Here is a 57,671-nt window from a genome sequence, read left to right as displayed (position 1 = left end):
CGGAATCCCGCCCACCTGCATGAAGGGCAGGTGCCCGGTCACGAACTCGGTGTAGGATTTATCCAGCCCGGAGATGGCCATGCCCTTGTTGTTGCCCATCTTGACGTAGAGCAGCAGGAGGGTATAGACAATCAGCTGGGTGCCCAGGGTCACGATGAAGGGATGGAGCTTGAACTTGGCCACAAAGAAGCCGTTGAACGCGCCGAAGAGCCCGCCGATGAGCATGGCGATCAGGATGACCACAAAGATGTTCAGCGGTCCGATGCTCGGCCACATCTTGTTGTTGGTGGTGACCGCCTGCAAGAGCGAGGCGGAAATACACGCGGTCAACCCCACGATCCGCCCGGCGGACAGGTCGGTGCCGGTCAGGACGATACATCCCGCAACGCCCAGCGCGACGGGCAGGTAGGCCGCCGTCTGGGAAAGGATGTTGATGATGGACGAGGCCGTCAGAAAGTTCGGGTTCTTCATCGCAATATAGACGATGGCGATGAACATCAGGATGAACAGCGCGTTGTTCATCAAAAGGTCGCCCACCCGCTTGGCGGTCCAGGGCTCGCTTTCGCGCTTGACCTTGGCGACGGTGTTATTACTCATAGTGGTGCCTCCCCTTACACATACTTGGCCGCCAGGGTGAGGATCTCCTCCTGGCTGGTATTCTTCGCGTCGACCTCGCCGGCCAGCAGGCCGCCGGACATGACCAGAATCCGGTCGCAGACGCCCAGCAGCTCGGGCATCTCGGAGGAGACCATAATGACCCCCTTGCCCTCGTTGGCCAGATTGATGATCAGCTGATAGATTTCATATTTCGCGCCCACGTCGATCCCGCGGGTCGGTTCATCCAGCAGCAGCACCTCGGGCTTGGTGAGCAGCCACCGGCCGATGATGACCTTTTGCTGGTTGCCGCCCGAGAGCGAGCGGATCTGCGTCTTCTGGCCGGGGGTCTTGATCCGCATGGCCTCGATCGACCAGTCGGTGTCCTTGGCCATCTTTTTGTCGTCTAAGTACACGCCCCACTTCAGATAGTCGTGCAGGCTGGAGATCACCGTGTTTTCCCTAATACTCAGCACCCCAAAGATGCCGGTCGCCCGGCGCTCCTCGGTCAGCAGCGCGAAGCCGTTCCTGATCGCCTCGCCCGGCGTGCGGTTCTGCACCTCTTTGCCGTGCAGGCGGATGGTCCCCCCGCCCTTGGTCATGGCGCCGAAGAGGTTTTCCAGCACCTCGGTGCGCCCCGAGCCGTCCAGCCCCGCGATCCCGAGGATTTCGCCCTTGCGCAGCTCGAAGGAAGCCTCCTTGAGCCGGGTATACTTGCCCGAGAGCTTCTGGACCTCGAGGATCACGTCCCCCGGCTCGTTGGTCTTGGGCGGGAAGCGGTTGGTCAGCTCCCGGCCCACCATCAGGCGGATGATCTCCTCCATGGTCAACTCGCTCGCCGGGCGGGTCGCCACCCAGGCGCCGTCGCGCATGATGGTGACCTCATCGCTGATGCGCAGGATTTCTTCCATCTTATGGCTGATGTAGATGATGCCGCACCCCTTGTCGCGCAGCATCTTGATGATGCGGAACAGGTGCTCTACCTCCACCTCGGTCAGCGAGGAGGTGGGCTCGTCGAAGACGATGATCTTGGCCTCGTAGGAGACCGCCTTGGCGATCTCCACCATCTGCCGCTGGGAGACGGGCATGGTGGACATGATCGTTTTGGGATCGACCTTGACCTCGAGCTGGCTGAACACCTCGCGGGTGCGCTGCATCATGGCGTGCTCGTTGACCATCAGCCCGCCCACCTTGGGATAGCGCCCGAGCCAGAGGTTATCCAAAACGCTGCGCGTCAGGGCCTGGTTGAGCTCCTGATGCACCATGGCGACCCCGTTTTCCAAGGCCTCCTTGGCGCTTTTAAAATTGACCTCTTTCCCGTCCAGGATGATGGTCCCGCTGTCCTTGCGGTAGATGCCGAACAGGCATTTCATCAAGGTGGACTTGCCCGCGCCGTTCTCGCCCATCAGGGCGTGGACGGTGCCGGGACGCACCGTGAGGGACACGTTGTCGAGCGCCTTGACACCGGGAAATTCCTTGCTGACGTTCTTCATTTCCAGCAATACCGGCTGCTCCATCTGTTTCCTCCTCTCTAAAGGTACCGCGGAGCCCCTGCCCGAGCCGCCCTGAAAAGAACGGGTGCAGCTTGGGCAGGGGTTCCACGCAAAAAGCGGGGCTGCCACTTCTGGCAACCCCGCTCGTCCGTGGCGATCCGTGCTGGGGCGAATGCCGCGAATATTTCGCTTATTCGCCGGTGTACACGCCGTAAGGTACGCGAATCTTATCCACGCCTTCGTCTACGTTGAAGGAATCGGTGTTGGCCATCAGCTCGGAACCGTCCTTGACGTTCCCAACCAGAGCGGTGATGGTCTTGGCCATACCTTCGGCATCCTGCATGATGGTACCGGTCATCATACCTTCCTGGATCTTCTGCTTGGCGGAGTCGATCGCGTCAACGCCGAAGACCGGGATGGTCTTGCCGCCGTCGCCCTTGTTGTAGCCGGCCGCCTGCAGCGCGGAGATCGCGCCCTCGGCCATGCCGTCGTTGTTGGCGATGACCATCTCAACCATGTTGCCGTTGGACTCGGAGTACTCGGCGAGAATGGTGTTCATGTAGTCGGTCGCGGCCTGCGCGCTCCATGCGCCGGTCTGGTCGACCAGGTACTTGGAGGTGTTGCCCGCGTCATAGAAGGTCAGGGCGGACTTGCCGGCCTCGGTGAGCAGCTTGTCGCAGTCCTCAACGGAATACTGGGTGCGGTACTCGGCCTCGGCGTTGCCCTCCTGGCCCTTGAACATGACGTAGGAGATGGTGCCGTCGCCGTTGAGATCGGTGGCCTCGTAGTTGGCGAGCAGGTACTCGGCGATCATCTGGCCCTGCATGTGGCCGGCCTCGGCGGCGTCGGTGCCGACGAAGGCGCACTTGTCGTAGCTGTTGACCACCTCATCGGCAACCTCGCGGTTGAAGAAGATGATGGGGATCCCGGCGCCCTGGGCGGCCTCAACGGCCTTCTGTGCGGCATCGGGAGAAGAGGTCTCGACGATGTTGACGATCAGCAGGTTGGCGCCGTTGGTGATGGCGGTGTTGATCTGGTCGATCTGGGTGCCCTGGATGTTGGCGGCGTCATAGTTCTGGTACTTCACGCCCAGCGCGTCGAGCTGCGAATCCATGTGGCCGCGCACGCTGGTGATGTACACATCGGCAAAGTTGTAGTAGAACACGCCGACGTTCAGGTCCGAAAGATCGGCCGCAGGGGTGGATTCGGCAGGAGTGCTGGACTCAGCCGGGGTGCTGGACTCAGGGGTGGAAGCGGGGGCCTCGGAACTCGACGTGGTGGTCGTACCACCGGAGCACCCGGCCAGCAGGCTCAGCGAGAGCATACCGGCAATGGCAAGTGAAAGAATTCTCTTCATTCTGTTTCCTCCTTAAAATCAAGGGTTGATTTCCTGATTCGCGCCGCGGGAGGCACTCCCTGCGGGGCAACTTTATTGTACCGCCCGCGAACAAGAAAAACGATAGAAAATTCTTTTCTCTTTCATGAAAAAACTTTGTTGTTTCCCTGGAAAGTTTTAGGGGAAACGTTTTCCTCATAAGGACATCCCCCTGCTCACCGCCCTCCACAGGCGGAACGGGCGGGACCGATCGCAAAACTCCGGCAGGCGTATGGTCTCTCTCAAAACACACTAAAAACATTGAGCCGCTTATTAATTTCATAGCGGCTTGAGAAACGAGAGCCCTTCCTATATAATGAGGTCAGACAGGAGGGATCGCATGTATCAGCCCAAAACCCCAAAGGATATCCGCTGCCCGCTCGAATACGGGCTCGACGTGTTTGGCGGGAAATGGAAGTCCAGAATCATCTGTGTGCTCGCCGAGAAGGATACCCTGCGCTACAGTGCACTGCGCAGGGAAATGACCAACATCACGGACGCGGTCCTGGCCGGCGCCCTGAAGGAATTGATCCGGGACGGCATCATTGAGCGTAAGCAGTACGACGAAATCCCCCCCGCGGGTCGAATACCGTCTCAGTGAAAAAGGAAAATCCGTGGTGCCGATTTTGCAGACGATCTGCCGTTGGTCGGGTGCCTATCACCGGGAAGACAGTACCAACACCCTGCTGCAATGCCAAAAATGCGATTATCACCTCAAATGAGCACAATGGGTGGAAGTGTAAAAGGCTCTCAAACGTCTTGAAAAGATGTTTGAGAGCCTTTTCTGTCATTTTCGGTGTAGAAAAATAACCGCCGGCGGTTAATCAAGGCCGATTTCCTCCCATTGATGTAGGACCTATTCCACTACATCAAACTTTAGGGGGAAACACAATGGCAAGCATGAACAAGACGGAACTGGGATTCAATCAATGGACCTTGACGGACAAACCCACCATGGACGACTTCAACGCCGACAACCTGCTGACCGACCAGCTGCTCAAGGAGCAGTATTCGGTGACGATGAAGGCCGCCGGCGAGGACAAGCTGAACGTGACCTGGAACGGCAGCACCACCCGGATCGGTGCGGAGGACCTCGACGTTGGGAGCTCGTTCTATGTAGGCAAGGACTACACGGTTTACAAAACGGACGGCGGGTTCTTTATTTCTCTCGACGGTGACATCGCCCGCGCCCAAAGGATCGGCGGGTTCCACTACGGTACCTGCCGCCGCGTCGATGAAAAGCTGCGGCCGGTCAATCTGGCGGGAGAGGTTCGCGGCGAAGGGTGGGAAAGCAACGTCTACAACGGCATCCTGCCCCGCAGCGTATGGTACAAGGGGCACCGCCCGGCTTGCGACCCGAAGGGAATGGTGTACCTGGGAAACGGGACCTGGGTCGATATTTACCAATCCAGCGACGATGGGGACGGAGGTCTGCTATCGGCCTACAACCAACTGCCGTTGACCGGTACGGAGGGGCTCAACTGGTACGGATTCGTGGAGCGCGCCCTCGTGGTGGGGAAACGGCTGCTGACCTATCAGGAGTTTTGCCAGATGGCATTTGGAAGCCCCGGCGGGCTTGACGACAGCAACGAAAATGGCTGGACGGCGAAGACGAATAGTGGGCGGCAGAAAACCGGGTACGTGGCAAACGCGGTCTCTTCCATCGGCTGCCGGGACGCGGTGGGGAATGTCTGGGAGTGGCTAAGTGATTGCATTACGCGCGCGGAACATACGATGTACAGCGGCAATGGTAACTTTCCCTCATATGACGGCGGACGCGGTGGAAAAGCGTATACCAATGGAAATGGACATTATAGCCCCTCCACGGATGGTGTTTGGAACTGGGATAGTGTGTCTCCATTTGGTGATGGATACGGCAATATTTATGATTACAACGACTATTCGCTGATTGCCACAATTTCTGGAGGACAATGGAATGATGGTAAAAACGCTGGGGCGTGTACGGTACGACTTCGTAATTCACCTTGGGATACAATAAGTTTCATTAGCGCCCGCTGTGCCTGCAACAGCCTTTAAGAAAGGAGACTTGCTATTTTGTCCAGTATCAATAAAACAGAATTGGGCTTCAACCAATGGTCCCTGTCCGACAAGCCGACCATGGAGGACTTCAATGCGGATAATTTGCTGGCGGACCAAATATTAGAAGAGAAATTAGACAAATCCATTATCAGTTCCGGGGAGTGGACACCTTTTTTATACGGCAGCACAACGGAGGGTAATCCGACCTATACCGCGCGGGACGGATTCTATTGTAAAATTGGTCCCCTCGTTGTATGTAAAGGCTCGATCGTGATATCAAGCAAAGGCGGAATGAGCGGCGCCTTAAAAATCGGCGGGTTGCCTTTCGCCGCTATCAGAAGCTTTTCACAGCCCTCTGCAGTCATACGCGATACGAATCTTGCAGCCGGCCACATCATTACCGGAACTATAGCAAACTACACCTCACTGGCAATCATCCAGTCCAGCAACGCGACAGGTGGTTCATTGCAAGCGTCGGAAATCAATGACAATTTTTATTTTACGAATTTTTCCGCAATGTATATAACTAATTCTTAAGGAGGACAAAAATGGAAATACTTACAGGAACGCTGACCAAGGATTTTGTATCCATCCAGTCCGACAAATACGGAACCCGAGCGTATGAAAACAGCGAGACAGGCCGCCAGGCACTACAAGCCGAGCAGCCCGATGAAATCGTCAACGAAATCATGAAAGTATGGGATGCGAATCAAGAAGATACCGCAAACCATACGGCTCTGGAGGCCGGCACTGAAAGCTATCGGGAAAAATACATTAAACTAAGGAAAGAGTTTGATTCCCTCAAAGAAAGACTGATTCAATGTATCAAAGACCTGAGTTAATAAAAGCACTTCCGCCCCAGGCATGTTTCTTGTTAGAAAGTTTTTCTCTTTTGTGATATAATGGGAAAAATTGTTTATTCAGGGGGAATCTGGGATGACGCGGCTGCATCGGTTTCTAAACACCTTCGGCTTCGGGATTTTCCCGCTGCTGTGTGCCGTCGCCTTTGGGATCGCCATCTTCTTCATGGGGCGGGAGCTGCTCTATCCGCAGCTCGCCGGCGAGCCGGTGACAATCACCGCCGTGCAGGATGAGGATACTGGTTCCCTCGTCTGGGCGTATACCTACGACGGTACTCTGCGCCGGGAGGCCGCCGGGCAGCGGGACGGCGACTACCCCGGGATGACCGCGCTCGGCTACTACCTGCCGCGCACCGGTTCCCTCTGGCCGCGCAGCAACCCACCTTTCTGGGGGCTGATCTTCTTTCTACTCCCCTTTACGCTCGTGCTCGGCGGATGGGGGCTCTTCTTCCTGCTCAGGGGTACCAAGGTGAAGGTATCCGTCCACCGGCCGCCAAGGGGGCTCCGGTCCTACAGCGCCAGTGCCAGCATAGACATGAAGGGCACTCCGAATGGAACCATCGTCTGCCTGGTTGGGCTTCTTCTACTGGGAATATGCTCCTTCACACTTTGTACCCAGCTGCTGCCCCGGCTCGGTGCCCGGGAAATCTCTGCCGAGGTCACCGAAGTCGTGCGGCCGGGCCGGGAGTATCTCGTTTTACCGCTCGACGCCGGCGAAGGTGGGGAACCTATCCAGGTCACCGACCTTGGCGGTATCTTCACCGAGGATTATCTGCCGGGGTTGCGGGACAACTTTTACTACAGTCCCGCGGCGGGCAGGGCGGCCGTCATGCTCGACGCTGATTCGTCCTGCGTCCTGCTGTTCGTCACCGGCGTGATCGGCGTCATGCTCCTGTTTATCGGGACCTACGTTCTGGTGCGCGCCCCGAAGGATGAGGAGGTGGCCGCATGACGCTCTCCATCCTGATCGCCGCCGCGCTTTGCCTCATTATCTTTCTTCTGCACCGCGCGCGCTTGCACAAAGGGCGCATAGAGGTGCAGGCCACCATCGTCAAGGTAATCCGTACCACACACAAGGAAAAGGATTATTACGACCCGGACGGGACCTACCACCCGCCAATATCCTGGACCGAATCCACCCCGATCTTCGCCTTCACCCATGCAGGAAAGCGCTGCCAGGTCAAGGGCACCGAGTGGGACGGGCTGACCGTCGGGGAAGAAAAGACCATCTTTTGGGAGCCGGGCAGCGAAAGGATCATGCTCAAGGAGGGCAAGAGCGTCGCGTCCCTGGTCCTCCTGCTGGCGGCCGACCTGCTCATCCTTTCCTGTGCGCTCTGGGGCAGGCTGTCGGGCTACCCCTCCCTGATGGGGTACTTTTCGGCGCAGCCGCGGCAGGTGGCCTACTGGTGCCTGTTTTTCGGTGCCTATTGCCTCCTGGCCTTCTCTTATTATTTCCTGCTTCATTATCTTCCCCGGCTGGGTGCGCACCGCGAAATTGGCCGGATCACTGCGGTCATCCGGCCCAAAACCCGCTATGAGGCGCAGCTGACCGGGCAGGAACAGGCCATCGTGCCGGTGCAGATCCTCGGCCGGATGGACCTGCACCCCGGCGACACGCTGGAGCTGCTCTACCATCCCGCGCGCAAAAGGGCTTATATTCGAGTGTCCCAGGGGCTCAAGGGGATGTGCGCCTGCCTCTCCCTGATCGGGGCGGTCTTTGCACTGCCCGCCGGGGCGTTTCTGCTGTGGTTTTTTGGCGGCCTCTAGAGGTAATTGACCGCCAAAATCGCCAGCCCCAGCACGGTGAGCACCACACCGGTGGCCCGGTTCAACGTGACGGGAGATGCCTTGTTGGCAAACTTGGCGGCGATCCGCGCCCAGAGCAGGGTGCTCAGCACGCAGAGCAGCAGGTACCACATATTTGGCGCCCCGCCGATGGCGAAGTGGCTCACCGAGCCGGTGAAGGCGGTGAAGGCCATGATGAAGACGCTGGTGCCCACCGCGGTTTTCAGCTCATACCCCAGCACGCTGGTGAGCAGCAGGAGCATCATCATCCCGCCGCCGGCTCCCACGAAGCCGCAGATGAAGCCCACCGCCGACCCGCAGACCACCGACTGCCAGAAGCGCTTGCGCACGCTGACCGATTGCATGGTGCTCTTGGTGGTCATCACCGGGCGCAGAATAAATTTAATGCCCAGCAGCAGGGTCATGAAGGTGGAGAACCCGCCCATGGCGGTGCTGGGCACCAGGCTGGAAACAAAGCTGCCCACCAGGGTGAAGCAGAGCACGGCGATCATCATCACCAGTCCGTTTTTGATATCCAGGTTTTTGTTCTTCCCATAGGTATAGGCCGAGACGGCGCTGGCCAGCACGTCGCTCGCCAAGGCGATCCCGACGGCCATATAGGGCTCCACTCCCAGAAAGGTGATCAGCATGGGGCTGATTACCGCCGCCGCGCTCATCCCGGCAAATCCGGTGCCCAGCCCCGCGCCGAGGCCCGCCAGAAAACAGATGGCTACTGCATAAAGCATATCTTTCTACTCCTTTTGATCCGTCTGGAAATCCGCCCGCAGCGCGTCCATCCCCCGCAGCGCCGCCTGCACGTTTTGATCAAGCCGCTGCAAAAGCTGCCGCAGCTCCTTGAGCTCATTATCGCCAAAGCCCGCGAACAGGACGACAAAGCAGCGCTCCTGCCGCGCGGCGAGCTCAGAGAGCGCCACGCGCGATTCCGGCGCCAGGCTCAGGCGCTGTACCTTGCGGCTTTGCGGGTCCGGGCCCGAGGTGAGGTACCCCTTTTCCCGCAGCGCCTCGACGGCGGCGGAGACGTTGGACTTGGCCACCCCTCGCTTTTCCACAATGTCCCGCGCCGTGTTGTATTGCGGATTGTTGTGCAAAAAGAGCAGCACGTCGATCTCCAGCTGGGTGAGCGCGTAGCGCTGCGCCAGCGGCTGAAACATCCGGGAATAGAAGCGCTTGAAATGGTTGGCATAGTCAAGGATGTGGGATTGCAGAACGGCCGCCCCCTTTGTTATAAACAGAACGGTTATAATTATAACTATTATGATTGCCATTGTCAAGAAACCCCCGGCTTATCAAAGCCGGGGGTTTTTTCTTCAGTCGCTTCTTTTTTTCTGGCAGCGCGGGCAGATCCCGGTAAACTGGAGGCTGTGGCCGGTCACCGCGAACCCGGTGCGCGCCTCGAGTTCCTTTGCCATCTCCCCCAGCGGACAGCCCTCGAGCGGCACCTCCTCGCCGCACAGGGCGCAAACCAGTTGATGGTGGTGCCTGCCGCCGGTAAGCTGATAGTCCACCGCACCGTCCTGCCGGGCGGTACGCACCAGCAAACCGCTTTTGCACAACAGTCCCAGAAAGCGGTAGACGGTCGAAAGATTGACCCGGCTGTCCCCACAGCGCTCCCAGATTTCCTGGGCGCTTTGCGGGCCGTCAGCCGCGCGCAGCACCCGCAGGATCGCACGGCGGCCGGGCGTCTCCTTGAGATGGGCACGCAGCAGCAGATTGTCGGACATCCCGCTCCCCTCCTAAGCCAGCAGCTGGATCAGGGTCCCCGCCGCAAACCCGGCGAGATAGACGACCCCGCAAAGCCTGAGATTTTCCTTAAGATCCCGGTTGACCCGAAAAAGCACCAGGAAGCCCACCCCCGCGCTGGTGGACAGCCCGGCGACCACCGCCCCGAAGCTGATGGTCCCCTCGAGGTACAGGCTGGTCAACAGCACCGAGGCCGCGCAGTTGGGGATAAAGCCGAGCAGCGCCGAGACGGCGGGCTGCAGCAGGCTGCCGCCCAGCAGCAGCGCCGAGAGCCGCTCGGGGCCGAGCCACTCGACCACCCCGCCGAGGACGATCGAAACGATCAGCACGAAAACGAAGATTTCCACCGTATGGCGCAGCGCCGAGCGCAAAATCCCGTGCTCCTCGCAGTGACAGTGCTCGCAGAGGCGCTCCATATGCGCCCGGCGTTCGCCGGCGCCGCTCCCGCGGCGGGCGCGCAGCAGCAGGTCCAACCCCATCCCGACTGCAATGGCCAGCACCACCTTGATCGCGATCAGCTTGCCGATCACGCCCAGGTTTCCGGGGTTCGCCAGCAGGATGGGCAGCGCCTCGTCCGAGGTGGACAGAAAGACCGCCACCAGGGTGCCGGGGGTGATGATCCGCCCGCTGTAGAGGTTGGCCGCCGCCACCGAAAAACCGCACTGCGGCACGCAGCCGAGCAGCGCGCCGCTCACCGGGCCGAAGCGGCTCGAACCGGCGAGCAGCCGCTCCATGCGCTCGGAGGAGTGGTGCTCGAGGTACTCGATGAGCAGGTAGGCCCCGAAGAGGAAGGGCAGCATCTTCAGCGAATCGATCAGGGCGTCCTGGATGATTTCAAACAGGGTTTCCAAATTTCGGGGTCCTCCTAAATGCGAATTATTTGCATTTACTAATTATAAACGTTTTTTACTTTTTGTCAAGAATTGCCTTTACTGGCAGTTTGGACAAGCCGCGCCCTGCTCATACCCCGAGGCGGCAAAAGAAGGCATGCCCTCCCGGGTTTTTCCCTTCCATTTCACGGAAGAGGAAGGCCTTTGCGGCTGGCAAGTGCGAATGAAAATGACCGTTAGCTAAGGCAGCTAACGGTCACTTTTTCGCTCTTTTCGGGAAGAACGCAGGGCAAAATCCCCCATTTCTTCCAATCTTGTCCTAATTATATCCTTTTTTTCCGCCCTTTGCAAGGAAAAACCGGTATTTTCTTCTTCCGCCTCCCCGGCCGATGACCGTTAGCTGCCTTATCTGCTGGTCATTTTTATTTGATTATGACACGGAGGGAATATCGTGATGAAATACCATCTACGCTGCGCGCTCGCACTGGGGGTGCTGCTGGCTGCTCTCATACTCCCGGCGGACGCCGCCGGGCGGGTGAACTTAACACCTGATAACGGCTACACCGCCGATTATGGGATCGAGCTGCCCTTCACGCCTTCGCCGAGAACGGCGGACTATACCTTCGAGGTGTTCCGGGGGGAAAACACCTCACAGCCGCCCCTGGTGCGCGCGCAGGCTTCCCTGTCCGGCGGCGGGACGCGGACGCTCTATCTCCCGCTCGCCTTCGACCTCGAGCATGCCGAGCGCTACACCATCCGGGTGACGGCGCAGCCCGACGCGCGGCGCGCCGGGCTGGACACCGAGGGCAGCCGCACCTTCCCCTATACCACCCAATATTGCGGCGGGCGGCACACCGAGGCGCAGGGCGGCTACCTCCTGGGCGACGGCAGCGCGGGGAACCCCTACGTCATCCAGAACGCAAAACAGCTCTCCCATGTGCGGGAGCACCCCGGGAGTTATTTCCGCCAGAACGTGGACATCGACCTTTCCTCCTGGGGGAACTGGACCCCCATCGACGTGGACGGCATAAACTACGACGGCTGCGGGCACTATGTCTGGAACCTGACCAGCACCGGGCACAGCAGCGGCAACGCCCTCTTCGGGAACCTGACCAACTCCACCCTCCGGCGGTTCGGCGTCAACACCTTCACCTGTACCGGTGGGGAGTACGATGCCGGCCTGATCCGTGCGGCAAGCAACGTCACCCTCGACCAGTGTCTGGCGGCCAACGGCACCACGAGGGCCAATGTCTGCTCGGGCGGGCTCTTCGCGACGGCCGTGGGCGTCACGGTGCGCGACTCCTTCTCCTCGAGCTGCAACATCTATGCCAAAACCGCCAATGCCGGCGGGCTCAGCGGGAACTTTACCGGCAGCCTCGCCCGCTGCTACGCGATCAACACGGTCGCCGGCGAGGATTCCCTGGGCGGGATCTCGGGGCACGGGACCTATGCTTCCGCCTTCCAAAACGTCTACTGGGAGACCGGACGCGGAGCCGGCAGCGCGGTCCAGGAGTGGTGGAGCGGCGATAGCCCCTCCTCGGTCATCTGGAACTACAACCCGCCCGGCACTTTTGCCAAGCCGGCGGCCGAAATGACGGTGCAATCCACCTACCAGGGCTTTGCCTTCGCCAATGTCACCGACCCCTATAACCCCGCCAAACCCTGGGTGTGGGAGCCCAACCAAAGCCATCCCCTGCTGCACATCTTCTACCGGCCCGAGGAGCTCGGCTAGTCCCCGTCCGGCTGCAAAAGCAGGCCGCGCAATTTTTAATTGCGCGGCCTGCTTGTACTCTTATATACGTCCGATCAGCTTTTCATAGACCGCCGCCATGTGCGGCTCGCCGCTGGCCGCGGCAAGCTCCCCGAGCGGGAACCAGCGCACCGCGCTGTTTTCGTCCTCCTTATACCGCAGCGGCTGGCCCTTCGGCGCGACGAGCAGGTAGCTCGCCGACAGGTGGAGGTGGGCGGGCACATACCGCCCCCGCCGCACATGCCCGAAAACCGGCAGGATGTCCAGCGAGGCGATCCCCTCCCGAAGGGGGAGCACCCGCGTGATCCCGGTCTCCTCCACCGCCTCGCGCAGCGCCACGCCCAGAAGGTCCCCTTCCCCATCGGCGTGGCCGCCAGGGAAGCTCCAGGCGCTAAAGAGATTGTGCCAAACCATCAGCGCCTGCGTATGGGATTCGTCGAGCACCAGACCCGAGGCGGTCAGGTGCATAGCCTCGCACTCCCTGCTGAGAATCGTGCGCCCGCAGCGGCCGGCCGCCTCGCATATGACCCGCTTGTCCGCCGCCTCCTGCTCGCAGCCGGGGACGAAGGCCATGATCGCTTCCCGGTAGTCCATCCTAGCGCTCCAGCAGGATGACGAACCGGTGGCGCGGCTCACCCGAGCCGTCGTTCATCGCCGAATAGCAGTCGATGGCCATGTAGTCCGAAATGGGGATGTAGGTCGGGTCGGAGTTGGAGACCGCCCCGGTGCGGGAAACCCAGATCACCGACGCGCCGCTCTCCTGCGCATGGTCGCTGAAGGAGGGATTGACGTTGGGCCGGTAGCTCTTGGTGTTGTATTCATAGTGTTCCTTGGAGCTGGCGTCGGTCGAGGTGGCGATGGTCAGAAACGGGATGCGCGAAAGGGTGCTAAGGCTCTCCTCCAGCGGCGGGAAGCGCCCGCGCTGGGAGGAGAGGTTCGCCTTGAGCGTCTCCCCCTTTGTGAGGCGCGCCTTGCTTTTGCCGATGTCCAGCGTCCATTCGCGGCACTTCTTCTGCGAGATCAGCTCGGTAAGCTGGACCTGGACCGAGGTGAGGGTCGATTTATTGTCGGTATTGATAAAAACGTCCACAATCACCAGGTCCTCGTCCTTCTTCGGGTCGATGACCTCCATCACCTGGCTGGCGACATTGAAGGGCTGCTTCGGGTCGAAGTCCCCCAGGGTATAGGTCGAACGGAATACGGTCAGACGCAGCAGCAGGCAGAGTACGAGCACCCCGCCAAGGCACCAGAGCAGCCGCAGATAACGGCGCTTGGCCTCGGGCTTGAGATGGTATTTCCGTTTTTTCTTTGCCGCCATGCGGTCCGCCCCCATCCTGTTTTTCATTTGATGTAATAATTATACCTTTTTTGGCCCGTTTTGTAAACCGAAGCCGCACCGCGCCGAATATCTTTTTTCGACAGAGTTGCCGCAGGGAATTGCAATATCTCGTGGATTCGTGTATGATGGTTTTTGTGAGGAACCTGCTTAATCACGGCATTCGAACGTCTTGGGGGGTGTGGGTATTTGAAGGCGGTTAAACGGGTATTCCATTTTTTTGCCATGCTCCTGCTGTTGGGGATCATCGTTTTCCTCAGCTATGCATACGTATCGCAAATCAATACCCTGGTCACCGAGCAGACCAAGTCCCACATTCTGGAGGTCGCCGAGCAGAACGCCGATGCGGTCACCCAGAGCGTGCAGGCCGACCTGCGCCGGGTGGGGTCGCTGGCCAGCTCGATCCTGGGCGCGGCCGACCTGCAATCCCCCAACGAGGAGCTGACCGGCTTCCTGCGCAAGCAGGCCGCGAGCGACGGCTATTCGCGCATTACCATCACCGACACCGCGGGCCGCGGCTACACCAGCGACGGGCAGACGGTCGACCTGTCGCAGAGCCGCAACTATCTCAAGGCCCTGCAGGGGACGCCCAACATGTCCAAGCCCCAGGTGGAGGACACCGCCGGCAACGCGGCGGTCACCTACAGCGTGCCGATGAAAGAGGGCGGCGCCATCAAGGGGGTGCTGATGTGCACCCAGGACATCAGCGTCGTCTCCACACGGTATTCCGGCAGCTTTTTAAACGGGATGGGCTCCTATTACGTCGTCAGCCAGAACGGGGAGATTATCTTCCACTCCGACCCGCAGATGGTCTCAAAAAATATTTTACAGCTCATCGACGAGAGCGCCAGCCCCGAGCAGGTGCGCCGCTTCTCGATCGACATCCTCAACGGCAAGTCGAGCATCGCCGCCTTCCGCCTCAACGGGGAGGACGTCTATCTCGGCTATGTGCCGATCAAGGACGTGAACGGCTGGTATATCATCTCGGCCGTCTCCCGCGAAGCGGTGGCCAGCCAGGCGACCGACATCATCACCATCTCGTTCTACGCCTGCCTGTTCATCCTGGTGGCTTGCCTGCTGCTGGTCATCTCGGTGGTGGCCCAGAAGAGCCGCACCCGCAAGCTGATGCTCAAAGCGGCGCTCGAGGACCCGGTCACCAAGTGCCCCAACTCCAACAAGTTCATCATGGATGCCGAGCCGTTGCTCGAGCGCCGGGGCAAGCGCCACTATGCGCTGATCTATTTCGACATCAACAAGTTCCGCCTGATCAACGACTCCTTCGGGCACCAGATCGGCGACCGGATGCTCTGCGAGATCGCCGGGATTTTGCGGGAAATCCTGCGCCCCGACCAGCCCTTCGGGCATATTTCAGGGGACCACTTCGTCATCCTGACCTCCTACAGCAACCTGCAAGCGGACATCGTCGGGCTCGTCGAGCGGCTCTTTTCCCATGTGCGGCGCATTTCGATCAACAACTTCTCCGCCTTCAACCTGACCCTGGCGGTGGGGATTTACTGCGTGCAGGAGAACGAGACCGACATCAACAACATGATCAACCGCGCCAGCATGGCGCGTACCAACGCCAAGGGCTCGCACGAGAGCCGGTTTGCCTTCTTCTCGGACCAGGCGCGCAGCACCCTGCTCGAGGAGGCCAGCCTGGAGAGCGAGATGGAGGCCGCCCTGCGCACCGGGCAGTTCGTGCCCTTCTACCAGCCGCTGATTGATTTTCACACCGGCCAGATCGTGGGCGCCGAGGCGCTCATCCGCTGGAGCCACCCCATCAAGGGGCTGATCCCGCCGGGCAAGTTTATCCCGCTGTTCGAGCGCAACGGCTTCATCAACAAGGTGGACCGCTTCATGCTGCAGCAGATCTGCCGCCAGATCAGGGAACACCTGGACCGGGGGCTGACGGTGCCGCGCATCTCCCTCAATCTCTCGCGGGTGCTGCTCGGGCAGAAGGATCTGGTCCCCTTTATCCAGACCACCGTGCTGCGGCATGGACTGAGCCCCTCGATGATCGAGTTCGAGCTGACCGAGAGCGCCTTTTACGACAACCTGGATTACCTGATCGAAATCATGAACAAGCTGCGCACCCTGGGCTTCACCGTGGCGATGGACGACTTCGGCGTGGGCTACTCCTCGCTGCACATGCTCAAGAAGATGCCCGTCGATGTGCTCAAGCTCGACCGCGAGGCCCTCAGCGGGATCGAGACCGACGAGCGCTCCCGCAGCATCGTGCGCATGATGGTGGCCTTGGGGCACGAGCTGCAGTTCACCGTGGTCAGCGAAGGGGTGGAGAGCTTCGAGCAGGCCAACTTCCTGCGCGGGATCGGCTCCGACCTGGCGCAGGGCTATGTCTTTGCAAGGCCGATGCCCGCCGAGGAATTCTACCACCTGCTGCTTTCGCGCGACGTGCGCACCGGCGCGGCCTATACCGAGAGCAGCCGCAAGTGGATCGCCCAGCTGAGTGCCCCCGCCCAACCGGAAGCCCCCGCGGCCCCGGCCGGCGCTCCCCGCCAGTAATGAAAAGGGCTGCGAAGAACATGTTCTTCGCAGCCCTTTGTTATTTCCCGATCTTTACGCCGTCCTTAAAATTCTCGCGGTAGCTCTTGATCGCCCACTGGATGACGTTGCGGGCCGCATCCCGGCCCATCACCTCGTTGACCGCCGTCTCCTTGCTCTCCAGCTCCTTGTAGACCTTAAAGAAATGGGACATCTCGTCGAAGATGTGCCCCGGCAGCTCCTCGATCCCCGTGTAGCCGTTGTAGGTCGGGTCGCTATAGGGGATGGCGATGATCTTTTCATCATTTCGCCCGTTGTCGATCATCGAGATCACCCCGATGGGATAGCAGCGCACCAGCGTCAGCGGCTCGAGCGGCTCGCTGCAGAGCACCAGCACGTCCAGCGGGTCCTGGTCATCCCCATAGGTGCGGGGGATGAAGCCATAGTTGGCCGGGTAGTGCGTGGAGGTATAGAGGATCCGGTCCAGGATGATCATCCCGGTCTCCTTGTCCAGCTCGTATTTCTTCTTGCTGCCCTTGGATATTTCGATCACCGCGATAAAGTCGTCCCGGCTGATCCGCTCTTCTGCGATAGAGTGCCATATATTGAACATGTCAATCGTCTCCTCCGTATGATGTTGCGGATGATTTTTTCTATCATACCATAGTTTCGTGGTTTTTAACAAGAGAGAGGAAATTATTTGTACAAATTTCTATTTCTAATATCTGGTATTTTTGCGGACAAGACCGGTTTTTTTATGCTATAATGAAAACAGGTTTATGGTTGCGGTGACAGTTGCGCCCAAAATGGGGCGTACCCGCGTAAAAATTTGGTTTAAAGGTGTGAAAATGCGAATGGCAAACCCGATCCCCGCACTCGAAAAAAGATTTATCCCCTTCGCGTCCGGCTTTTTGGCCGTGCTGATGGGGCTTACCATGAGCGCCTCCCCCGCCTTTGCGGCGGGCGATGAGAGCTCCGCCCCGCAGGAGGACTCCTCCCAGAGCGAGGAATGGATCGAATCCGGCCAGACCCGCAAAAAGGTCTCCTCCTCCGAGGAGCCCGTCCTCAACGTGAGGATCGTGGACGATGAGGACAGCGGCGAGGTCGCCTCGGCCAAGGTGGGCGCCAAGAGCGGTTCCGGTTCCACCAAGGCGGCGCTCAAGATCAGCGCCCCCACAAAGCTCAAATCGGGCGGCGGCTATGACAGCATGCTGGAGTGGAAAAAGAAAAACAGCGACGTGATGGGCTGGCTCACCGTGCCCGGCACCAACATCGACTACGCCGTGGTCCAGGGCCCGACCAACGACTACTACCTCGAAAAGGGGTACGACAAGCAGTACAGCTACAACGGCGTCATCTGGGCGGACCAGGACGTCACCGCCAGCTCGAAGAACACCATCCTCTATGGGCACAACTGGACCAACTATTCCGCCACGCCCCGGATCGGCAATCCCAGCGATGTGATGTTCGGCCAGCTGACCAGCTATCACTACCTCGATTTCGCGAAGGAACATCCCGTCATCGAGTATGCCGACAAGAACGGCAACGCCAACTGGGCCATCTTCGCGGCCTTCTACACCGACCTGCATTTCGATTACATCAAGACCGACGCCAACGTGGTCTCTTTGGCCAAGGAGGCCATGAGCCGCAGCATGCACAACTTCTCGGTGGACGTCAAGAGCAGCGATAAGATCCTTACCCTCTCGACCTGCACCAGGGCCTACGGCAAGCGCGCGGATCAGCGGTTCGTCGTGATGGCGCGCAAGGTGCGCAAGGGAGAAAAGCTGACGGTCAACGCGACCGAGAATGTGAACTTCAAAAAACCGCAGTTCTAATTGTAAAGCTAAAAGAGCCCACAGCCTAAGCTGTGGGCTCTTTTTAATCGAGCACGCCGTAAGCAATCAGCGAACCCTTGTCCTTAATCGCGAGCGAAACGGTCAAATAGAGGACCACCCCGTCCGCCTCGGCGTAGAAGGAATCGATCTCTTTACCGAAATAGTCCTTAACCGTGCCAAGCAGCTGGCCCTTGGCGATCTTCTCCCCCGCCTTGACCTGCGGGTACCAGCAACCGCCCTCGCCGGCATTGAGATAATAAGCCTTGGCGATTTCCCGCGGATGGCGGGAGATCGGCTCCGGAGCGCTAGGCAGCACGCCGAGATGGCGCAGAACATTGCGCACGTCTTTTTTATAGGCCTCCACCTCGTCGCGGCTCCACAGCCCCCGGCCACCCCGCTCGATCAACAGGCTGGGGCAGCCCAGGGCGGCCGCTCCGTTGTAGGCCTCGCTCACCCCGCCCGAGCGAACCATATAATCCATATCCAGAAGCTGCGCCACCGCGCGAGAGCGCTCGGTCACCGACTCCTCCGCCTTGCCCGGGAAATAGACATAGGGGTGCAGCTCTTCGTGCATGTCCCCGCTGTGCAGGTCGAGATAGAAGTCGGCCTTCTTGTAAAATTCCTGACACAGCATATAGGCGAGCCGCTCGGTTGCGCTGCCGTTTTCATCACCTGGGAATACCCGGTTGAGGTTCTTTCCATCCTCGGGGACAATGGAACAGACCCGCGCCTTGAAGCCCTGGGTATTGATCGGATGGATCCACACGATATTTCCGCAAAGCTCCTTCGGGTCCAGCTCCTGCGCAAGCTCGATGGCCGCCTGAATCCCCGGGTACTCCGCGCCGTGCACCCCCGCGCTGATGAGCACCGTTTTCCCTTCCTTCGCCCCGCACATCAGAGTAACCGGCATACTCAATGCGGTACCCCGCACATCCAGCATCTGCTGTTTTTTCTCCCCCGGCTGCGCGGTGATCGAGGCGATCGTCAATGGCTGCATAACAAGCCCTCCCTAAGTAAATTGCGGTTTGCCATAGGCAACCGCTGGTCCGAACCCATTATAGCACGGGTTGGGAGGACGGTGTGACCAAAAACGCCTTAAAAATTGTAGTGATAACGCTAAGAGCCGCAAAACAGTCGCATTTACGGTGCCGTTTCATACTTTATTGGGCAGCCATTGAGGCTTTCGCAGCGCTCTTTACCCGCTAAACTCTTCCTAGTCATAAATTTCCGCATCCAAGGCACCTTGCGGAATTAAATTGGCTGTCGTAATACCAAGTCCATCACTCTTTATTGTATCAAAACGGATATAATTGTAACTTTTTATAATTTTCAATGTGTAATCGGTAACCTTTTTGGTCCAATTTAAATCAACGAGCTGAGTAGTCCCGATAAAAACAGGCGTAACCCTCATTTCGATCGGAGTAGCATGGAAAAAGGATGTCTGATTGGCAAGGACAGGGGATCCAGGAATGTGTGCATATACAGGATGATAGTATCTTTGACACCAAAACTGATCTTTCCAGGTTGTAATAGGCAGAGCCTGTGTCATGGTTTCCCCAAGTATAACGTCCGCATAGGCCAATTCTGCGGCATAATCAAACGTATGCTCGTAAAACACAGGACCGGTAATCGTAAACGGCTCGATGATGAACTTCCCATTGATGATGCTACCGCGCACAGCGGTACGGTTTTTATAATAGTTTGATTGATTTGTTTCCACCACCTGCTGGACCGTGACACCGGTTGGAATATCCCATCGACCCTTGGGATTCCTGGTGATAGTGGCAGTGCCGCTCGCTGTCTTTGCCCGCCACCGGTCGGCAAAATAAGTCCACTTGTCGGACGTAATGGTATAACTGGATTGTCCTCGCTGGTTAATATACAGATAATTGTTTAAAATTAATGAGGTGGGGACGGCATCGGCCCTTCTGATTTTTTGGTCAATTTCAGCTTTGGTATATCGCTCCCCCAGCAGCTGTTCCGTCAACGCATTGTCCGCGTTGAAATCCTCCATCGTAGGCTTGTCAGCCAAAGACCACTGATTGAACCCCATTTCGGTTTTATTGGTACTTGACAAGATAATCTCCTCCAAAATATAGTTGTACGGGCAAGACTTGCCCGCCAACCAGTGGAAGGCAGAAGACAAAAAATAACCGCTGACGCTTATTTTTTTCTACCCAAAGATTAAGTGACACTTTAATTCTACATGAAGCGCCCTTCACAAAAACAATAAGAAAAACCCCGTGAAACCGCTAAACAAAACGGTTTCACGGGGTTTTAAGCTGGTGATCCATCGGAGATTCGAACTCCGGACAACTTGATTAAAAGTCAAGTGCTCTACCACCTGAGCTAATGGACCGTAACATCCTGCCGGGCACCAACGCCCCGCCAGGCACTTGTTTATTATACCAAGGGAAGAAAAGCTTGTCAACCAATTCTCCCAATTTTATCCCCTGGTTTCTTTTTCGAAGCGCCGGCAGGCAGGAATATTGTATGCAGTTTTTTACCCGGTATCCCCTACTTTACCAATCCGCGCAGCTCATCCGGACTGAAGCGGTGCACCCGCGGGCAGAAGTGGCACCGCACCTCGGTGAGCGGCTGCTCCTCAGCCATCGCCAGCAGCTCATCCCTGCCAAGGCTGATCAGCGCCCGTTCCACCCGTTCGCGCGAGCAGTCGCAGCGGTATTCCATCCTCCCCTCGTCGAGCACCTGCGGCAGGAAGCCGTCCAGCGCCATGAAGGCGATCTCCTGGGGCGTTTTCCCCTCATGGATCAGGGTGGAGACCGGCGCCATTCGATTGATGTTTTCCTCCAGCTTTTCGATGCACGCCTCGTCCGCACCCGGCAGCAGCTGCACCAGGTACCCACCCGCCGCCAGCACGCTCAGATCCCGCTCCACCAGCACGCCCAGCCCGCAGACGGTCGGAATCTGCTCGCTCACGGCGTAATAGTGGGTGATGTCCTCGGCGATCTCCCCCGAAACGATGGGGGTCTGTCCGATATACGGCTCCCGAAGCCCGATGTCCCGGATGACATAGAGGGTCCCGTTTTTGCCCACCGCCCCGGCGACGTCCAGCTTGCCATAGCTGTTGAGCGGGATCTCCACCACCGGGTTTTGCGGATAGCCCTTCACATTGCCGCTGCTGTCCGACACGGCCAGCAGGGTTCCCGCCGGGCCGTCCCCGGCCAGGCGCAGCGTCACGCTGTCACCCTCGCCCTTGAGCTGCATCCCCATGATGGAGGCCGCGGTCAAAAGCCGCCCGAGCGCGGCCGTCACCGTGGCCGAGGTCTGATGGATTTGCTCGGCGCGCGCAACGGCGTCGGTCGAATCCACGGCGCAGCACATTACGCCCCCATCCTGCGAAATCGTTCTGATAACCTTTCCCATTTAACCGTAACCCTTTCCTTTTAGGTGTGATGGAGCGTGCGGTTTTTCATCACATACACCAGCCGCTGAGAATCCTCGCGCGGCGGCTCGAAGCTGTCCTCGTGATAGCACGCAACCAGCTCGAACCCTGCCTCTTCCCCAACCTCTTGCAGCTCCTCATACGTGTAGGCCTGCTCGCAAAAATGCTCCTCATACCGCTCCCAGGAGCCTTCCCGGCCAAGCTCAAAGATGTCCAGGCTGATGTCGATCCTGCCCCGGTCACATTTCCCGTTCTGCCAGACGCAATAGACATCCTCCAGGTCATATACGAAGGTCTGGGAACTGAGCACCCGCTCGTGCTTATAGGGGGTGTTCACATCGAAGAGGAAGAACCCATCCGTCTCCAAAAAGAGGGCGAGGCGCGAGAAAGCCCCCCGCAGCGCCTCCCTGGAGGTCAGGTGGTTGAGGCTGTCCAGCGCGCAGACGGCGACGTCCACCGTGCCGTAAAGATCGAGCTCCTCCATTTTTTGACACAAAAAGAGCGGGCGCCGCTCGCGCCCCAACCCCTTTTCCATCGCCTGGGCGAGCATCCCCTCGCTGCCGTCCACCCCGATCACGTCGTATCCCCGCTCCTGCCAAAGATAGCTCAAGGTACCCGTCCCGCAGGCGAGGTCCAGCAGCAGGCGGTTTTCCCCCTGCTCCCATCCGGCATGGCGGGAAATGGCCTTGCAAAAATAGTCTGCCCGCCTGCGGTAATCCACATTCGCGGTCAGACGGTCATACACAGCCGAAAACGCGGTATACATCCCCTACTTCAGCTCCCCGCCGCGCCCGGGCTCCTTCATCCGCTCGAAGACGATGTTGTAGCCGTCGCACCCGTAGTTGAGCGAGCGGTTGACCCGGCTGATAGTCGCGGTGGAAGCGCCGGTGGTCTCCACGATCTCGCTGTAGACCCGGTGCTCGCTGAGCATCTTGGCCACCGCCAAGCGCTGCGAGAGCGCCCGCAGCTCGGTGACGGTGCAAAGATCGTCGAAAAATTTATAGCACTCCTCGACGTTTTTGAGATTGAGGATCGCCTCGAACAAAAAGTCCACATTTTTATCCTTCAGTTTATCAATCACAGGATCGACCTCCCTATTCATTACAAGGCCATTTTACCATTTTAGAGCGCAAAAGTAAAGCCGTATTACCGCGTTAAACCAAAAGATTGCGGCGGGGATTTCCCACTGTTTTTTTCGGCGGGGAGATGCTATAATAGCCAAAGCAGATTCAAGAAAGGCAGCGTGACCGAAATGGACATCAAAACCATCGCACATGAGATTCAGTCAGAAACCATCGCCCTGCGCCGCGAGCTGCACCGCCACCCCGAACCGAGCCTCGAGGAACACTGGACCACCGAGCGGCTGATCAAGGAAATCGAGGCGCTGGGGCTCCCCTACCGCAAGCTCTCGCCCACCGGGCTGATCGCCGAGCTTCAGGGTGGCAAGCCGGGGCGCACAGTCGGGCTGCGCGCCGATATCGACGCCTTGTCAATCACGGAAAATACCGGCTTGCCCTTCTCCTCCGAGGTGCCGGGCGTCATGCACGCCTGCGGGCACGACACCCACGCCGCCATGCTGGTCGGGGCCGCCAAGGTGCTCTGCCGGGTGCGCGGCGAGCTTTGCGGCAGCGTGCGCTTCATTTTCCAGCCCGCCGAGGAGGGCGGCGGCGGAGCCGAAAAGGTGATCGACCAGGGCGGGCTCGAGGGGCTCGACTACCTCTTCGGGCAGCACATCTACTCCCAGCAGCGCTCCGGCACCATCGGCTGGACCAAGGGGGCGGGCACCGCCGCGGCCGGGACCTTCATCATCAAGGTGATCGGCGATGCCTGCCACGGCGCCCTGCCCGAGACCGGGGTGGACGCCACCGTGGCGGCGGCCGCCATCGTGATGGCGCTGCAAACCATCGTCAGCCGGGAGCTCTCGGCGCTCGACCCCGCAGTGGTCACGGTGGGCAAGCTCTGCTCGGGCACCCGCAAGAACATTGTCTCGGGCTATGCCGAGATCGAAGGCACCATGCGCAGCTTCGATCCCAAAGTGCACGCCCACATCCGGGACTCCATTGAGCGGATCGCCCGCCAGACCGCGGCGGCCTACCGCTGTGAAATCGACTTCCACTACCACGACAGCGCCAAGGTGCTGCTCAACAACCCGGAGGCCGCCGAAATCGCCTGCCGCGCCGCCCAGAAGGTGGCCGCCGCGCCGGATGACGTCTTCGTGATGGAAAAGCAGCTGGTGTCCGAGGACTTCGCGGACTACACCCCCTATGTCAAGGCAGCCTTCGTCCTGCTCGGCGGCGGCGGGGAGTATCCTCCGCACAGCGACCAGTTCGCGGTGGATGAGGCCTCCTTTGAAACCGGGGTCGCCTTCCTCGCCCAGGCGGCCGTCGAGGCGCTGAACGCCTGAGGCAACAGGCTGACTTTCAAAAGCACTTCAAGGAGCGGGCGGCAGATCCCATCTGCCGCCCGCTCCTTTGCCTTTTTTCTATACTTGCTCCTTCAGCCTTCGCAGTTCCCGCACCAGGAGCAGGAGCGCGGCGGCGCTCATCGCCAACGAGGCCGCGATGGACAGCCACACTTCATTCACCGCCTCTTTCCGCAGCCGGTCCGGCTCACAGAGCGGCAGGGCCCCCAGTGCTTGGCGGCGCTCCTTCGCCTGTCTCAGGAGGGTGCTCCAATGCTCAAAGTCCGACCAGCGGGAGGGGATCCATTCCCCGAGCCCCGACAACCGGAAGTGTCCCGCGTGGCTTTGCACTCCATCCGGCTCGGGCAGCGCGTAGCGCGAAAGGAAATCCTCTGCCGCGGCGTAGGCGTTTTTCCCCTGCGGCACCGCCAGCTCGAGCGCCGAAAACGCCTCCTGCTGCGGCTGCAAAAAGACCACCGTACGGCGCAGGCCCCGCAGCATCCCGCTGACGGTGTAGTCCCGCCCCTCCATGCGCAGGGCCTGTCCGGCGGCGTCGGCACTGCCGAAGAGCTCATAGCATAGGTCCTCGCTGACCGCGCATTCCAGATTGGACTGGGGCAGGTTCCCGAGAACCGTTTCCTGCGGCAGCAGCAGGGAGATTTCCCCGCGCACCAGCAGCGCCTGCGCCAGTTCCTCCCGCCCGTTTCGCGGCTCGACCAGGAGGCGCTCCCCGCCCGCCCAAGCGGCGTAAACCGGCGGCGCCTCATCCTGCGCCGGTTCTTCCAGCCGGCGGCAGTCGCCGGCGGTGAGCGCCTGCGTTTTCCAGCGCAGCGAAACGGTCTGGGGGCGGCGGTATTCCCGTGCGATCAGGGAGCTTGTCATCCGCCAGCCGAGCAGCGCCAGCAGCAGGGCGATAAACAGCGCGGCGAGCGGCAGATATCGCTTCATCACGGCTCCTCCGTGCGCACCCGGTCGCCCTCGGCGACGGGCCGGGCGCTGGACACGATAATCTCATCCTCCGGCGAGAAGCCCCCCGAAACGGCGGCGGTGGCGCCGTCCCGCTCGATGACCGAAACGTTCACCCGCTCGGCAAATGTTTGGGTCCCCATCACGGTGCCCTTCTCCCGCGCGATCAGTACATAGTCCCCGGATGAATCGCTGCGCAGCGCGCGCTGCGGCAGGGTGGTGCCGAACTGCTCGCTGCTGTGGCTGACCTGCATCTCGACGCTCTGCCCCGGCAAGACACTCCCCTGGGGAAGGGAGACCTCGACTTGGTACTTCCCTTCGTCCTCGCCGGCGAGGGGGCGCACCCCCTCGACCGACCCGCCCTCCTGCCAGTCCCGCTTGGATGCGGGGCGCAGCAGGACGCTGTCCCCGGGAGAGACGAAGCGCGCCTCCTCCTCGCCGACGACGAACCCGGCGCGCAGGGGGGCGGCGGTATCTCCGAGCAGCAGCAGCTTTTCATTCCCGGTGCGCGCGCCCACCTCGGCGCTCAGTGAGGCGACAATCCCGCTTTGCCCCGCCTTCACCTGACCGCCCGCTTCATAGAGGGCGCGCAGGCGCGCAAGCTCCCGGTTTTTCCCCGCTATCTCCAGCTGCTGGAGCTTCTGCTGGTTCAGGTTCCCGCTCGCCGTAACCTCCCTGGCATCCTCCAGCGCCCGCTTGGCCAGGAGCTCTGCCTTTTCGTTTTCGCGCTGCGCCTCCTCGTATTCCTGGCGGCGCTGGCGCACCGCCTCGCGCAGGTTGTCATAGGTCCCGTCCGAAAAGCCCAGGGTGCTCTCCTTCCAGTCGATGTCCCCCTCGTAACGGTCCTCGGCCCAGTCCTTATAGTCGTCCAGTTTCTCCTGCGCGCGGGAGAGCTCCCGCCGAGCGCGCGCGACCTTGGCCGCGGCCTCCTCCAAATCCGCCTTATAGTCCTCCTCGGCGCGCTCCAGCAGCTTCTCGGCGCGGCGCGTGTCCTCGACCGCGAGGCTGCCGTAGTACTCGCTCATCAGCGCCGCGCGGCTGATTTCATCCTGTGCCTGGGCGATCTTCTGCTCCAGATCCTCAAGGTCCAGCGCGAGCAGCGTGTCCCCCTCCTCCACGCTCTGCCCTTCCCGGACCAAAACGTCCATGATCAGGCAGTCCGGCAGAGTAGTCACCGGAATCTGCTGCGCGCTCTCGGCGGTGCCGAAGCCCGAGGCGGTGTGCAGCAGCGTGCCGGGCTTTGGCTTTGCCGTCTCGATGAGCGGCACGCTGAAGGAGTCGATCGCGCGCGAAAGGAAGGTGAAGAGCAGGATTGCGCCGAAAAAGAGCGAGAGCAGCCGCAGCGAAGCGCGCTGGGCGCCGCTGAGGCGCGCGAGCAGGTTTTTAACAGGACTGCGCACATGCGATTCCTCCAAACAATTATTCTTTCATCCCATAGGCGCTGATCCCCTCCTCCAGGTAGCGCTGCCCAAAGCGGAAGATCAGCAGCGCCGGGACCAGCATGACGAGCGAGGCGGCCAGGCTCGCCCCCGCACGCTCGGCGGTGATCGAGGGCAGATAGAGCGAAAGAGGCCAGAGGGAGCGCTCTTTTAAAAAGGTCATCGGCTGCTCGATGGCGTTCCAATATTCCAAAAAGCCTAGTACCACCGCGCACAGAATCCCCGGCGCGCCCAGCGGAACCCCGATAAAGAGGAAGGAGCGCAGCCCGCCCGCCCCATCGAGGGCGGCCGCCTCGAGCACCCCCTCGGGGATGGCGGCGAAGAAGCGGTGCATGAGAAAGACCGGGAAGGTGGAGAAGGCCCCGGGCAGGATTACGGCCCAAAGGGTGTCCATCAGCCCCAGCCGGTCCAGCACCAGGTAGCTCGAAACCATCGTCACCTGGAAGGGCATGAGCATGAGTACGATGTAGAGGAAGTAGACCGTGTCCCGCCCCCGAAAGCGGTAGCGCGCCAGCGCCCAGGCGGCGGGCGCGCCGATGAGCACCTGCAGCAGCAGGATGGGGGCCACCATGGCGCAGGAATTCCAGAACATCACAAAAAATTTCGGGGTATCCAGCAGCAGTTCGACAAGCGGGCGCAGCGTCGGAAACTGCGGCAGCAGCGGCCAGGAGGCGAAGCCCTTTCCCTCCCCCAGCACCGGGGAAAGGTTGTGGAGCAGCTCCCCCTTGCCCATCAGCGCGCCGGTCAGCAGCAGCCATAGCGGCAGCCAGACCACCAGCGCCAGCAAAAAAAGTCCCAAGCGCAGCAGCCACTTTTTCATCGGTTCTCCTTCCTTCCCCAGGCCGCCTGCATGGCGAAGATCAACAGCAGCACCGCCAGGGCCACCAGGGTCGCCGCCGCGCACATCTTGTCGACGTCGAGGCTTGTGAACCAATTGCTGAATAGGTGCTGCAACAGATAGATGCTGTCGTGCGGGTAGTCCCCGCCGATCAGGTAGGCCTCGCGGAAGACCTTAAAGGAATTGAGCAGGGAGAGCACCGAGATGGTAAACAGCTCGGGCAGCAGGCAGGGCAGGGTGATCTTAAAAAAGCGCTGGCGCGCATTGGCCCCGTCCACCTGCGCCGCCTCATAGAGGGCGGGCGAAATGTTTTGCAGCCCCGAGAGCCAGAGCACCATGTCGTAGCCGGTGTTCTTCCACAGGTAGCTGAGCACCAGCACCAGGAAGGCCCAGTCGGTTTGCAGCCAATCCACCGGCTGCACTCCAAAGTGCGAAAGCAGGGAGTTTAACATCCCGTTCTGGTGGAAGACCACCTTCCACAGCAGCACGATCGAGGCCACCGGGATGGCCAGCGGCGCTAAGAAGGTGGTCTTGTAGACGCCCCTTCCATCCTTCGCCGCCTGCAGCAGCAGGGCCAGCAGCAGCGCCAGGGCCACCAGCACGGGGATGCAAAGCAGCGTGAAGCGCAGGGTGTTCCCCACCGCCAGGCGAAACGCCGCGTTATGCAGCACGGTGCGGTAATTTTGCAGTCCCACGAACTGTCCGCTCATGGCCGAATAGAACGAGCGACGCACCGCGTCCAGGAAGGGGAGCAGCACGAAGAGGGACACGCACAGAAGGCTGGGCGCCAGAAAGAGGTAGGGCGCCAGCGTGCGGCGGCGTCTGTGGCGTTTCAATGTCGCTCCCCTCCTTTCGCGCGGCGGCACAGTCATTCGGCCAGATAGGCCTGGGTGCGCGCACTGAGCGCTTTGGCGGCCTCCCCGGCGCTCATGCTCCCCTCGAAGAAGCCAGCCGTCTCCTCCACGACCATCTGCATGAGGGTGTCGTTGTAGGACGAAGGGGTATTGGCCTGTTCAAGGGCGTCGGCCACCATCGAGAGCACCCGCTCCTCGGGCCAGTAGATCACGACCTCGGGATAGGAACCGTTGCTGGTGGAGAAGGACTGCACCGAGCTCAGCACGTTTTTCGTCCACGCCCTGAGCGCCGCGCGGTTGACCGGGTAACCGTAATAGCTGTCCGGCTCCTGGCACTCCTGCGAGAGCAGCGCGCCGACATATTCCTTCGCAGCTTCAAGTTGACCGCTGGCCGCGTTTATCCCGACAATGCTCAGCGGCTGGAAGACGGTCCCTTCGCCCTGGCCCGGCATGGGGGCAAAAATCTCCCGCAGCGCCCCGCCCTGCGGCAGCTCGCCGCCCAGACGGTGCTGCACCACGCCCGCATTCAGCATGACGTTGTGGTTGCTCTGCATGAGGTCGACCATCAGCTCGAATTCGCCGGCCACCATCCCGAAGGGAGAGCTGCTCAGGGTCTGAACCCCACCCCCCGCATAGTTCATGCGCACTTCCCGGTCCTCCCCGGTGGCGGTGTCGCTCAGGCGCTTGATATCAGTCAGGAACTGCGCGAAGCGCTCCTCGTCGAGCTGCCCGCTTTCCGTGAGCCAGGCGGGGGCGCAGGTGAGGTAAAAGTCCCGCAGCAGCGATTCGGGCGACAGATGATCGAGCATACGCTTATCCGGGTTTTGCTCGGCATAGTCGGCCAAAGCGCTGAGGCTCCCGGCGTGGGAAACCGCCTCGGGCTCGCCCCAGACGGCCGGGAAGCCGAGACGGGTGGGCACGGCGAAGAGCTTTCCGTCCCTCCGGTAGGTCCCGACGACGTTTTCGAGGAATTCCCCGTTCTTGATCCGCTCCCCGAGCAGCTCCTCGAGATCCAGCAGGACCCCCTTTTCGATATAGGAGTCGATCGGCAGCCCGTCCAGGATTAGCACATCCGGGCCCTTGCCGGCGAGCAGCTCGGTGTTCAGCGCGCGGATGGCGTCCGAGGTGGTCATCGAGCTGTCCGCCTCGAGCAGGGTGCGGAACTCCACATAGACCTGCGGGTTCTTGAGCTGGAGCTGGATGGCCGCCTGCCGCGCGTTGGAATTGTCCTCGAGGGAGTAGACGCTCAGCCTGGTGTCCGGGCGGGAGGGGGTGTCGGCCGAATAGACATAGCGCACATAGCGCTCGGTGGAATCCGCGCTCCACAGCCGCACGACGAAACTGCCGTCCGAAAGACGCACGAAGCCCGAGACGCTCAGACTCGGCAGCCCGAGCGAGCACATCTCGCCGAGCACCATCTGCTCCCAGAGGGTGGTGTCCTTCCCCAGGCGGTAGATCCCGTCCCGGTCGGCGCGGTAGATGTCCCCCTGCCCATCCCGAAGCAGCAGCCCGCCCGAGCCCGAAACGCTGGAGAAGAGCCCGTCGGTCGCGATCCGGGACTTCTCCTCCCCGCTCTCGGTGTCGAAGAGGACCAGCTCGCCGTCTTCACTGTTAAACTGCCCGAGCTCTCCGCCCGAGAGCACGAAGGCGCCGCCGTCCCCGGGGAAGACGGTTTTCAGCTCGCCCTGGGGCGAGTAGCGGAAAATCCCCTTATAGGCGGCCCCGACGTAGATGTCCCCGTCCTCCCCGCGCCGGATCGCGCTCGGGTAGATCGGCATATTGGGGTTGGTCGGGTCGTAAACGCCCTCCCACTTGCGCCGGTAGTCGATCGGGATTTCGGTCACGGTCCCGTCGGGGGCGACCTGCAGCGTGACGTAGCGGTCGAGCGGCTCGCCGTTTTCATCCATCTCGTCGGAATACATATGTACGATCATCAGGTAGCCTTCATCCGGGGTGCCCGAGAGGGCCGAGACGTACTTGTCCTCTTCCCCGCTCTGCTGATAGGCGGTACTGAGCGCCCCGACGTCCTGCTCCTGCCAGCTCTCGCCGCTCAGCACATAGCTGCGCAGGACCCCGTCCTCTCCTTCGCCGATGCACTGGATTCTGTCATCCGGCAGGAGCTGCATGGTATGGGAGATCCACGCCTCGTTGTGCGGCAGCGGCAGCTCCTCTTCGATGTACCGTCCCATGGCGGTGGGCGTTTCCCCACCCTCTGTTTCGTTTGGCGCGGGCTTTGCTTTCTCGCCGCAGCCGCCGAGCAGAAGGCTCAGCCCCAGCAGGGCCGCCAGAAGTTTCGTGCTCGTCTTGTTTTTCATGTGGAATCCCCTTTCGTTGTCTTCACTCTGCCCACCATGCTAACACCCAAATCTTAAAGAAATCCTGAAAGAAGTTTTTAGGTTTTTTTAAGATTTGAGTGCTATAATAAATTTATCTGATATGCGGGAGGGGCTGTCATGCGAATTCTGGTCGTCGAGGACGATGCGGCGCTCTGTTCGGCCATCCGGTTCCACCTCGAGCGCGAGGGCTACGAGGCGGATGAATGCCAGGACGGCGAGAGCGCTTTGCATCTCATCCGCCAGCAGGCATACGACCTGATCATCCTCGACCGGATGTTGCCGTCTCTCGGCGGGATCGAGGTGCTCACCCAGCTGCGCCACGAGGGGATTTCCTGCCATGTGCTGATCGTCACGGCCCTGGGCGGGGTGAACGAGAGGGTCGCCGGGCTGGACGCCGGGGCGGACGATTATCTCGTCAAGCCCTTCGCCACCGAGGAGCTGCTCGCCAGGGTGCGCTCGCTGCTGCGGCGCGCGCCGCAGCTCGAAGCGCTAAGCGGCCTCGCCGTCGGGGACGCCGCGCTGGACGGCGCGCGGCACCTGCTGCGCGGGCCGAAGGGAAGCGTCTCCCTCTCGCGGCGGGAGACCCAGCTCTTCGAGGTCTTTTTCCGCAACCCCCAGCAGATCCTGCCCCGCCCGGTGCTTTTCAGCAAGGTCTGGGGTCCCGACGCGCCGGTCGAGGACGGGAACCTGGACACCTACATCCACTTTTTGCGCCAGAAGCTGCGGCAGTGCGGCAGCGCTCTGCAGATCAAGACGGTCCATTCGGTGGGCTACCGGCTGCTTAGCGGGGAGGGCAAGTGATGCTGCGCCGTCTGCGCCGCCATCTGACACTGTTGTGCGCGCTGATCACCGGGGCGATCCTCTGCGGGATGGCCCTGTTCATGCTGCGCTCCTCCGAGCGCCAGCTTATCCAGAGCAGCCGGATCACCCTGGAGGGGAACGTCAACGCCATCGTCTACCGCCTCAGGAGCGAGCAGGTGCTCGACTGGGACTGGCTCTCCCAGACCGAGGCGGCCGAACGGCTGATCATCCACATCTCCGAGAGCGGGCACCCGCTGCATTACCCCGGCTCCTGGCAGCCCCTCAGCGGGCGGGAGCGGCTGATCGCCCTGGGGCAGGAGAAGGCCGCAACGCTCGGCGCGCTGCGCACGGGGGAAGACGCCTTCATGGAGCCCGAGGAGGTGCGCACCACCATCTTCGAGCTGTGGGGGGACATGGGGGAGCGCTATCTTTGCGCCTCGGTCTATATCCCGATGAACAGGAGCTACCGCGAGCTTCTGCTGCTGCGGGACATGCGGGCGCTGGATGGGCAGATCGTCTCCCAGCGCCTGCTCTATGCCGGGCTGGTGGGCGCCAGCGTGCTGCTACTGGCCCTGTTCGGCTGGTGGTTTTCCGGGCACGCCCTGCGCCCGGTGGCCGAGAGCCAGCGCCGCCAGTCCGAGTTTATCGCCGCCGCCTCGCACGAGCTGCGCACCCCGCTGGCCGTAATCGGCACCAGCGCTGAGGCGCTGGAATATGAGACTACCCCGAGGGGGAAGCCCTTCGCCGGGGCGATCGTGCGCGAATGCCGCAGCGCCGCCCGGTTGGTGGACGAGCTGCTCACCCTGGCCGGGGCGGACTCGAAGGGGCTTACCCTCCAGAAGGGGCCGGTGGAGCCCGAAGAGCTCTTAAAAAGCGCCGCCGCCACCTTCCGGCCGCTGGCCGAGCGCCGCGGCCAGCAGATGCGCTGCCTGCTCCATCTCTCCCCGCTCCCGGTGCTGTGCGGGGACGAAGCGCGGCTCATGCAGGCGCTCGGCATCTTTTTGGACAACGCCGTGAGCTACACCCCTGAAGGGGGCGTGATCACCCTGAGCGCCCAAAAGGCCCCGCATGCCGTGCTGCTGATCGTCTCGGACAATGGGCCGGGTATTTCGGACGAGCACAAGCCCCATGTCTTCGAGCGGTTCTACCGCGCCGACCCCGCCCGCAGCAAGAAGGAGCACTACGGCCTCGGGATGAGCATCGCCAAAGAGATCGTGCGGCTGCACGGCGGGCAGATCGAGCTTGACGACACCCCCGGCGGCGGGCTGACGGTGACCATCCGGCTGCCGCTGGGCTGAGGAAAGAGAAAAGGCGCCCGTCATCCTTTTGGATGACGGGCGCCTTCGGTTTTCCGTCTATTCAGCCTATCCCTTGCGGAAATAGGCGTGGCCCTTGGAGGCCCTGGTCGAAATGCGCTGCACCAGCTCGTCGGACTGCTGGGACTGCGGGCGGGAGGCGCCCGCGCCGCCGCGCCGGCTCCCGCCGCGCGGGGGCTTCTTCGGCGCATCCGGCCGGTCGGGCTGCGCCGCCTCCCGCGGCGGCGCTTCCCTGCGTGCCTGCTTTTGGGTGTTCGGGAGCGAAACCTTCTGCACCTGCGGCTTCTCCGGCGCCGCCTTCACCTTTTTGGGGGCGGACTCCTTCTGCTTCGGCGCGGCCTGGCCCTGGCGGCCCCGGCCGCCCCCGCGCGGTGGGCGGGGCTGGGGCGCGGGCTTTTGAGACGGATCGGTGATCAGCATGGGGAAGGGATGCCCCTCCACCACCGGCACCTTTTTATGAATCAGCTTTTCGATATCCGCCAGATACGGCTTCTCGTCGCAGTCGCAGAATGAGATGGCCGTGCCGCTGAGCCCGGCGCGCCCGGTGCGCCCAATCCTATGGACATAGGTCTCGGGGATGTTGGGCAGGTCGAAATTGATGACGTGGGAGAGTTCCTCGATGTCGATCCCCCGCGCGGCGATATCGGTGGCGACCAGCACCCGGATCTTCCCGCTCTTGAAGCTCTGCAGCGCGCTTTGGCGCGCACCCTGCGACTTATCGCCGTGGATGGCCTTGGCCTCGATCCCGGCGCGCGCCAGCTCCTTGGCCACCCGGTCGGCGCCGTGCTTGGTGCGGGTGAAGACCAGCGCCGAGACGATCGAAGCGTCGGCCAGCAGGTAGATCAGCAGCTTGCGCTTGTTCTGCTTGTCCACAAAGTAGACCGACTGCGCGATGGTATCCACCGTTGAGGAGACCGGCGCGACCTTGACGGTGACCGGGTCGTGCAGGATGGTGTCCACGAGCTTCGCGATCTCGCCGGGCATGGTGGCCGAAAACAGCAGCGTCTGCCGGCGCTGCGGAAGCTTCGCGATCACCCGTTTCACATCGTGGATGAAGCCCATGTCGAGCATGCGGTCCGCTTCGTCGAGCACAAAGACTTCGATTTTACCAAGGTCGATGTACCCCTGCCCGATCAGGTCGTTGAGCCGCCCGGGCGTGGCGACGAGGATATCCACCCCGCGGCGCAGCGCATCGGTCTGCGGCTTCTGGGAGACGCCCCCGTAGATGACGCAGCAGCGCTGCCGCACATGCCGCCCATAGGCGCAAAAGCTCTCGTAAATTTGCAGCGCCAGCTCGCGCGTCGGGGTGAGCACCAGCGCGCGGATCCCGCCGTTTTTCACCGGGTTTTCCTGCAGCCGCTGCAGGATGGGCAGCGCAAAGGCCGCCGTCTTCCCCGTCCCGGTCTGGGCGCAGCCGAGCAGGTCGCGCCCATGGAGCACCGGCGGGATCGCCTGCTCCTGGATGGGGGTCGGGGTGGAGTAGCCCTCTTCGCGCAGCGCGCGCAGGAGGGGTGAAAGTAGTCCTAGCTGATTAAAATCCATATTGATTGATGTTGTCCTTTCCTTAGTAGGCAATTTCCTGAGAGTTCGCGGAGTCAAAATATCCGTTCCCGGACTGGGGCACGGGGTTGGGGGAGCCCAGATAGAACCCCTGCAAATAATCCACGCCGCTGGCGATCAGGATTTTCATCTCGCCGCTGGTCTCCACGCCCTCGGCGATCACCTTGATGTGCTGCATCCTGGCATAAGACAGCAGGTTTTCCAGCAGCTTCTGGCGGTATTCGTCCTTATCGATCCCCTGCACGATGGACATGTCGATCTTTAAGTAGCTCGGCGTCAGCGAGAGCAGGACCGCATCCCCATTGTAGCCGGTGCCGAAATCGTCCAGCGCGAGCTCGGCGCCCCAGCGCTCGGCGAAGCGCTGCTTGTGGATGGTGGAGCGCTCATCCGGTTTCTCCTCCTCGGTCAGCTCGATGACGATGTTGTGCAGCAGGTCGCCGAAGCGCCCCTCGATCTGCGCAATGTCCTCCTCGGTCAGCGTCTGGTTGGGGATGGAGTTGATGAACACCTTGCAGTTGCCGATCACCTGCCGGTGCTCGACATACGCCTCCAACGCCTTGAACCAAGTCAGGCGCTCGATCTGGTAGAGCTTGGATTGGGAGCGGGCCAACGCCAGGATTTCCTTGGGCGTTTTCAGTGTCTGTAGTTTGGGCCGCATCAGCGCCTCGTATGCAAAGATCCGCCCGGTGCGCGCGTCCACGATGGGCTGGAAATAGTACTCGACCAGTTCCTCCTCGATCAGCCGGTTGAGCTCCTCTCTGCTGTGCAGCAGGTAGCTGTCCCGGTTATAACTCTGGATGTCGAACTCGCTGAACTCGCCCTTGACGGTGTTCTTGACCTTATACATCGCAAAGTCGGCGTACTTAATCAGCTGCTCATAGGAGGTGGAATCCTGCGGATACCACGCGACGCCGGCCGAGGCGCGGATGCGCAGATGCTCGTTGTTGGGCAGCGGCAGCACCGTCTTGCGGATCTCCTGCTTGATGTGCTCGATCACCCCGCGCAGCTGGTCCTGGTCCCCGTAGCCGAAGAGGAAGATGTAAAACTCGTCCCCCGACATCCGCGAGAGGATCGCCTTCTCCGGCGCGAAGCGCCGCAACACGTCCGCCGTGCAGCGGATATAGGCGTCGCCGTAGTCGTGCCCGTAGGTGTCGTTGATATACTTGAGGTTGTCGAGGTCCAGCATGATCAGGGCGCCGACGCCGAGTGTTTCCGGCTCCTCGAATTTGCGGCGCATGATGGTGTGGAACGCGCGCCGGTTGAGCAGGTTGGTGAGCAGGTCGTAGTCGCGCTCGTATTCGATCCGGCGTTTCTCCAGCGTCTCGCTGGTGATGTCGCTGGCCACCCCCAGCACCCTGCTGTCGTTCTCCACGACCCGCAGGCGCACCCAGCGCGGCCGGCCGCGCCGGTTGGAGAGCTTATAGAGGATCTCGTCCCGCCGCTCGTTTATCTCCTCGATCTGCCCGCTGAGCTCCTTGAGCCTGTCATGCAGGTTCGTCGGCTCGATGTAGCCGCTTTCCCCCTCGCCGCTCGGGATCCCGAACAGGCGCAAAAACCCGTTGGTGCAGTAGGTCTTCCCCGTCTCCTTATAGTATTCGAAGGCCCCGAGGGGGATGTTGGTCATCTCGATGATCTGGGCCAGCTTGCTGGCCGAATCAGCCACGTCCAGGCTGAGGTTTTCGATCGCCTGCGCCAGCTCGTCGATCTCGTCGATGCGCGTCTCTTCCAGGCTGACCGGCAGGCGCGGGTCGCTGCTCTTGACCTTCTGCACCAGCGAGGTGATCGGGTGGGTGATCACCGTGCTGACGACGTAAATACCGCCCATCCCGATGGCCAGCGAGAGCACGAACGCCGCGGCAACCAGGGCCTTGACCTGGTCGGAGAAGGCCAGCAGATCTTGGCGCCGCATAATCCCGATCAGGGCCCAGCGGTCCGTCTCAAAGGGGGTATTGCTGTTGTAAAGCTGAAAATACTGCACACAGCCGTAGACATGCTCCCGCCTGCCGTCAGGCGGCTCGATCTCATAGACGCTGCCATAGACGGGGGGTTGGCGCAGCTGGGTCTGCTTCTCCTTTTCATAGAGCTGCTTAAAGATCGGCCCGCTGCCCACCGCATTGTCAAAGCTCAGCCCGCCGCCGTGGTCCACCGCCACGAGATACGCACCCATCTTGTCGGCGCCTATCTCGTCATAGGGCATCTGCCTTCTCAAGTAGTCCACCGAGATTTCGATCCCCAGCACCCCGTAGGGCTTGCCCTCATGCATCAGCGGCACCGAATAGGTGATGACCTGGATGTCCTCTTGGCTCAGGCTGAACGGCTCGCACCAGTAGCCCAAATCCTCCCAGCCGATCTCGGGATGGTTGATCGCCGCCCAGAGGGGCTTGTAATAAAAGCTGCCCTCGCCCTGCTCGGGGGTGAAGGAGAAATAAGGGTTCCACCAGGTGTCCATCGGGATTCCCAAGCGCTTGGCGATGGCCGAGGGCGCGCGCTCGATCATGATGTCGGAGTTGTCGGTGGAGCTGTACTCCGGGTCCTGGTCGCGCAGGTAGAGCCCGGTATAACGGTGCTCCCCCTCCTGCTCGCCCAAGTCCTCCCCGCCGCCCAGCACGATGAACGACCCGGTGACCGAGGAACGGCGCATGAGGTAGATGATGTCGTCCGACACCGATTCGAGGACCTGGTTGGAAAGCTCGCTGCCGAAGCGGATATCCTCGATCCCGCTGTTCTGCTCGCGCAGGACGGCGCCCACGTCCGCGTTGATGGCCTGCACCGAATCGCTGAGGTTGCTCCAGCGCTGGATCATCTCGTTTTGCAGGTAGTTCTTGCGGCCCAGGACCCGCTCGTTGAGGATATCGTAGGCGTTGTTGTTGAGCTTGTCCACCGTGCCGCCCCATAAAATGACACCATAAAACAGACCCGCCTGAACCAACATGGTGAGGATCATTGGAACCAGTATTTTTTTCATGATGGAGCTGCCCTGATGTAGAAGCTTCGCCATACTGTCTTCCCTTGCTTTCCATTCGCTGTCCAGGCTCTTTACTGAATCGCTTCCTCCAACGCTCCGCTAAAGCTCTGATACCACTCCTCAAAGTGCTCGTCGGTACAGAAGCCGTCCGCCGCCTCTTGACGGCTCTGGCCGGAGGCCACCATCTGCGCGACCTGCTCGCTGTCGGCTTTTGCGAGGTCGGCCATCGAGTATTCCAGCACAGCGCGCGCCTCGGTCCCGCCCCCGAACGCCTTGCTGGTGTAGAGGGTGTGGGTCTTCGTCATATCGAGGGCCACGTCCAGAGATTTTTGCAGCCCCTCGGCAACCGCCTCGCCGCTGCCTTGCAGTACCTTTTGGACCATGTCCCGGTCGTTCGCGGCGACCTTGACCGGCATATAGCCGGAGCCGACCGAAAACTCGATGTTGCGCTCGGAGTCGGTGAACCATTTGAGGAAGACGGTCGCCGCATATTCCCGGCGCTCGTCCGTCTTGGTGACCACCATGCCGGCGCCCTGCTGCACCGCATAGAGCTCGCTGCCCTCAAAGACCGGAGGCTCAAAGACCATCGGCTCGATGTCGTAGCCCTCGTTGTCGTTTACCATCACCTTGTCCGGGAAATAGGCCGACCCCGAGGTCGAGCCCACCAGCGCGATGATGTCCCCCGTCTTGGCGTCATCCGAGCGGAAACGCCCGTTCGCCGCGAAGTACCCGTGCACGAAGGGCACATAGTAATGGTCCCACAGCTTCCGGATCACCTCTTTGTCCAAATTGAAGGTGACCTTTCCATTCTCCACCGAGAAGATTTCCACTCCCAACTGCCGGCAGCCGATGATGAAATAGTTGGCCAGGGCGTCCCGCCCGAAGAAGGCCTTGCCGTCGTCCGGCTCGGGGGTGAGGCTGTCGGTCCACTCATAATACTGTTTCGCGGTCCCGGCGAGTCCCTCCATCGTCTTGATCTTTTCAATATCTGCGCCGGTGGCGGCCGAGAATTTGTCCCAGTCGGTCTTGTTGACCATCATGACCTCGGTGGACTTGGCGATGGGGAAGATTTTAAGGCTCCCCTGCGCGTCAAAACGGCCCTCCTCGATATATTCGGGGATGTATTCGGCGAGCTCCCCGTCGGTGAGATAATCGTCCAGCGACGCGACCAGCCCCAGCTTATCGACCTGCAGCGCGGTGTCCGCATAGGCGGCGAACACGTCGGGGATGTCCCCCGCGCCGACCTTCTTGTTGGCCGCGTCGATCACCTTTTCGGTCAGCTCCGAGACGTTGCCCTGGCTGCACGCCTCGACAATGATCCCCTCTTCAAGCCCGACGGTGTCGTTGAACTCGCTGATCATCTCGTCGAAGGCGTTCTTCTGCGGGCCGTTGTAATAGTGCCAGATCTCGATCGACACCGGGTTTTTCGGGTCGAGCCGCACGTCCCTGCCTCCCGCCTGCTGGCAGCCGGAAGTGAATACCATGGTGCCAAGCAATACCGAGGCGCCGAGGCGCATACACATGCGGTGTAATTTTTTGTTCAAATCATAACCTCCCATGCGCCTCACCCTGACCATCCCCCACACCGGACGGGACCAAACGCAAATATTATTCCTATTATATCGCATTCAGGAAGAAGATTCCATAGCTAAACCGATTTTCCCGCAATTGTGCCCGCTCAGTTTCCCTGCGAGCACTTGGCCGCGTCGATGGCCAGCACGATCATCAGCGAAAGGAGCGCGTCCTCCGGCCTTCCGACGGAAATGACGTAGGTATCGGTCCAATTGAGCAGCTCCTTGTGCGCCGACATCACCGTCGTCCCGGCTCCGTCGGCGACCTGGTAGTTCCACTCAAAAAAATCCCCCTGCACCCGCCAGCCCCGGCAATCGAGGGTAAACACCGGTTTAAAGAAGGTAAATTCCTTTTTGATCTCCCCGATCCGCCGCCCGCCCTGGTAAAGGGCAAAGCGGGGCAGAAAAGTGAGCACCTCCTCCTTCACCGTCCCCAGGTGCTCCCCGCGCGCATCGTAAATCTCCAGCCGGTGCCCCCAGCTGAGCCTGCCCTGCACGGTATAGACGGTATTGCCCGCCTCGTCGTAAATGTCGTAGCTGTCGAACCAGGAAAACAGCCTTTGCCTAAAAAGCAGTTTCAAATCGTTTCCTCCCTCGGGCGATCCCGATGGCCGCCGCAAAATTTCCAGATTTAATTGCCACAATCAGGATACACGTTTTTCCCGAACCGGTATGCCCGCTCCAGATGTCCCGTTCGGCCGATCTGCGGCCTGCCGTTCGTGTCGCCGCAGCCGCCTGCGAGGAGCATCCCTCTATCATGAAAACCGATGTAGTTCACCAGAGCGAATTGGTAATAGGAGACCGCCTGCTCAAAGGTCCAGAAATAGTCGTCGGCAGAGGTCATCAGCAGCGCGCAGTCCTTGAACGGGTATCTTTCGTATCTCCCGAGGGGAGGATTCGGGTCCTCCTGCGCCAGGCAATAAAACCGCTCGATAAAGGCCTTCGTCCGGGCGGAGAGCGTCCAGAAATAGAGCGGGGAGGCGAATACGATCATATCCGCCACCTTGATTTTTGGCACCAGTTCGTGAAAGCCGTCCTTTTGAATGCAAGGCTTATCATAGCGGCAGGCGTTGCAGCCCAGGCACCCCTTGACCTCAATTTTACATAGCAACACGGTCTCGACCGAGTGCCCGGCCTCCTTTGCTCCCTTTGCAAAGGCTTCGGCCAGCTGCGCGGTGTTGCCGTTGGGACGCCCGCCGCCGAGGATGATCAGTATGTTTTTCATAAAAGCGTTACCTCCCAAGACTTTTCGGCTACTCCTTCGTCAACAGCGCCACACACTCCACATGTGTTAAGGGCGTGAAAAAGAGTTTCGGAAGGTATATTTTTATCTTTGCAAAATCCTAGGCCGTGTTTGAAAAATGCCGATTCGCTGTCTACACCTGCCTTTTCCCACCAGGCCCTTATTGATTTGAATTCAAAATATGATATAATGTAAAATTAACCATTATTTAGTTATTAAAAAGGGAGGATATTCCAAATGAAACGGCTTGAAGGAAAAACTGCCCTCATTACAGGAGGAAATTCTGGAGTGGGGGAAGCCACAGCAGATTTGTTTGCCCGGGAGGGGGCTAATGTAATCATTACCGCGCGCCGCGAAAAGCAGTTGGAGGAAGTAGCCGCGAAAATTCAGGCGGAAGGTCACTCTGTGTTGGTGATCCGCGGGGACATCTCTAATCCGAAGGACAGCGTGATGCTGGTTTCCAAGGCGGTGGAAACATTCGGGGGGCTTGATATTCTGGTGAATAACGCAGGCGTCAGAGACGAAGGACTCCAGCCCGTGGATAAGGTAACCGACAGCGAGATAGAACGTGTCGTGGGCATAAACGCCAAAGGTACTATGTACTGCATCCGCGCAGCGCTCAAAGAGATGCTGAAAAACAAGAAAGGTTCTATTGTCAATGTGGCAAGCGTCGCCGGCCTTAACGGCGGTGGAGGAGCCGCCTATGTGGCTTCCAAGGCAGCTATTTTGGGAATCACTAAACACACGGCGATGCGATGCGCGAAGAGCGGCGTGCGTTGCAATGCGCTGTGCCCCAGCATGATAAAGACGCCCATGGCTGTTACTACCGGAGAGACCATGGATCCGGAGATGATGGAGGCTTTAACGGCCCATACAGATTTGACCCTTCCCGCTTGCAGTGCAGAAGACGTTGCCAAAAGTATTCTCTTCTTTTCCAGTGATGAAGCGGCACCGATAACAGGACAGTGCATCACCCTGGATTACGGCTCAAGTTTATAACTGTGTTTCAGGCAAAATTTTTGTCCGATCCCCGGTGTTATCTGCGGAAAGGTCCAATACGCCTGTTCTGACCCGACTCCGATTTTCACCCACTTCCGCTTCGCAGCCACAACATCCCGTGGTTTAACCTCTCTATTTTCGCTCGTCACCACAAAGCGTCATCTGTACAACCGTCTCCACCGCCACAGCACTGAAGGATTTAGTCTTGTACTTTTTGTTGCTTTATCAATTACATGTTTGTAAATAATGCTATCGTTGCCCTGCAACAACTGCTCACCGCTTATCGTAAGAATTCAATCCAAGTGACATGGCCATGACAGTCTCTTTTAGCGTTGGCTGATTTCCCACAAACATCATTAGTCCTCTGTATCTTTCTGTAGACTGGTCTTTGATTGCTGATAGGATAAAATACCTCTCATGATTCCTAGGAAATCATCATATCCAAGATTCCAATCGTAAACCCCATCTATTATAGGCGGCAAATGAAGTTGCTCCACTCTTTCTCTCCGAACCGAAACCGCCTTTCGCTGAATAGTCTTCCAATCACAGCCTCCATATCGAAGCTGCTCTTTCAATGACGAATCTGCAACCACAAGCACGGTATTATCATCAATTACCCGAAATTTCTCCTGCACCTCCGGAAAACGCCAAAAAGTCTCTGCTTCCAATAAACATTTGGCATCATCAGACACCGTTTGGCGCCGCAGTTCATCTCTTATAGATATTGTGCCAAGCTCCGGAGAGATTGAAACCCCTTTTTGCAAATAATGCTTCAAAACATACGCCGATTCTTTTATCCCTTTGTTATATGTCAGCATTACATCTCTCTGCATCTTAAAAGTCCAAATCACCGCATCATCATCCAAGCCATTGCGATTAACACGTCCGGCTGCCTGCAACAGAGACACCAAAGAAGCCAACTCACGAAAGCCCGTTTTAAAAGAGAAATCAACACCGGCTTCCACACAGGAAGTTGCCACCAACGTCCAATCCGTATCGTTTTTATCTTCCAGGCGATCCTTCACATCCTGTATCGTTTTATCTCTATGTTCCGCCTCAAGCGCTGTTGACAGGTGCATAACCTTGCACGCCTGTCTATCACCATAATATGTCCTCATATCCTCAGCAATTACCGCAGCACTCTGCACTGTATTCATAATTACCAGACGCGGTCCTGGAACAGAAGCAATCCATTTCACCAGCTGTGCTCTGTCAAGCGGTTCCATCTTGCATAAAAACTTAATTCGATTCGTTTCATATTGCATCAATCTATTTCTCAACTCTATATTAACAATCTGCGGAACCGATCTCTGCGTTTCAGACAGTTCCTCCAATTTCCAAAATTCCACCAGCGAACCAGATGCAAGAATCCAATGGCAGCTCCATTCATCTGCAAGCGCTTGCATCCAATGCCATGCTGTTGGCAGCAGTTTCACCGGCAAAGCCGCATGCGCTTCATCCACAAATATCACGCTGCCTGGAAGTTCATGTAATCTCCGAAGCGTAGCAGGCATGCAGGATGCTATCGTTTCAAAAAAGGCAACCGCTGTTGTCACAACAATTGGCGCTTTCCATTGTGCCGTGAGCGCACGGGCTTCCTCGCTTTCAAAATCTGCGCGATGATGTAATTCGGCAACCACATCTTCTGGATTTTCACCCGGCAGGAGAAGTGCCTCGCGATATATTTCTACTGATTGCCTGATAATATTTGTAAATGGAAGGACAACAAAAATTCGGCGGGATTCACGTGAAATCGCTTGCTGAAGTGCATATGCCATCAACGCTGTCGTTTTTGCCGAGCCAACCGGACTGTTACAGGCTACAATATTTGCTTCGACGGCAGAATCTCTGCAAACCCGATACATCTCTGTCCGCAGCTTGCTCCGCTCGCTGTTATCCCCCAACCCACTCACATATTTATCAAGTCTCTCCAGACGTTCCTTCGCTCTCAGCTTGGGAATAGACACATCTTCTTCCTGCGGAAATTTCCCATAATGTCTCGCAGTATCCGTGTGATCCGCATCAACCAGGCAGGATAACATCATACGAATAAAGACGCCCGTATCTCCGCGTACACTGTTTGTGGGAACTGTTAAAATTTTACCTTCCATCAGTTGTTGATGCAACGCAGCCAGACTATCTACTTCCGCATTAACCTTATCACGCGTCTCCTTGTTTTGATCACGAAAACAATTTTCCTGTCTCCGTCCCTCCAATCCAATGTCCGGCAATCCACTATGATGAGCACTGACAGCCAGCTGGGAATACAAAGAATCATCTTGGTTTTTTTTAAGGAACGTCACTCCTGCATCCTGGTGATGAAGCGGCAGGCTTACGTGGTTGTCCCTTTGATGCAGCACCTCTTGATTTTCTTCATCTAATTTTCCCATATCATGCACAGATGATGCCATATCAACCGCTGCATTCAACATCTCACCATCAAGGGCCGCATATCTGGCCGCTTCCTCCGCATTATGGCAGGCATCGCGCTGTACATTTTTTATGTGTTCCTGATATAATTGCTCAGGATATCCATCCCGCGCACTGTGAGCCAAGTATGTCATCGATAATTAACCAAATCCACACAACTCTCTACACATTGCCGTAACTCCTCCGGCAAACCATTCTTATCCTGGTAATTTTTCCAGTCAACAGAAGGTTCTCCCGCATTTCCAATACGCTCTGGTGTCAGCGCCTCCAAAAGCAAATAATCCGGACAACTTCCAAGCACATTTTTATGTTCTATGTACCAAGCATGACGCAAACGAACATCCGGGCGAATCGCCGAACGATTCATATCATATGCATAGGGCATCAACTGCTTCATCAATTCAATATCATCTACAGTACAACCACTCTTATGTGCATAGTTTGGATTCACAAAAAACGGCATGCAATAAACGCCATGCTCTACTACGCGGTACGCCATAGGCGCCATGCCCGCATTTTTTCCATCCTGCACTCCTGCTTTATTTGTATTTGTCTGACGGATAATGTTGATCGGCGAAATGGAAATTCCCATTCCGATTTGTACAACTCCTGTTTTGATATACCCCTTATTGCCGCCTTCTTCCAAAAACGTATTGCCAAAAACCCGCGCATCCCAATATTTTTTTACAAATTTGCTGCTGAGGAATGCATCTTGGTCAAATTTTTTAATATCACCGCCGATTTCCATTTCCTTTTGAATTGCTTTGCGGTCACGGCCGCGTGATTCCAGAATGCAATATTCCTCCGGATGTTCCCTGAACTTTTCCGGCAGACTTTGAAAAACAGGAGATTTGTGATCTTCTACCAGATCACGCAGCTTTCTTTTAAAAGAAACCGGAGATATCTCTCCCAGTCCGTTTGGACGCTGACGAGGATCCGCTTCACGGTCCGGATCTCCGTTTGGATTCGAATTCACCGCTTCAATCACCAGCAGACCTGTTGCACGTCTCATTTCTCTACTCATTGATGTTACCTCCTGTATTTTTTATACTCATTAATTTGCTTTTTCTTTTTTCGGAAAGGCTGCCAGATATCCAATAAACATCTGTGCTTTTTCATAATCGTTAAAACGTTGCTTATCCTTCAGAACGGGAATCAGCGCATCCGCTATCTGTTCGTACACATACAGCAAATATCCAGCAGATGGCCCAAAATATTCTATTTCTTCATCATGACGTTTTTCCAGTTTCTTGTCCCTATTTGCTTTAGCCCAGGTAATATAAGGGATCATGCGATTTGCCAACTGAGCAAGGGTTTGTGCCGGCATTTCTGATGCAGCCACATACAGACTGCTCCCCACAAGTTGAGTCGGAATCTGTCCATCTCTCACCTTGTCGCAATATAGCTCATGCAGACTATCCGACACCTTTAAGATCTGCCCCAATAAATATGGATATTCATTCATATAATTCTCCTTTCTGCTCCCAAGCCAGTATAATATCATTCCAATCATCACCAATGCGTCCTGCAATTTAGGAATAAATACATTGGCAGCGTTAAACCGCTTTACTGAACCTCCTGCATATAACGCCATATTGGCACTGCGTTCTATCATAAAATGCAAATCTTTTTCCAACACCGGCTTGGGAACCCCAAACAAAAGTTCCATACCATGATAAGCCGGAACAGGCTTAAATTTATCTGTGGCCTTTGTTCCATCTTGCTTCCAGATTCGATTCAATATATCGGCAACTTCGAGTGGAAACGGCGTCCATGGAGATCGAATCGAAAACCCAGGCAGATTTTTTGAAGCCTTTTGCCATTCGGCGCTATTCCGAACAATATCATCGGCAGCCGCGCAGCGCGTATAAATAACCTTCGTTCGCGCCTTATCCAACTTGTGAAGAACAAATATTTGAATATTGTCCGGGTAATTTTCCGGATCCACTGTCTTTGTTTTTGTCAAATACTCAGAAAACGCTTCTGCCTCTGATTCAAAACGGCTTCTCTGTTCTCCTTTATCAGTTGCTTTAAACAAAGCAGTGAAGCTTGGCAGATTTTCCGGCAGGTGTGATGGATAGGCAAATAAAACTTCATTTTTATCTGTGCTCACCCAGGTTTTGTTCTTCATATTCGCACCGGAAAGCCAGGTCAATGCACCCTGTATGTCAGCCCGCACTTCCGGTGCAATCGGATACGTCGCGTTTTCAAAACGGCCATAGCGGCTCTGACACGGCTGTCCTTTAAACATGGTTCTCAGACTCACCTCAAATCCTCCAGCCAGTTTCACTGTCGGCATCGGCTCCTCCAACGGTGCAAACATGAAACCAAAGGCATCCTGCTCATTGGCTTCTGCTTTCCCTTTTTCTATGGCATCTGCCGCCAATAATGCACGATTGAAACCCCTTGTAAATTTTTCTGTAGCAGATGACACGTCATTATCTTCTAATTCATCACAATCAAAAATAACTGACAGGTTTCCATAATCGTCTTCCGGACTTTTTTCCTCTTTGCCAATATAGAATAGAATCTGCAGTGCAAGTACAATATCATCTCGCCTTTCAAGCGCATCAAATGCAACCCGTTCAAGCTCTGCGTGGAGAGCCTCTGGTTCGACAAACGGACGCGCCGCCCGGATTAGGCGAAGCACTGGTTCATAAGTAGCTTCCCCCTGCAGCATCTGTTCCAGCTTTGCTGGAATTTGCCGCATGCTGTTTTTATATTTTTTTGAGAATTTGACACCCCAGTTGCTGCAATCGCACCATCCCTTTATCTGTTGAATATCTATCTGGTTACTATCAGCTTTCAATAATTTTAATATTTTCTGTGCCCGCTCCGCATCTGTTATGCGATATAACGGTGCCAGATTCATCGCAGGAAATGTGCCCTGGTTATTCCCATATTTTCTCAATTTCTGTCCCAAATCTGCATTCACGCTATCCAGACGGGCAACTTTATTTTCAAGAAAAACAATACGAACACACGGTGCGTTTGCCTTGATATTTGGAATTGATTTGTATTCCCGGTGCCATTTATCACCAACAATATCCATCTTTGACAATGCGACAGAGAGCTGATACAGTTCATTAATCACGAATCAAATTCCTCCCTTCACCGGATAAATCAAAGTCCCCTGATGGATCACCACATCCGTATCATAGACTGCATGAGGTTCCGTTTGATACCCCAAGGAGAACACCTGCCTCAGCATAGATGGGATGATAATATCCGGTTGTCCCGTGCAAACCTCCGTTTCGTCTCTAAACACGCCAAAATATGAAGGCGTGAACTCCCGCCAACCAAGGCAGAGACTTGCGTAAGACTGCCCTCTTTTCAGGCGGCGATTAAATATATCCTGGTATGCGTGCCCTGGCGCGGTCGTATGCTTGTCCCACGCCAAAGCTCTTGAAGTCAAGTTGTTCTTTTTAAAATTTGGCGCTGCCACCGCGTAAAGCCGATAGCACACATCCGTCAATACCGTAGCGTACAACTGATAATTATTCCCCCCGGCTATGGCGCTGCCGCTACGCAGCGGCCCCCCATAATTAGTAGCATAACTATGCCACTGTACAGGCTTGCATAGTTCCACTTTCGTAGGGATAATCTCAATGGCAGGTCCCCATAAAACAGATTCAAACAATGCCTTGACAGCTGAATATGTTGGTGCAGCGTAGCTGATCGGCGAGTCGCCGCTGTCTGGTCTTACCCAAATCGCTGTCTGACCGGCAATCTCCATTTGAATTGGATAACTGTAAGTTACCATATTTTGTCCTCCCATCTTTTTATAGTATACTTATACACATCTATCTGTCCAGTAAACAATACTTGCTCTATCTGCAATCATAAAGCCGCCTTTTTTAATGTTATTTCCGACGCAATTCGACACAAGCCTCCACATGTGTTGAGTGTGCAAAAAAGATTCCAGCAAGGCGTGGTTGGGCCTTGACAGAAGGATCTTTTTTGGTAGTAATTGTCCTTCAAATCGAATCTCGCTTTCTCACATTTCCATGAATATCCACAAACTGTTCTTCTCCCTCAATTACATCTCTTACGATAGCTCTGGCAACATCCTCACCGCGAATTTCGAAATCCGTTGTTGAACAGCTTACATCATAGATGAAAGCAATACTCTTTACCTTGATTTTATGTTTCAGGTTAGGCGCTATAATATAAGCATTCTCAAACACAAAATCTTTTTGAAAATTTGTTCCAATATCCCGTGCAGAAAGGCCATTTTCCAAATCATAAAAGCTGATCTTTTCTCCTGTAGCCAAATTTTCAATATAAATTTGATCGCTTTGGCCTGTAACTATTATCTTGTCTCCGGGTTTGATAAATGTTTGGCTTTTTAGCCACTCCTCATCAATTTTAATATCGCGAGTTGTTACATGTTTAAAATATGCATTCAAATTAAAATGTATATTTCGCATTCTCCCTTTCCAGTCATTATCTTCAGGACACCTTATTTCATACAGCTTAATTCTCCTCTGCTTTGCATATTCCTTTGCACCGCTTTGAAAGCCGTATTTCGATACAAATATTCCATTAATATTTCCAATGTCCTCAATAACAGAATTAAAATCCCGCAGCTTGCCTATTGCAATTTTTCCTTTATAATTTTTACACTCAACAGCAACCTGATACTCAATCCCTGCTATTACGAATCTCCAATATACGTCAATTTGGTGAGAGCATCCAGACATACCTTTCAGTTTGACATTATGTTGAATATCAATATTTTGAATGCCATCAGCGCTATGCAAGTAATCGTAAATTTCCTTGACAAACAATTCATACTGAGTGTTTATATTACTCATCGTTTCATCCCTCACCTTACGCACAAAGCCACCTCAGCTTTTTTGCAGCAGCGCCACGCACTCAACTTGTTCTTCGTTGTCCAAACTGATGCTCATATCTTCCTCAATGATAGGCAGCTTAAATTTGATGGATTTCAACCACTGTCCATTAGGTTGCCGCTCCGGGTAAATCTGTATCTCCGAGATCAGCGCCTCGATCAGCTGCCGCCGTTCCACTTCATTCATCATGCCGTGCAGTTTTTCAAAGTAAATCAGCACTTTATAAATATTGTCGCCGGTCAGTTTCTCTGCCTCAATGGCCTGCTTTTTGGCCCTGGCAGCAATCAACAGAGATTCTGTATCTTCAATCTTATCATACATCCTGTAAAGGCGGTCATCAAGGTCAGCCTTGCGCCGCACATAGTGCCGGTCATCCGGGTCGAGAGAGTCAATTTCTTCTGCCAGCTTTGATTTGACGGAATAGTGCTGGCGTAGCTGCTTCTCGTAATTTGCAATCTCCTGGTCAATGGCGGCAGTATCCACCTTCATGTTGATTTTTTCCTGCATCATGGCTGCAAATTTCGGATTACTCACCAGCTTTACAATGACTTCCGCCACTGCATCGTCCAGCAGTTCTTCCCGAATCTGTTTTTTATAGTCACATTTATGCCCACGTAGCATGGTACGGTGCTTGCAGCCATAATAATAAAAATCCTTGTACTTGGTGCCGTCTTTCTTGTGCTTGATGCTCTTGTTCCCATACATTCCTGCTCCGCAGACAGGGCACTTTACAATGCCGGAAAGAAGATGTACGTGCTCGCCCTTCCCGCGGTTGACGTGTTCATACTTTTTTGCTTGTGCCAGCAGCTTCACCTGCGCCGCTTGCCAAACCTCTTCCGAAACAATCGGTTCGTGCAAGCCATCTGCCAACAGGTAATTGTCCTGCTCTACAAGCTTGTACTCGTTCCTTGTGCCTCGAACTTTTTCCGTCTTGCGTCGGCCATAGGCGATTTTCCCGCAGTACACCGGATTTTTCAAAATCAAGCGGATCAAATGTGCGTCAAACAGGGGATTCTTCCCATTCTGCCGGGGAATTTTACGGATACCATGGTTCTCCAGATATTTTGCAATTCCGTTTGCGCCAATATCCGTATGCACATATTGGTCATAGATGACGCGGATCGCCTCCGCTTCTTGCTCGTTGATAATCAGTTTCCCATCCATCAGCTGATATCCATAGGGAGCAAAGCCGCCATTCCAACGGCCCTCACGCGCCTTTTGGATGCGGCCCTCCATCGTTTGGACGCGAATATTTTCACGTTCAATCTCCGCCACAGCAGACAGGACGGAGATCATCAATTTGCCCGCGTCTTTGGAAGAATCGATGCCATCTTCCACGCATACCAGATTGACGCCAAAATCCTGCATGACCTGAAGGGAAGAAAGCACATCTGCCGCATTTCTGCCGAAACGGGACAATTTGAACACCAGAACATAGGACACTCCGTCTTTGCCGGATTTGATGTCCTCCATCATCTGGTTGAACTGCGCTCTGCCTTCAATGGATTTGCCGGACTTTCCCGCATCCTCATATTCACCGACGATCTCATAATCATTGTAGTCGGCGTATGCCTTCATTTTGGCCTTCTGCGCATCCAGCGAGTAGCCGTCCACCTGCATAGCGGTGGAGACTCTGGTATAGGTGTAAACTTTTATCTTCTCTTTCTGCATCTTCATCTTCCTCATGTGGTGCCAACCGTAAAATTGGATGAACCGCTTTTATTTTGGGGCAGAAGTATCATCCTGCTTTTCCGCTTCCGTCTTAGCCGTTTTTCCCAACTGTTTGATGGTCTTCAGATATTCCTCCTCCACAGGGGAAAGCGTTTGTGCTTGATAGCGTTTATATTCTGCTTTCGCTTTTTCCATCGCCTGTGCATGACTGATTTTCCCTGCATGGGTCAATACTTCTTCCCCAGTCGCCCGAAGAATGTTATCTAGCTGCTCCACATAATCGCTCATATACATGGGCCGGTGACGGATGGCCTGCACCTCGGCAAAGTCGAAATAACCGGATACCATTTGATTCAGAACCCGCAGTTCTTCCTCCGTCAGATAATTCTTGGCAATCCCAATATCTTTTGCCGTGGGAAAATCGCCGGAAAAGGTGGTAAGCCCCATAAATGGCTTATCCGCATCGGCCCGCTCATAGATCACTTCCGCAGCCGTATGTCCATGCACTGCATAATGAAGCTTGTTCTGCACCATTTTGAAAAACGCAACAGATTCCGCACTTCTGGGATTATAGTCCACGCTGGTGGCGTACAAGTCCAACACTTGACGATACATGACTTTTTCCGAAGAACGAATGTCCCGAATCCGTTCCAGCAGTTCGCGCCAATAGTTGCCACCGCCCAAATTTTTTAGGCGCTCATCGTCCATCGTGAAGCCCTTAATCATATATTCTTTTAGGCGCTCAGTGGCCCACCGGCGAAACTGGGTGGCAATCAAAGATTTTACTCTGTACCCCAAAGAAATGATCATGTCCAGATTATAGAAAGGCAGCTCTCTGGTTACTTGCCGGTTGCCCTCCATTCGAACCTGTCGGAATTTCCGACAGGTTGAAGTCTCATCCAGTTCGCCTTCTTCATAGATGTGGCCGATATGCTCCACAATGTTGCTTCTGGACGTATGGAACAGTTCCGCCATCTGCTGCTGTGTCAGCCAAACGGTCTCGTCCACAAATCGGCACTCTACCTTTGTGAGCCCATCTTCCGCCTGATAAATTACAATCTCACCCTGGCCCTGATTTGGTCTCATTTTATCTTCCGCCATTTGTTCACGCTCCCATCTGATTCCGTTTTTATGTTCCAAGAGGACAGGGAGTAGACCTGCCCTCTTGTTTGGACACTTATATCACGTTTATTATATCATGCAGCAATTTTGCTTTCAACTGCTTCCTGCTTGGAATCAGGATCTTTTTGATTTACCTCGGCGTTGCCCATCCTATCACAAGGTGCTAAAGGAGTGGGCATATTCTCAATATCTAACTCTGAAGCATATTTCTCAATCAGGTTGGCCAACAGGTCTGCAAAACCGCTCCACTCATCTATCATAGGCATTTTCCCTTTCCTTTTTAGGAGGCTGTTTGTAAAATTCCAACACTTCTGCCGGTATCTGTTCCAAAATCGCCACCGCACTGTCATAATCCCTCCGCAGCTTGAAATCTTCGATCTGCTTCAATGCACTGACCTTCTGCGCCGATGCAAGAGATTCTTCCAGTTCGGCATTTTTCGTTTTCAACCTTTTGTTTTCGGATGCTGTTTTCGTGAAGGCTACGCCATATTTCCGCAGCAGTGTGTCCATCTTCTCCACGCTGGGAATATAGGTATCCAGAATCTTGCAGATTTCCTCCGCTCGGCTTTTTGCATTAAATGGAGTAATGCCAGTGAGCAGTTGCCCCAGTTTTTCCTTCTGTTTGGTCAGTCGGGTCATCTCCTTGAACACGCGGGGCGGAATGTGGTCGCGCCCGGTCAGGCTGGCGCTTTCGCCGCGCTCCAAATCCGGGAATTTCTTGACCATGTGTTTCCAGAACTCATCCTGCCACCAGGTTAGCTTCTTTTTGTTGCCCATAATGTCTTTGGCGCTGAGCCTGCCATCTTCCGTAAGCGGGACAAAACAAAGGTGCATATGGGGCGTTTTCTCGTCCATATGCACCACGGCAGATATAATTGTCTCTTTGGATTGATGCTGTTCCAGAAAGTGCAGAGCTTCCTCGAAAAATGTCCGAATCTCAGCCCGCTTCTTCCCCTTGAAGAACTCCGGGCTGGCAGTAAACAGCGTCTCGATCATACGGATGCTGTCTTTCCGGGTACGGCATCCGGCAGCGGCAATCTGCCGCTCTGATTCCGCGCGGTATCTGCCGGGCGGTTTGACCAGATGGAAGTTGTACTTGCTTCGGCTGATGTCCACATCAGGATTGCTGGCGTACTTTTCCTTTGTGCGCTCGTTGTGGGCCTCGATATTACCGATTTCAGGCCCCTTGTACTTTGCAAATCGCATAATCGCGTACTGTGCTTTTTCCATGCTCAATCCCTCCGTTTCTGCCAGACCAGATCATAGCCCAACACATCGGCCAGCTCCACGGCCTCCCGATACCGTAGCGAACCCCGCTGCAATTTCCCTGAAAGATTGGATACGCTGTCGCTCCAGCCATATTCGTCATGCAGAAGGTCAACAACCTCTTGCATGGTGTAACCGGCGCGGATGATCTGCGCCTTGATTTCGTTTCGGATACTTGATTTCATAATAATCCTCCAAATTTTCTTGCCCATAAAAAGAACCGGCTGCGCTGGACAGCGTACCGGCTTTATGAAATGACAAAATTGTTATAGTTGCTGTTTTGCGATAGAAATGCTCCCCGCGTATCGTTGACTGGCGGCGGAATATTCAGCTTCGCAGAAATGTGGGGCTTTTCACCGTTCTGGCTGTATTAGCGCGAGACAGCGCAGTGCGTGCGCGGTTCCGCGAGCCGCTGTCCGGCGAACTGTTTGCGGAGCATAGAGATATATTTTGCCGTTTTGCAATTGCTTCAAAATATGCCTATAAAATCACTGCCTTTCCTGTCCGTTTTGGTTGTCCCCAAAATGGGCACGACCACTTTATCCAAATGAAGCGCCTCTACAATATATGAGGTAACAGAGTTAATCGCTGCGTACATACGTACCGGCGACCGGGGCAGGCATCAATCCCGCCAGTCTTCCGGTACGTACGTACACTGTGAAGCGTCCGTAAACTCGTTTATATGCGGCCTTGCCACTGCCTCAATGCCCATAAAGCCCCAAACCCGGCGTCCCGCCGAATTAGTGATCGTGTTGCAGTGTTCCAGATTGTACTTGCCGCAGGCAGCCACCAGCGCGTCGCTGAAACTGCGGCGTTTGAGTGCAGTCAGACTGTTTTCCTCGCACCACATCCGGTAAATGTCGTAGCAATCCTTTGAACTGATGGACGCATCCGCTTTCAGCCGGATATAGCCCTCGGATTCCAGAAAATCGAACACATTGTTGTTGTCCCGCTTGACGGATTCCCGGTTTTCTCTGGTGCGCTGGCTCTCGGTGAACTTGAAGTTGTTTGTCACCAGCCGCTGCAATCCCGCAAAGGCCCAGAGGAAAATGCCTTCGATTTCTGCCTTCATCTTTTCGGCAAGATCGGGATCATCCACGCGGTCAACAGGTTTCTCTTTGGTGGTCAAAATCAACTGCCGCCGGTAGAAGCCGTCACTGTGGTCAAAAAGGGCCTGCAAGTCTCCGTTGCTGAACGCCAGCAGACGGGAAGACATCCACCCCTGGTAGCTCTGCTTGCCCTTGCGCTCCAAGTCCATCTTGCCCTGGGCGGTGACGATGGATTTTACATAGTTGGTCTGGCGCAGCGCCTCCATCCGCATATCGTCATCGACACACAGCAGGATGTGTTCCAGGTCGGCGCGAGCAAAGCGGTTCTCGGAAATTTTACCGATGCTGCCATCCTTCATGTTGCTGCCAAACAGCGCGGACAGCACCGCACCGATCTGGCTTTTGCCCTCGCCGCCGCTGCCCTTAATGACCATTATCCGCTGGCCTTTGTTACTGGGGATCAGGCAGTAGCCGATATATTCTTGCAAAGTGGGAATGTCCTCCTGGTAAAGCAGCCCATCCAGAAAAGCCAGCCAGCGGGTCGGTGTGGGAGCATCGGGATTGTAGGCTACTGGCAGGCGACAGCGAACAATCTCCGGCTTGCCCTCCGTAAAGGTGCCATCCAGCATTAGCGTCCCATTTGCCAGATGAATCCGGTCTGCCTCCGGCGGGAAGTCCTCCAGCAATGCAGCCAGCTTCATCAGCTCTACAATGTTGCTGATCTTGCGAGGAATATTGCTGACCGCACAGCAGCGAAGCTCGTCAAAGATTTCGCTGCGTAGGGGCAGGTCATTAGTCACACGTCCATCGGGCGTAAAAAAAGCCCCGTTTGTGTAGATGATTTTGTGTCTGCTGAGAAAACCATCACAAAACAGGGCTTCGTTGATGCTCTTGCCGTCAAACCAGATGGGCTGGTTGACCTCAGGCGATTGCTTGTTCTTCGCCACGGTGCTGCACCTCCTTTTCCAGACGTTTGAGCCGCTGCTTCAGCGCGGCGATGGTTCCGTCCTTCAGGAGCATATCCACCGCCTTTACGCGCTGCTCCAGTTCCGCAAACATGAGCACGTCCAACAAATGATCTAAATACTCGATCATATGACACGCCTCCACAAAGCGAGCGTCTGGATTGTCCTCCGGCAACTGTGGGGCACACTCGATTTTCCAGTGTTCCAGCAGGTGCAGATAATCGCACAGTACCCGCTGGCAACGCATCTCATCGTTGCGGAAAGCCCTCGCCAGCGGATAGGGCTTTTTCAGGGCCATCGCTGCCGGGGGCTTGTCCGGGTCGATGCCGAAGTCGTAGGCTAGCTTCTTTGCGGCCTCGTAGCTGCTCAGACCGAACAGTCGCGCCACAAAGTCAATCACGTCCCCGGTGGCCCCGCAGCCAAAGCAGTAGAAATAATTCCTGTTCAGCTTCATGCTGGGATGCCGGTCATCATGGAAGGGGCAGCAGATCATGTCGCCCCGGTTGACCTTGCAGCCGTAGTACTCGGCGGCCTGCTTCACGGTAACAGCAGATTTTACAATTTCAAACAAATTCATAGGTTTTGCCCTCCATAATTTATTGACGGTATCTGTCCGTCTGCCTGAATATACGGGGAAAAAGCCTATAGACCGAAAAATCTGCTAAAAGTGCAAGAAATGAAAAAATGCCGCCCTGAAATCTTGCAAAAATGCAAGACCTCAGAGCGGCGAAGCCAGCGGAAAGCATTTGCCCGCGCTGTTTTTATAGGGTATAATGGAAGCAGAAAGTTTACAGGAAAGAGGTGTGTGTCACATGGAGGGAGCCTATCTGCCCGGAAATATCCGGCAACGGATGCAGGAGCTTATGAAGGAACATAAAATTACCCAGGCACAGCTGGCGACCCGCATCGGCAGCACCGAAAGCGCTATCAGCCGGTTTGTAAGCGGCAAGACCGACAAGATCAGCACAGAACATTTGCTCCGTATTGCGAAAGTGTTTGAAGTCTCCACAGATTTCCTGTTAGGGGAAGTCAACACACCCGACCGGACAAATTTTGATATTGAAGAACTGGGCCTGTCGGTACAGGCGGCGCGGAATCTGTACACCGGAAAAGCCAATACGGAGATCGTCAACCGCCTTTTGGAAAGCCCGCGCTTTGCAGAGGTCACCTACATGATCGAGCAATATTTTGATGATACGCTGGCCGCCGGTTTCGCCGGACAGAACCAGATGCTTACCACCCTCAGCGCCATGCTACGCCGGAATGTGAAAACGGATGCCGCTGTACAGGCTGCCAGAACTGTCAACCGGCAGAAAGTCCCTGTCTATCAGGCAGACCTGACGATGATACAGAATACTTTCATGGCGGCACTGCGGGAAGTGAAGAAAGAGATTGGTAATGATTTCACGGCGGCACAGTCTTTGACCAAGGGCATCACCCAACAGATGTTCTCCGAGTTGACAAAAAGCCAGGATGTCCAGGCACCGACAATCACACCGGAAATGATTTCCGCTGCTGTCACCCAGAGCGCGGCAGGGATGGACGGCGTGCAAAAGGAAGCGTTGGACAAGTTCGGTCAGGCGCTGACGGAATTTCTCCAATCCACCTTAGACCACGCGCAGGAGAAGCAAAATGCCGACCCGGAGCAATGAGCAGCTGTGCAGGCTGGCGCAAGCAGGGGATACGGCTGCCCGCGACATTCTGCTGGAAAACAATCTGGGATTCATCCAAAAAATAGCGCTGGAACAATATCGGGGCATGGGTCTGGATGAAAATGATATTGGAATTGGCATAGATGATCTGATGCAGGAGGGAAGTATCGGCCTGCTAAACGCAATCCCTTTGTTTGACGCCGGACGCGGCATGAAATTTCTGACTTATGCAGCACCGGCAATCCGCAACGCCATGACAGACTGTATCCGCGCCGCCCTCGCGCAGTTTGAACAACGGATGGTGGATAAGAAAGACGGCCCCGGCTTCCAGAGAGTATATCTAGATGACGTCCTCTCGGATGATGAACGGATGCTGCGGATCGAAGCCATAGCCGATCCTCACACCCAAACGCCGGAGCAAATTTACATTCAAAAAGAACAGCTGACGGAACTGTATGCGGCGCTGGACAAGCTGACTGCCAGAGAGCAGACCTATCTGCTGTACCGCTATGGTTTTACCGATGGAATCGAGCACCCGCTGATCGGCGCGGCACTCCATTTCCATCTCAGCGAGAGCCGGACAAAGAAGGTGGAGGGAGAGGCGATGGACAGCCTGCGCGGGAAGCTGCCGTGGTGGTTCTGATACGATAGTAAGCAGCGGCTGACGGGGGCTTTGATATACCTTTGTTCCGCAGATGACACGGCTGGCAGACAGTGCATATCCGCCCCGCCTACCAGCCTTTTTCTGTCGCTTATGCCGCCCCGAAAGGGGCAACCTTTCCCGCCAGAACGCCGCAACTGTAGCCACACTTTCCGAGGTGTGCTACATTTCTGGCTGCCATCTGCTCCACAAAGGTATAACACACTAGACTTTCCTACGGAAAATCGTGTGCCAACAGGGATGCTACCCGCCCCTATTGGAAACCCAGAGCCAAAGGGGTTTCCCCTTTGGATACCCCTTTGGGGGCAGTTATGGTGCCCAGACTCCCAACGTGAATCGGCTTCCAAGAATTTTTTGCTATGTGGCGGTAATTTTTCGGGTTGTCCTATATGGAAATAGCTGTGCATTTGCGGTTTTCTATGTGTTTACAATAAGTTGCCCTTGGGCAAGGGGAAAAAGTAAATTGATGTGTAAGGGGGTATACATATGGCTTCACTAACACATGTTTGTATGTGGTCAGACAACGGCTGGAAGCGGATTACAGCAGAACAAGCGGCCAAACTGCATCCGGGTGGAACTGTATCCGCTCATAGTGGTTTGTTTATGTGTGAATTATGTGGGCAGTATGTCTCCCTTACTGATGGTACGGTTCAAACACGCCACTTTAGACACAGTGCCTATGAAAAAAGCAAAAATTGCCCTGAACGTATATTTGGAGCCGGCTATTCAATCTCTTATGGTTCGCACGAACACGAATTACCAATCCGTATTACTGGTGTGTCCTCATCTTCGTTCAGATTTGAAGTTGGTTTGATTCGTGCTCCAATTAGTTCACTCAGCAAAGATTTCCGTATAGGAATCAAGCCGAAGGGAGTAATGGATGCACCTTATGTGTTCACGAAAGAACGGCTAAATTGCGATAGCATTACATATCTCTCCATCGGTGAAAGGCCATTTGAAAAATACACTCTCAGTTTTAAAAACGGAAGTGATAAACTGCGCGAGTTCTGGCCGACAGAAATTAACGGAATGGATCCAGAGGGGACGTTGTTTGAAAGGACTTCTGGTAAGAAACTCACATACGATGCTGATGTCGAGATTGAGAAAGAGTACTACCTGTTAAAACGCGGCCATTTCCATAAT

General features: G+C 56.7%; 52 protein-coding genes, 1 tRNA gene and 1 pseudogene (2 of these 54 running past the window's edge). 16 read left to right on the top strand and 38 right to left on the bottom strand.

What is annotated here, in order from left to right:
• The 3 genes from B5477_RS06630 to B5477_RS06620 form a co-directional block, all read right to left on the bottom strand.
• Positions 1-597, bottom strand: partial view of a galactose/methyl galactoside ABC transporter permease MglC gene (locus tag B5477_RS06630; RefSeq protein ID WP_079698955.1) — the 5' portion only. 465 nt of this gene lie to the left of the window's left edge; the window shows 597 of its 1,062 coding nt (coding positions 1-597); the start codon lies at positions 595-597; the stop codon falls past the left edge of the window.
• Between the two features lie 14 nt (positions 598-611).
• The gene (locus B5477_RS06625) at positions 612-2,111 is read right to left on the bottom strand and encodes a sugar ABC transporter ATP-binding protein (protein ID WP_079698954.1); all 1,500 of its coding nucleotides are present in this window, start codon (positions 2,109-2,111) and stop codon (positions 612-614) included.
• Positions 2,112-2,277: 166 nt separating this feature from the next.
• Complete coding sequence (locus B5477_RS06620; protein ID WP_079698953.1) at positions 2,278-3,444, bottom strand: galactose ABC transporter substrate-binding protein; 1,167 nt, start codon at positions 3,442-3,444, stop codon at positions 2,278-2,280.
• A gap of 358 nt (positions 3,445-3,802) precedes the next feature.
• Between B5477_RS06620 and B5477_RS06615 the strand changes: the two are divergent.
• The 6 genes and pseudogenes from B5477_RS06615 (at position 3,803) to B5477_RS06590 (ending at position 8,129) form a co-directional block, all read left to right on the top strand.
• Positions 3,803-4,184, top strand: a pseudogene (locus B5477_RS06615) (winged helix-turn-helix transcriptional regulator).
• A 169-nt stretch (positions 4,185-4,353) separates the two neighbouring features.
• On the top strand, positions 4,354-5,499 hold the full coding sequence (locus B5477_RS06610; RefSeq protein ID WP_079698952.1) for a phage major tropism determinant: 1,146 nt from the start codon (positions 4,354-4,356) through the stop codon (positions 5,497-5,499).
• Between the two features lie 18 nt (positions 5,500-5,517).
• Entirely contained in the window at positions 5,518-6,039 is a 522-nt protein-coding gene (locus tag B5477_RS06605; protein WP_079698951.1) for a hypothetical protein, read from the top strand.
• Positions 6,040-6,050: 11 nt separating this feature from the next.
• Positions 6,051-6,344: a hypothetical protein gene (locus B5477_RS06600; protein ID WP_079698950.1), complete on the top strand. Its 294-nt coding sequence runs from the start codon at positions 6,051-6,053 to the stop codon at positions 6,342-6,344.
• Between the two features lie 94 nt (positions 6,345-6,438).
• Positions 6,439-7,314, top strand: a complete 876-nt coding sequence (locus B5477_RS06595) for a hypothetical protein (RefSeq protein WP_079698949.1) — start codon at positions 6,439-6,441, stop codon at positions 7,312-7,314.
• On the top strand, positions 7,311-8,129 hold the full coding sequence (locus B5477_RS06590) for a hypothetical protein (RefSeq protein WP_079698948.1): 819 nt from the start codon (positions 7,311-7,313) through the stop codon (positions 8,127-8,129). Before B5477_RS06595 ends, B5477_RS06590 begins: the two co-directional genes overlap by 4 nt.
• Here B5477_RS06590 and B5477_RS06585 read toward each other — a convergent pair.
• The 4 genes from B5477_RS06585 to B5477_RS06570 are packed head-to-tail and all read right to left on the bottom strand — an operon-like array spanning position 8,126 to position 10,759.
• Positions 8,126-8,893: a sulfite exporter TauE/SafE family protein gene (locus B5477_RS06585; protein WP_079698947.1), complete on the bottom strand. Its 768-nt coding sequence runs from the start codon at positions 8,891-8,893 to the stop codon at positions 8,126-8,128. The two genes, B5477_RS06590 and B5477_RS06585, sit on opposite strands and share 4 nt — an antisense overlap.
• A 6-nt stretch (positions 8,894-8,899) precedes the next feature.
• Positions 8,900-9,433 carry a MarR family winged helix-turn-helix transcriptional regulator gene (locus B5477_RS06580; protein ID WP_242942141.1) on the bottom strand — a complete coding sequence of 178 codons (534 nt, stop codon included), beginning with the start codon at positions 9,431-9,433 and terminating at the stop codon, positions 8,900-8,902.
• A gap of 42 nt (positions 9,434-9,475) precedes the next feature.
• Entirely contained in the window at positions 9,476-9,889 is a 414-nt protein-coding gene (locus B5477_RS06575; RefSeq protein WP_079698946.1) for a Fur family transcriptional regulator, read from the bottom strand.
• Positions 9,890-9,901: 12 nt separating this feature from the next.
• The gene (locus B5477_RS06570; RefSeq protein ID WP_079698945.1) at positions 9,902-10,759 is read right to left on the bottom strand and encodes a putative manganese transporter; all 858 of its coding nucleotides are present in this window, start codon (positions 10,757-10,759) and stop codon (positions 9,902-9,904) included.
• A gap of 433 nt (positions 10,760-11,192) precedes the next feature.
• Between B5477_RS06570 and B5477_RS06565 the strand changes: the two genes are divergently transcribed.
• On the top strand, positions 11,193-12,470 hold the full coding sequence (locus B5477_RS06565; protein WP_079698944.1) for a hypothetical protein: 1,278 nt from the start codon (positions 11,193-11,195) through the stop codon (positions 12,468-12,470).
• A 60-nt stretch (positions 12,471-12,530) separates the two neighbouring features.
• On the opposite strand, the gene B5477_RS06560 is transcribed toward B5477_RS06565, so the two are convergent.
• Together B5477_RS06560 and B5477_RS06555 are read right to left on the bottom strand one after the other, a co-directional pair.
• Positions 12,531-13,082 carry an NUDIX hydrolase gene (locus B5477_RS06560; RefSeq protein WP_079698943.1) on the bottom strand — a complete coding sequence of 184 codons (552 nt, stop codon included), beginning with the start codon at positions 13,080-13,082 and terminating at the stop codon, positions 12,531-12,533.
• Between the two features lies 1 nt (position 13,083).
• Positions 13,084-13,806, bottom strand: coding sequence for a hypothetical protein (locus tag B5477_RS06555; protein WP_143533557.1), 723 nt, complete (start codon positions 13,804-13,806; stop codon positions 13,084-13,086).
• A gap of 207 nt (positions 13,807-14,013) precedes the next feature.
• Between B5477_RS06555 and B5477_RS06550 the strand changes: the two genes are divergently transcribed.
• On the top strand, positions 14,014-16,347 hold the full coding sequence (locus B5477_RS06550) for a bifunctional diguanylate cyclase/phosphodiesterase (RefSeq protein WP_079698941.1): 2,334 nt from the start codon (positions 14,014-14,016) through the stop codon (positions 16,345-16,347).
• 40 nt (positions 16,348-16,387) lie between these two features.
• Here B5477_RS06550 and B5477_RS06545 read toward each other — a convergent pair whose 3' ends face one another.
• Positions 16,388-16,939, bottom strand: a complete 552-nt coding sequence (locus B5477_RS06545) for an inorganic diphosphatase (RefSeq protein ID WP_079698940.1) — start codon at positions 16,937-16,939, stop codon at positions 16,388-16,390.
• A gap of 241 nt (positions 16,940-17,180) precedes the next feature.
• Here B5477_RS06545 and B5477_RS06540 point away from each other — a divergent pair, with 241 nt between their 5' ends.
• Positions 17,181-18,161 carry a class B sortase gene (locus B5477_RS06540; RefSeq protein WP_159448954.1) on the top strand — a complete coding sequence of 327 codons (981 nt, stop codon included), beginning with the start codon at positions 17,181-17,183 and terminating at the stop codon, positions 18,159-18,161.
• Positions 18,162-18,204: 43 nt separating this feature from the next.
• Here the strand turns inward: B5477_RS06540 and B5477_RS06535 are convergent, their stop codons facing one another.
• The 6 genes from B5477_RS06535 to B5477_RS06510 form a co-directional block, all read right to left on the bottom strand.
• Positions 18,205-19,158: a M14 family metallopeptidase gene (locus B5477_RS06535; protein ID WP_079698938.1), complete on the bottom strand. Its 954-nt coding sequence runs from the start codon at positions 19,156-19,158 to the stop codon at positions 18,205-18,207.
• Between the two features lie 216 nt (positions 19,159-19,374).
• The gene (locus B5477_RS06530; RefSeq protein ID WP_143533556.1) at positions 19,375-20,238 is read right to left on the bottom strand and encodes a hypothetical protein; all 864 of its coding nucleotides are present in this window, start codon (positions 20,236-20,238) and stop codon (positions 19,375-19,377) included.
• A 206-nt stretch (positions 20,239-20,444) separates the two neighbouring features.
• Positions 20,445-20,520 (bottom strand) — tRNA-Lys (locus B5477_RS06525).
• 158 nt (positions 20,521-20,678) lie between these two features.
• Complete coding sequence (hslO, locus tag B5477_RS06520; protein WP_079698936.1) at positions 20,679-21,548, bottom strand: Hsp33 family molecular chaperone HslO; 870 nt, start codon at positions 21,546-21,548, stop codon at positions 20,679-20,681.
• Between the two features lie 20 nt (positions 21,549-21,568).
• Complete coding sequence (locus tag B5477_RS06515) at positions 21,569-22,333, bottom strand: class I SAM-dependent DNA methyltransferase (protein WP_079698935.1); 765 nt, start codon at positions 22,331-22,333, stop codon at positions 21,569-21,571.
• A gap of 3 nt (positions 22,334-22,336) precedes the next feature.
• Complete coding sequence (locus B5477_RS06510) at positions 22,337-22,648, bottom strand: YerC/YecD family TrpR-related protein (protein ID WP_117507793.1); 312 nt, start codon at positions 22,646-22,648, stop codon at positions 22,337-22,339.
• Between the two features lie 171 nt (positions 22,649-22,819).
• Here B5477_RS06510 and B5477_RS06505 point away from each other — a divergent pair, with 171 nt between their 5' ends.
• Positions 22,820-23,971, top strand: a complete 1,152-nt coding sequence (locus B5477_RS06505; RefSeq protein WP_079698933.1) for a M20 metallopeptidase family protein — start codon at positions 22,820-22,822, stop codon at positions 23,969-23,971.
• A 78-nt stretch (positions 23,972-24,049) separates the two neighbouring features.
• Here the strand turns inward: B5477_RS06505 and B5477_RS06500 are convergent, their stop codons facing one another.
• From B5477_RS06500 to B5477_RS06480, 5 genes are read right to left on the bottom strand one after another with little or no spacing between them, the layout of a single operon-like run.
• Positions 24,050-24,916, bottom strand: coding sequence for a hypothetical protein (locus tag B5477_RS06500; RefSeq protein WP_079698932.1), 867 nt, complete (start codon positions 24,914-24,916; stop codon positions 24,050-24,052).
• Entirely contained in the window at positions 24,916-26,334 is a 1,419-nt protein-coding gene (locus B5477_RS06495) for an efflux RND transporter periplasmic adaptor subunit (RefSeq protein WP_079698931.1), read from the bottom strand. Before B5477_RS06495 ends, B5477_RS06500 begins: the two co-directional genes overlap by 1 nt.
• A 19-nt stretch (positions 26,335-26,353) precedes the next feature.
• Complete coding sequence (locus B5477_RS06490) at positions 26,354-27,193, bottom strand: carbohydrate ABC transporter permease (protein ID WP_079698930.1); 840 nt, start codon at positions 27,191-27,193, stop codon at positions 26,354-26,356.
• A complete protein-coding gene (locus tag B5477_RS06485) occupies positions 27,190-28,047 on the bottom strand; it encodes a carbohydrate ABC transporter permease (RefSeq protein WP_242942140.1) in 858 nt (285 codons plus the stop codon). Before B5477_RS06485 ends, B5477_RS06490 begins: the two co-directional genes overlap by 4 nt.
• Before the next feature lie 32 nt (positions 28,048-28,079).
• Positions 28,080-30,380: a hypothetical protein gene (locus tag B5477_RS06480; RefSeq protein ID WP_079698928.1), complete on the bottom strand. Its 2,301-nt coding sequence runs from the start codon at positions 30,378-30,380 to the stop codon at positions 28,080-28,082.
• A gap of 138 nt (positions 30,381-30,518) precedes the next feature.
• Here B5477_RS06480 and B5477_RS06475 point away from each other — a divergent pair, with 138 nt between their 5' ends.
• Positions 30,519-31,202 carry a response regulator transcription factor gene (locus B5477_RS06475; RefSeq protein WP_079698927.1) on the top strand — a complete coding sequence of 228 codons (684 nt, stop codon included), beginning with the start codon at positions 30,519-30,521 and terminating at the stop codon, positions 31,200-31,202.
• A complete protein-coding gene (locus B5477_RS06470; RefSeq protein ID WP_079698926.1) occupies positions 31,202-32,500 on the top strand; it encodes a sensor histidine kinase in 1,299 nt (432 codons plus the stop codon). The genes B5477_RS06475 and B5477_RS06470 overlap by 1 nt, the downstream gene beginning before the upstream one ends.
• A 66-nt stretch (positions 32,501-32,566) precedes the next feature.
• Here B5477_RS06470 and B5477_RS06465 read toward each other — a convergent pair whose 3' ends face one another.
• From B5477_RS06465 to B5477_RS06445, 5 genes are all read right to left on the bottom strand, one after another.
• Positions 32,567-34,060, bottom strand: a complete 1,494-nt coding sequence (locus tag B5477_RS06465) for a DEAD/DEAH box helicase (protein ID WP_117507789.1) — start codon at positions 34,058-34,060, stop codon at positions 32,567-32,569.
• A gap of 22 nt (positions 34,061-34,082) precedes the next feature.
• Positions 34,083-37,076, bottom strand: a complete 2,994-nt coding sequence (locus B5477_RS06460; protein ID WP_079698925.1) for an EAL domain-containing protein — start codon at positions 37,074-37,076, stop codon at positions 34,083-34,085.
• Positions 37,077-37,114: 38 nt separating this feature from the next.
• On the bottom strand, positions 37,115-38,587 hold the full coding sequence (locus tag B5477_RS06455) for an extracellular solute-binding protein (RefSeq protein WP_242942139.1): 1,473 nt from the start codon (positions 38,585-38,587) through the stop codon (positions 37,115-37,117).
• 134 nt (positions 38,588-38,721) lie between these two features.
• The gene (locus tag B5477_RS06450; protein ID WP_079698924.1) at positions 38,722-39,195 is read right to left on the bottom strand and encodes an LURP-one-related/scramblase family protein; all 474 of its coding nucleotides are present in this window, start codon (positions 39,193-39,195) and stop codon (positions 38,722-38,724) included.
• 50 nt (positions 39,196-39,245) lie between these two features.
• A complete protein-coding gene (locus tag B5477_RS06445) occupies positions 39,246-39,839 on the bottom strand; it encodes a flavodoxin family protein (protein ID WP_079698923.1) in 594 nt (197 codons plus the stop codon).
• Between the two features lie 255 nt (positions 39,840-40,094).
• Here B5477_RS06445 and B5477_RS06440 point away from each other — a divergent pair, with 255 nt between their 5' ends.
• On the top strand, positions 40,095-40,856 hold the full coding sequence (locus tag B5477_RS06440) for an SDR family NAD(P)-dependent oxidoreductase (RefSeq protein ID WP_079698922.1): 762 nt from the start codon (positions 40,095-40,097) through the stop codon (positions 40,854-40,856).
• 356 nt (positions 40,857-41,212) lie between these two features.
• On the opposite strand, the gene B5477_RS06435 is transcribed toward B5477_RS06440, so the two are convergent.
• From B5477_RS06435 to B5477_RS06380, 12 genes are all read right to left on the bottom strand, one after another.
• Positions 41,213-43,420, bottom strand: a complete 2,208-nt coding sequence (locus B5477_RS06435) for a CRISPR-associated endonuclease Cas3'' (protein ID WP_079698921.1) — start codon at positions 43,418-43,420, stop codon at positions 41,213-41,215.
• On the bottom strand, positions 43,417-44,310 hold the full coding sequence (locus B5477_RS06430; protein ID WP_079698920.1) for a type I CRISPR-associated protein Cas7: 894 nt from the start codon (positions 44,308-44,310) through the stop codon (positions 43,417-43,419). Before B5477_RS06430 ends, B5477_RS06435 begins: the two co-directional genes overlap by 4 nt.
• Positions 44,311-44,340: 30 nt before the next feature.
• On the bottom strand, positions 44,341-46,380 hold the full coding sequence (locus B5477_RS06425; protein ID WP_079698919.1) for a hypothetical protein: 2,040 nt from the start codon (positions 46,378-46,380) through the stop codon (positions 44,341-44,343).
• A 3-nt stretch (positions 46,381-46,383) separates the two neighbouring features.
• On the bottom strand, positions 46,384-47,049 hold the full coding sequence (gene cas5, locus B5477_RS06420; protein WP_079698918.1) for a CRISPR-associated protein Cas5: 666 nt from the start codon (positions 47,047-47,049) through the stop codon (positions 46,384-46,386).
• Positions 47,050-47,263: 214 nt separating this feature from the next.
• Entirely contained in the window at positions 47,264-48,103 is an 840-nt protein-coding gene (locus tag B5477_RS06415; RefSeq protein ID WP_079698917.1) for a restriction endonuclease, read from the bottom strand.
• Positions 48,104-48,136: 33 nt separating this feature from the next.
• Positions 48,137-49,813 carry a recombinase family protein gene (locus tag B5477_RS06410; RefSeq protein WP_079698916.1) on the bottom strand — a complete coding sequence of 559 codons (1,677 nt, stop codon included), beginning with the start codon at positions 49,811-49,813 and terminating at the stop codon, positions 48,137-48,139.
• A gap of 48 nt (positions 49,814-49,861) precedes the next feature.
• Entirely contained in the window at positions 49,862-50,914 is a 1,053-nt protein-coding gene (locus B5477_RS06405; RefSeq protein ID WP_079700410.1) for a virulence RhuM family protein, read from the bottom strand.
• 95 nt (positions 50,915-51,009) lie between these two features.
• Entirely contained in the window at positions 51,010-51,195 is a 186-nt protein-coding gene (locus tag B5477_RS06400; protein WP_079700409.1) for a hypothetical protein, read from the bottom strand.
• Entirely contained in the window at positions 51,185-52,165 is a 981-nt protein-coding gene (gene mobV / locus B5477_RS06395) for a MobV family relaxase (protein WP_079698915.1), read from the bottom strand. Before mobV ends, B5477_RS06400 begins: the two co-directional genes overlap by 11 nt.
• Positions 52,166-52,167: 2 nt before the next feature.
• A complete protein-coding gene (locus tag B5477_RS06390) occupies positions 52,168-52,386 on the bottom strand; it encodes a phosphoribosylglycinamide formyltransferase (protein WP_079698914.1) in 219 nt (72 codons plus the stop codon).
• 437 nt (positions 52,387-52,823) lie between these two features.
• Positions 52,824-54,197, bottom strand: a complete 1,374-nt coding sequence (locus tag B5477_RS06385) for a DNA primase family protein (RefSeq protein WP_079698913.1) — start codon at positions 54,195-54,197, stop codon at positions 52,824-52,826.
• Positions 54,172-54,792, bottom strand: a complete 621-nt coding sequence (locus B5477_RS06380; protein ID WP_079698912.1) for a CHC2 zinc finger domain-containing protein — start codon at positions 54,790-54,792, stop codon at positions 54,172-54,174. The genes B5477_RS06385 and B5477_RS06380 overlap by 26 nt, the downstream gene beginning before the upstream one ends.
• A gap of 235 nt (positions 54,793-55,027) precedes the next feature.
• Between B5477_RS06380 and B5477_RS06375 the strand changes: the two genes are divergently transcribed.
• The 3 genes from B5477_RS06375 to B5477_RS14855 all read left to right on the top strand — a co-directional run.
• Positions 55,028-55,867: a helix-turn-helix domain-containing protein gene (locus B5477_RS06375; RefSeq protein WP_079698911.1), complete on the top strand. Its 840-nt coding sequence runs from the start codon at positions 55,028-55,030 to the stop codon at positions 55,865-55,867.
• A complete protein-coding gene (locus tag B5477_RS06370) occupies positions 55,848-56,510 on the top strand; it encodes a sigma-70 family RNA polymerase sigma factor (RefSeq protein WP_079698910.1) in 663 nt (220 codons plus the stop codon). Before B5477_RS06375 ends, B5477_RS06370 begins: the two co-directional genes overlap by 20 nt.
• Before the next feature lie 504 nt (positions 56,511-57,014).
• Positions 57,015-57,671 carry the start of a hypothetical protein gene (locus B5477_RS14855; protein WP_143533555.1) on the top strand. It continues 912 nt past the right edge of the window, so 657 of the gene's 1,569 nt are visible here — the first part of the coding sequence; it begins with the start codon at positions 57,015-57,017; its stop codon lies off the right edge, out of view.

The sequence above is a fragment of the Provencibacterium massiliense genome (genome assembly GCF_900169495.1).
Taxonomy (GTDB): Bacteria; Bacillota; Clostridia; order Oscillospirales; family Ruminococcaceae; genus Harryflintia; species Harryflintia acetispora.
Note: the sequence above shows the minus strand (reverse complement) of the source record. Positions and strands in the feature narration are given on the sequence as shown.

What these genes read in the sequence shown, in the direction of transcription:
- B5477_RS06625 (WP_079698954.1), bottom strand. Translation starts at nt 2,111, where the DNA reads ATGGAGCAGCCGGTATTGCTGGAAATGAAGAACGTCAGCAAGGAATTT.
- B5477_RS06620 (WP_079698953.1), bottom strand. Translation starts at nt 3,444, where the DNA reads ATGAAGAGAATTCTTTCACTTGCCATTGCCGGTATGCTCTCGCTGAGC.
- B5477_RS06610 (WP_079698952.1), top strand. Translation starts at nt 4,354, where the DNA reads ATGGCAAGCATGAACAAGACGGAACTGGGATTCAATCAATGGACCTTG.
- B5477_RS06600 (WP_079698950.1), top strand. Translation starts at nt 6,051, where the DNA reads ATGGAAATACTTACAGGAACGCTGACCAAGGATTTTGTATCCATCCAG.
- B5477_RS06595 (WP_079698949.1), top strand. Translation starts at nt 6,439, where the DNA reads ATGACGCGGCTGCATCGGTTTCTAAACACCTTCGGCTTCGGGATTTTC.
- B5477_RS06590 (WP_079698948.1), top strand. Translation starts at nt 7,311, where the DNA reads ATGACGCTCTCCATCCTGATCGCCGCCGCGCTTTGCCTCATTATCTTT.
- B5477_RS06585 (WP_079698947.1), bottom strand. Translation starts at nt 8,893, where the DNA reads ATGCTTTATGCAGTAGCCATCTGTTTTCTGGCGGGCCTCGGCGCGGGG.
- B5477_RS06580 (WP_242942141.1), bottom strand. Translation starts at nt 9,433, where the DNA reads ATGGCAATCATAATAGTTATAATTATAACCGTTCTGTTTATAACAAAG.
- B5477_RS06575 (WP_079698946.1), bottom strand. Translation starts at nt 9,889, where the DNA reads ATGTCCGACAATCTGCTGCTGCGTGCCCATCTCAAGGAGACGCCCGGC.
- B5477_RS06565 (WP_079698944.1), top strand. Translation starts at nt 11,193, where the DNA reads ATGAAATACCATCTACGCTGCGCGCTCGCACTGGGGGTGCTGCTGGCT.
- B5477_RS06560 (WP_079698943.1), bottom strand. Translation starts at nt 13,082, where the DNA reads ATGGACTACCGGGAAGCGATCATGGCCTTCGTCCCCGGCTGCGAGCAG.
- B5477_RS06555 (WP_143533557.1), bottom strand. Translation starts at nt 13,806, where the DNA reads ATGGCGGCAAAGAAAAAACGGAAATACCATCTCAAGCCCGAGGCCAAG.
- B5477_RS06545 (WP_079698940.1), bottom strand. Translation starts at nt 16,939, where the DNA reads ATGTTCAATATATGGCACTCTATCGCAGAAGAGCGGATCAGCCGGGAC.
- B5477_RS06540 (WP_159448954.1), top strand. Translation starts at nt 17,181, where the DNA reads ATGGCAAACCCGATCCCCGCACTCGAAAAAAGATTTATCCCCTTCGCG.
- B5477_RS06535 (WP_079698938.1), bottom strand. Translation starts at nt 19,158, where the DNA reads ATGCAGCCATTGACGATCGCCTCGATCACCGCGCAGCCGGGGGAGAAA.
- hslO (WP_079698936.1), bottom strand. Translation starts at nt 21,548, where the DNA reads ATGGGAAAGGTTATCAGAACGATTTCGCAGGATGGGGGCGTAATGTGC.
- B5477_RS06515 (WP_079698935.1), bottom strand. Translation starts at nt 22,333, where the DNA reads ATGTATACCGCGTTTTCGGCTGTGTATGACCGTCTGACCGCGAATGTG.
- B5477_RS06505 (WP_079698933.1), top strand. Translation starts at nt 22,820, where the DNA reads ATGGACATCAAAACCATCGCACATGAGATTCAGTCAGAAACCATCGCC.
- B5477_RS06500 (WP_079698932.1), bottom strand. Translation starts at nt 24,916, where the DNA reads ATGAAGCGATATCTGCCGCTCGCCGCGCTGTTTATCGCCCTGCTGCTG.
- B5477_RS06490 (WP_079698930.1), bottom strand. Translation starts at nt 27,193, where the DNA reads ATGAAAAAGTGGCTGCTGCGCTTGGGACTTTTTTTGCTGGCGCTGGTG.
- B5477_RS06480 (WP_079698928.1), bottom strand. Translation starts at nt 30,380, where the DNA reads ATGAAAAACAAGACGAGCACGAAACTTCTGGCGGCCCTGCTGGGGCTG.
- B5477_RS06475 (WP_079698927.1), top strand. Translation starts at nt 30,519, where the DNA reads ATGCGAATTCTGGTCGTCGAGGACGATGCGGCGCTCTGTTCGGCCATC.
- B5477_RS06470 (WP_079698926.1), top strand. Translation starts at nt 31,202, where the DNA reads ATGCTGCGCCGTCTGCGCCGCCATCTGACACTGTTGTGCGCGCTGATC.
- B5477_RS06465 (WP_117507789.1), bottom strand. Translation starts at nt 34,060, where the DNA reads ATGGATTTTAATCAGCTAGGACTACTTTCACCCCTCCTGCGCGCGCTG.
- B5477_RS06460 (WP_079698925.1), bottom strand. Translation starts at nt 37,076, where the DNA reads ATGGCGAAGCTTCTACATCAGGGCAGCTCCATCATGAAAAAAATACTG.
- B5477_RS06445 (WP_079698923.1), bottom strand. Translation starts at nt 39,839, where the DNA reads ATGAAAAACATACTGATCATCCTCGGCGGCGGGCGTCCCAACGGCAAC.
- B5477_RS06440 (WP_079698922.1), top strand. Translation starts at nt 40,095, where the DNA reads ATGAAACGGCTTGAAGGAAAAACTGCCCTCATTACAGGAGGAAATTCT.
- B5477_RS06435 (WP_079698921.1), bottom strand. Translation starts at nt 43,420, where the DNA reads ATGACATACTTGGCTCACAGTGCGCGGGATGGATATCCTGAGCAATTA.
- B5477_RS06430 (WP_079698920.1), bottom strand. Translation starts at nt 44,310, where the DNA reads ATGAGTAGAGAAATGAGACGTGCAACAGGTCTGCTGGTGATTGAAGCG.
- cas5 (WP_079698918.1), bottom strand. Translation starts at nt 47,049, where the DNA reads ATGGTAACTTACAGTTATCCAATTCAAATGGAGATTGCCGGTCAGACA.
- B5477_RS06415 (WP_079698917.1), bottom strand. Translation starts at nt 48,103, where the DNA reads ATGAGTAATATAAACACTCAGTATGAATTGTTTGTCAAGGAAATTTAC.
- B5477_RS06410 (WP_079698916.1), bottom strand. Translation starts at nt 49,813, where the DNA reads ATGCAGAAAGAGAAGATAAAAGTTTACACCTATACCAGAGTCTCCACC.
- B5477_RS06405 (WP_079700410.1), bottom strand. Translation starts at nt 50,914, where the DNA reads ATGGCGGAAGATAAAATGAGACCAAATCAGGGCCAGGGTGAGATTGTA.
- B5477_RS06400 (WP_079700409.1), bottom strand. Translation starts at nt 51,195, where the DNA reads ATGATAGATGAGTGGAGCGGTTTTGCAGACCTGTTGGCCAACCTGATT.
- mobV (WP_079698915.1), bottom strand. Translation starts at nt 52,165, where the DNA reads ATGGAAAAAGCACAGTACGCGATTATGCGATTTGCAAAGTACAAGGGG.
- B5477_RS06390 (WP_079698914.1), bottom strand. Translation starts at nt 52,386, where the DNA reads ATGAAATCAAGTATCCGAAACGAAATCAAGGCGCAGATCATCCGCGCC.
- B5477_RS06380 (WP_079698912.1), bottom strand. Translation starts at nt 54,792, where the DNA reads ATGAATTTGTTTGAAATTGTAAAATCTGCTGTTACCGTGAAGCAGGCC.
- B5477_RS06375 (WP_079698911.1), top strand. Translation starts at nt 55,028, where the DNA reads ATGGAGGGAGCCTATCTGCCCGGAAATATCCGGCAACGGATGCAGGAG.
- B5477_RS06370 (WP_079698910.1), top strand. Translation starts at nt 55,848, where the DNA reads ATGCCGACCCGGAGCAATGAGCAGCTGTGCAGGCTGGCGCAAGCAGGG.